The sequence below is a fragment of the Micromonospora sp. SD19 genome, assembly GCF_054462275.1.
Window position 1 is genome coordinate 1 of record NZ_JBTLMN010000010.1, and the last position, 57,671, is coordinate 57,671.

General features: G+C 69.1%; 44 protein-coding genes and 5 pseudogenes (1 of these 49 running past the window's edge). 24 read left to right on the plus strand and 25 right to left on the minus strand.

All coding sequences use genetic code 11. From position 1 onward, the window contains the following. Positions 1-61 precede the first annotated feature (61 nt). On the minus strand, positions 62-436 hold the full coding sequence (locus ACX27O_RS26505; RefSeq protein WP_208603826.1) for a hypothetical protein: 375 nt from the start codon (positions 434-436) through the stop codon (positions 62-64). A gap of 1,969 nt (positions 437-2,405) precedes the next feature. Here ACX27O_RS26505 and ACX27O_RS26510 point away from each other — a divergent pair. The 7 genes from ACX27O_RS26510 to ACX27O_RS26540 all read left to right on the plus strand — a co-directional run bounded on the left by ACX27O_RS26510 (position 2,406) and on the right by ACX27O_RS26540 (position 9,902). Beyond that, a complete protein-coding gene (locus tag ACX27O_RS26510) occupies positions 2,406-3,122 on the plus strand; it encodes a tryptophan 2,3-dioxygenase family protein (RefSeq protein WP_244166413.1) in 717 nt (238 codons plus the stop codon). Further along, a complete protein-coding gene (locus tag ACX27O_RS26515) occupies positions 3,119-4,288 on the plus strand; it encodes an aminotransferase class V-fold PLP-dependent enzyme (protein ID WP_208603827.1) in 1,170 nt (389 codons plus the stop codon). Before ACX27O_RS26510 ends, ACX27O_RS26515 begins: the two co-directional genes overlap by 4 nt. Next, positions 4,285-5,520: a tryptophan 2,3-dioxygenase family protein gene (locus tag ACX27O_RS26520; protein ID WP_091404267.1), complete on the plus strand. Its 1,236-nt coding sequence runs from the start codon at positions 4,285-4,287 to the stop codon at positions 5,518-5,520. Before ACX27O_RS26515 ends, ACX27O_RS26520 begins: the two co-directional genes overlap by 4 nt. 171 nt (positions 5,521-5,691) lie before the next feature. Next, on the plus strand, positions 5,692-6,183 hold the full coding sequence (locus ACX27O_RS26525) for a hypothetical protein (protein WP_244166381.1): 492 nt from the start codon (positions 5,692-5,694) through the stop codon (positions 6,181-6,183). A 699-nt stretch (positions 6,184-6,882) separates the two neighbouring features. Further along, a complete protein-coding gene (locus ACX27O_RS26530) occupies positions 6,883-7,989 on the plus strand; it encodes a tyrosine-type recombinase/integrase (protein ID WP_091404268.1) in 1,107 nt (368 codons plus the stop codon). 418 nt (positions 7,990-8,407) lie between these two features. Continuing rightward, a complete protein-coding gene (locus tag ACX27O_RS26535; RefSeq protein ID WP_458940260.1) occupies positions 8,408-8,965 on the plus strand; it encodes a hypothetical protein in 558 nt (185 codons plus the stop codon). Between the two features lie 10 nt (positions 8,966-8,975). Next, positions 8,976-9,902, plus strand: coding sequence for a tyrosine-type recombinase/integrase (locus ACX27O_RS26540; protein ID WP_210858165.1), 927 nt, complete (start codon positions 8,976-8,978; stop codon positions 9,900-9,902). A 9-nt stretch (positions 9,903-9,911) separates the two neighbouring features. On the opposite strand, the gene ACX27O_RS26545 is transcribed toward ACX27O_RS26540, so the two are convergent. From ACX27O_RS26545 to ACX27O_RS26565, 5 genes and pseudogenes are all read right to left on the minus strand, one after another. Next, the gene (locus ACX27O_RS26545) at positions 9,912-10,919 is read right to left on the minus strand and encodes an MmcQ/YjbR family DNA-binding protein (protein ID WP_210858166.1); all 1,008 of its coding nucleotides are present in this window, start codon (positions 10,917-10,919) and stop codon (positions 9,912-9,914) included. Between the two features lie 2 nt (positions 10,920-10,921). Next, positions 10,922-11,251 (minus strand): PrgI family protein, encoded by a 330-nt coding sequence (locus ACX27O_RS26550; protein ID WP_156057307.1) that lies wholly within the window; start codon positions 11,249-11,251, stop codon positions 10,922-10,924. A 441-nt stretch (positions 11,252-11,692) separates the two neighbouring features. Beyond that, positions 11,693-12,553, minus strand: a complete 861-nt coding sequence (locus ACX27O_RS26555) for a hypothetical protein (RefSeq protein WP_210858167.1) — start codon at positions 12,551-12,553, stop codon at positions 11,693-11,695. Beyond that, positions 12,534-13,127, minus strand: a complete 594-nt coding sequence (locus ACX27O_RS26560; RefSeq protein ID WP_247675211.1) for an IS701 family transposase — start codon at positions 13,125-13,127, stop codon at positions 12,534-12,536. The genes ACX27O_RS26555 and ACX27O_RS26560 overlap by 20 nt, the downstream gene beginning before the upstream one ends. 73 nt (positions 13,128-13,200) lie before the next feature. After that, positions 13,201-13,596 (minus strand): annotated as a pseudogene (locus tag ACX27O_RS26565) (IS701 family transposase); the annotation flags it as partial. Between the two features lie 68 nt (positions 13,597-13,664). Between ACX27O_RS26565 and ACX27O_RS26570 the strand changes: the two are divergent. Further along, positions 13,665-14,135 (plus strand): hypothetical protein, encoded by a 471-nt coding sequence (locus ACX27O_RS26570; protein WP_030328630.1) that lies wholly within the window; start codon positions 13,665-13,667, stop codon positions 14,133-14,135. A 415-nt stretch (positions 14,136-14,550) separates the two neighbouring features. Here ACX27O_RS26570 and ACX27O_RS26575 read toward each other — a convergent pair. The 5 genes and pseudogenes from ACX27O_RS26575 to ACX27O_RS26595 all read right to left on the minus strand — a co-directional run. Then, positions 14,551-14,679, minus strand: a pseudogene (locus ACX27O_RS26575) (IS5/IS1182 family transposase); the annotation flags it as partial. Next, positions 14,672-14,878 (minus strand): annotated as a pseudogene (locus ACX27O_RS26580) (IS5/IS1182 family transposase); the annotation flags it as partial. The pseudogenes ACX27O_RS26575 and ACX27O_RS26580, both read right to left, overlap by 8 nt. Positions 14,879-15,788: 910 nt before the next feature. Further along, positions 15,789-16,397, minus strand: a complete 609-nt coding sequence (locus tag ACX27O_RS26585; protein ID WP_030328628.1) for a TetR/AcrR family transcriptional regulator — start codon at positions 16,395-16,397, stop codon at positions 15,789-15,791. A 248-nt stretch (positions 16,398-16,645) separates the two neighbouring features. After that, entirely contained in the window at positions 16,646-16,993 is a 348-nt protein-coding gene (locus ACX27O_RS26590) for a hypothetical protein (protein WP_247675213.1), read from the minus strand. Positions 16,994-17,344: 351 nt separating this feature from the next. Next, entirely contained in the window at positions 17,345-17,581 is a 237-nt protein-coding gene (locus ACX27O_RS26595; protein WP_030328623.1) for a hypothetical protein, read from the minus strand. Positions 17,582-17,796: 215 nt separating this feature from the next. On the opposite strand from ACX27O_RS26595, the gene ACX27O_RS26600 reads away from it, so the two are divergent. The 4 genes and pseudogenes from ACX27O_RS26600 to ACX27O_RS26615 all read left to right on the plus strand — a co-directional run bounded on the left by ACX27O_RS26600 (position 17,797) and on the right by ACX27O_RS26615 (position 20,827). Beyond that, on the plus strand, positions 17,797-19,110 hold the full coding sequence (locus tag ACX27O_RS26600; RefSeq protein WP_210865317.1) for a hypothetical protein: 1,314 nt from the start codon (positions 17,797-17,799) through the stop codon (positions 19,108-19,110). 120 nt (positions 19,111-19,230) lie between these two features. Next, positions 19,231-19,476 carry a hypothetical protein gene (locus tag ACX27O_RS26605; RefSeq protein WP_458940325.1) on the plus strand — a complete coding sequence of 82 codons (246 nt, stop codon included), beginning with the start codon at positions 19,231-19,233 and terminating at the stop codon, positions 19,474-19,476. A 65-nt stretch (positions 19,477-19,541) separates the two neighbouring features. After that, positions 19,542-19,776 (plus strand): annotated as a pseudogene (locus ACX27O_RS26610) (hypothetical protein); the annotation flags it as partial. Positions 19,777-19,927: 151 nt separating this feature from the next. Further along, on the plus strand, positions 19,928-20,827 hold the full coding sequence (locus ACX27O_RS26615) for a 2-hydroxyacid dehydrogenase (RefSeq protein WP_081883702.1): 900 nt from the start codon (positions 19,928-19,930) through the stop codon (positions 20,825-20,827). A 299-nt stretch (positions 20,828-21,126) separates the two neighbouring features. Here the strand turns inward: ACX27O_RS26615 and ACX27O_RS26620 are convergent. Further along, positions 21,127-21,406: pseudogene (locus ACX27O_RS26620) on the minus strand (hypothetical protein); the annotation flags it as partial. A 66-nt stretch (positions 21,407-21,472) separates the two neighbouring features. Between ACX27O_RS26620 and ACX27O_RS26625 the strand changes: the two are divergent. The 4 genes from ACX27O_RS26625 to ACX27O_RS26640 all read left to right on the plus strand — a co-directional run bounded on the left by ACX27O_RS26625 (position 21,473) and on the right by ACX27O_RS26640 (position 27,700). After that, on the plus strand, positions 21,473-24,172 hold the full coding sequence (locus tag ACX27O_RS26625; RefSeq protein WP_357637643.1) for an ATP-binding protein: 2,700 nt from the start codon (positions 21,473-21,475) through the stop codon (positions 24,170-24,172). Between the two features lie 3 nt (positions 24,173-24,175). After that, on the plus strand, positions 24,176-25,054 hold the full coding sequence (locus ACX27O_RS26630) for an alpha/beta hydrolase (RefSeq protein ID WP_358127849.1): 879 nt from the start codon (positions 24,176-24,178) through the stop codon (positions 25,052-25,054). 346 nt (positions 25,055-25,400) lie between these two features. Continuing rightward, the gene (locus ACX27O_RS26635; RefSeq protein ID WP_374224254.1) at positions 25,401-26,072 is read left to right on the plus strand and encodes an ABC transporter ATP-binding protein; all 672 of its coding nucleotides are present in this window, start codon (positions 25,401-25,403) and stop codon (positions 26,070-26,072) included. An 80-nt stretch (positions 26,073-26,152) separates the two neighbouring features. Further along, complete coding sequence (locus ACX27O_RS26640; RefSeq protein WP_210865314.1) at positions 26,153-27,700, plus strand: hypothetical protein; 1,548 nt, start codon at positions 26,153-26,155, stop codon at positions 27,698-27,700. A 482-nt stretch (positions 27,701-28,182) separates the two neighbouring features. Here the strand turns inward: ACX27O_RS26640 and ACX27O_RS26645 are convergent, their stop codons facing one another. Further along, positions 28,183-28,557, minus strand: a complete 375-nt coding sequence (locus tag ACX27O_RS26645) for a hypothetical protein (protein ID WP_156057297.1) — start codon at positions 28,555-28,557, stop codon at positions 28,183-28,185. Between the two features lie 291 nt (positions 28,558-28,848). On the opposite strand from ACX27O_RS26645, the gene ACX27O_RS26650 reads away from it, so the two are divergent. The 3 genes from ACX27O_RS26650 (at position 28,849) to ACX27O_RS26660 (ending at position 36,235) form a co-directional block, all read left to right on the plus strand. Then, positions 28,849-29,580, plus strand: a complete 732-nt coding sequence (locus tag ACX27O_RS26650) for a hypothetical protein (protein ID WP_210859363.1) — start codon at positions 28,849-28,851, stop codon at positions 29,578-29,580. 29 nt (positions 29,581-29,609) lie between these two features. After that, complete coding sequence (locus tag ACX27O_RS26655) at positions 29,610-32,795, plus strand: hypothetical protein (protein WP_156057295.1); 3,186 nt, start codon at positions 29,610-29,612, stop codon at positions 32,793-32,795. Positions 32,796-32,932: 137 nt separating this feature from the next. Continuing rightward, entirely contained in the window at positions 32,933-36,235 is a 3,303-nt protein-coding gene (locus ACX27O_RS26660) for a BTAD domain-containing putative transcriptional regulator (RefSeq protein WP_358127841.1), read from the plus strand. A 744-nt stretch (positions 36,236-36,979) separates the two neighbouring features. Here ACX27O_RS26660 and ACX27O_RS26665 read toward each other — a convergent pair. Together ACX27O_RS26665 and ACX27O_RS26670 are read right to left on the minus strand one after the other, a co-directional pair. After that, complete coding sequence (locus ACX27O_RS26665; protein WP_051708171.1) at positions 36,980-38,284, minus strand: ABC transporter substrate-binding protein; 1,305 nt, start codon at positions 38,282-38,284, stop codon at positions 36,980-36,982. A gap of 175 nt (positions 38,285-38,459) precedes the next feature. Then, positions 38,460-39,437: a helix-turn-helix transcriptional regulator gene (locus ACX27O_RS26670; protein WP_051708170.1), complete on the minus strand. Its 978-nt coding sequence runs from the start codon at positions 39,435-39,437 to the stop codon at positions 38,460-38,462. 189 nt (positions 39,438-39,626) lie between these two features. Here ACX27O_RS26670 and ACX27O_RS26675 point away from each other — a divergent pair, with 189 nt between their 5' ends. Further along, complete coding sequence (locus tag ACX27O_RS26675; protein WP_081883693.1) at positions 39,627-40,661, plus strand: NAD-dependent epimerase/dehydratase family protein; 1,035 nt, start codon at positions 39,627-39,629, stop codon at positions 40,659-40,661. A 14-nt stretch (positions 40,662-40,675) separates the two neighbouring features. Here ACX27O_RS26675 and ACX27O_RS26680 read toward each other — a convergent pair whose 3' ends face one another. The 9 genes from ACX27O_RS26680 to ACX27O_RS26720 all read right to left on the minus strand — a co-directional run bounded on the left by ACX27O_RS26680 (position 40,676) and on the right by ACX27O_RS26720 (position 50,354). After that, positions 40,676-42,067 carry an MFS transporter gene (locus ACX27O_RS26680; protein ID WP_081883692.1) on the minus strand — a complete coding sequence of 464 codons (1,392 nt, stop codon included), beginning with the start codon at positions 42,065-42,067 and terminating at the stop codon, positions 40,676-40,678. Between the two features lie 51 nt (positions 42,068-42,118). Further along, complete coding sequence (locus ACX27O_RS26685; protein WP_030328590.1) at positions 42,119-43,024, minus strand: sulfotransferase domain-containing protein; 906 nt, start codon at positions 43,022-43,024, stop codon at positions 42,119-42,121. An 88-nt stretch (positions 43,025-43,112) separates the two neighbouring features. After that, the gene (locus tag ACX27O_RS26690) at positions 43,113-43,934 is read right to left on the minus strand and encodes an aldo/keto reductase (protein WP_210858142.1); all 822 of its coding nucleotides are present in this window, start codon (positions 43,932-43,934) and stop codon (positions 43,113-43,115) included. A gap of 27 nt (positions 43,935-43,961) precedes the next feature. After that, positions 43,962-44,750, minus strand: coding sequence for a class I SAM-dependent methyltransferase (locus tag ACX27O_RS26695; protein ID WP_210858143.1), 789 nt, complete (start codon positions 44,748-44,750; stop codon positions 43,962-43,964). Between the two features lie 55 nt (positions 44,751-44,805). After that, a complete protein-coding gene (locus ACX27O_RS26700) occupies positions 44,806-46,032 on the minus strand; it encodes an SGNH/GDSL hydrolase family protein (protein WP_156057293.1) in 1,227 nt (408 codons plus the stop codon). A 20-nt stretch (positions 46,033-46,052) separates the two neighbouring features. Then, positions 46,053-46,568: an adenylyl-sulfate kinase gene (locus tag ACX27O_RS26705; RefSeq protein WP_030328582.1), complete on the minus strand. Its 516-nt coding sequence runs from the start codon at positions 46,566-46,568 to the stop codon at positions 46,053-46,055. Beyond that, positions 46,553-47,329, minus strand: a complete 777-nt coding sequence (locus ACX27O_RS26710) for a phosphocholine cytidylyltransferase family protein (RefSeq protein WP_210858144.1) — start codon at positions 47,327-47,329, stop codon at positions 46,553-46,555. The genes ACX27O_RS26705 and ACX27O_RS26710 overlap by 16 nt, the downstream gene beginning before the upstream one ends. After that, complete coding sequence (locus tag ACX27O_RS26715; protein WP_210858145.1) at positions 47,326-47,934, minus strand: gamma-glutamyl-gamma-aminobutyrate hydrolase family protein; 609 nt, start codon at positions 47,932-47,934, stop codon at positions 47,326-47,328. Before ACX27O_RS26715 ends, ACX27O_RS26710 begins: the two co-directional genes overlap by 4 nt. Continuing rightward, the gene (locus ACX27O_RS26720; protein WP_209444483.1) at positions 47,931-50,354 is read right to left on the minus strand and encodes a PEP/pyruvate-binding domain-containing protein; all 2,424 of its coding nucleotides are present in this window, start codon (positions 50,352-50,354) and stop codon (positions 47,931-47,933) included. Before ACX27O_RS26720 ends, ACX27O_RS26715 begins: the two co-directional genes overlap by 4 nt. 724 nt (positions 50,355-51,078) lie before the next feature. Between ACX27O_RS26720 and ACX27O_RS26725 the strand changes: the two genes are divergently transcribed. Then, positions 51,079-51,519, plus strand: coding sequence for a tetratricopeptide repeat protein (locus ACX27O_RS26725; protein WP_210858146.1), 441 nt, complete (start codon positions 51,079-51,081; stop codon positions 51,517-51,519). Positions 51,520-51,736: 217 nt separating this feature from the next. Here the strand turns inward: ACX27O_RS26725 and ACX27O_RS26730 are convergent, their stop codons facing one another. After that, positions 51,737-52,051: a hypothetical protein gene (locus ACX27O_RS26730; protein ID WP_458940261.1), complete on the minus strand. Its 315-nt coding sequence runs from the start codon at positions 52,049-52,051 to the stop codon at positions 51,737-51,739. 678 nt (positions 52,052-52,729) lie between these two features. On the opposite strand from ACX27O_RS26730, the gene ACX27O_RS26735 reads away from it, so the two are divergent. The 3 genes from ACX27O_RS26735 to ACX27O_RS26745 form a co-directional block, all read left to right on the plus strand. Next, entirely contained in the window at positions 52,730-55,651 is a 2,922-nt protein-coding gene (locus ACX27O_RS26735) for a LamG-like jellyroll fold domain-containing protein (protein WP_458940262.1), read from the plus strand. Between the two features lie 131 nt (positions 55,652-55,782). Continuing rightward, complete coding sequence (locus tag ACX27O_RS26740) at positions 55,783-56,448, plus strand: LamG domain-containing protein (protein WP_458940324.1); 666 nt, start codon at positions 55,783-55,785, stop codon at positions 56,446-56,448. Positions 56,449-56,529: 81 nt separating this feature from the next. Next, positions 56,530-57,671: the 5' portion of an RHS repeat-associated core domain-containing protein gene (locus tag ACX27O_RS26745; protein WP_458940263.1), read on the plus strand. Its footprint extends 5,743 nt past the window's final position; only the first 1,142 of its 6,885 coding nucleotides appear in the window; its start codon is at positions 56,530-56,532; the stop codon falls past the right edge of the window.

A 57,671-nucleotide genomic window follows, 5' to 3' on the forward strand; every position in this document is an offset into this window, starting at 1 on the left:
TCAGCACCTCCCGATGCTTCCGGAAGGGGTCAAAATTCAGCCGGAACCACGGGGTCAGTTTTCAGGCGGAGCCGACACCTGCTCGATCGCCTGAGGGAATTCGATAGGCGTACTCGATGTACTGGACCCTTCGGCCGGCGGCGATCTGCTGCGTCGGGGCCGTCGCACCTGCCGCCAGGCCCGGAGTGCTCATCGCTTGGGTGCGGTATCGAGCGTGGGCAGCATCCCTGTCGGTGAGGTTGCGATAGGTGATCCAGTAGCTGGTGACGATGCCGGCTGTGCAGCGTGTGCGGGCTGATTCGCCGTTGCCGCGTTGGGCCTCGCTGATGGCGTCGGTCGAGCAGCCTCCGATGCCGAGCCACGGGCTGGCGAAGTCGGCGAGTTCGGGCGTCGGTAGGCGGGCCCGGTTGACGGCTGCCTGACGTTGGGAGAACAACGCCCCGGCGGGTGGGGTGGGTGCGGTTGCCGCCGCTGTGTGGCGGGCCTGAGGCAGTACCCATGGCTGGAGCCCGAATCCGATGGTGGCGCCGGCTAGCAGAGCCGCCAGAGCGAGTGCCGCAGTTCCTCGCGCCCACCGGCGGCGCCGGCCATGCCCAGGGGCAGAGGCAGCTGAACGTTGGCAGTCGGGGCGCGGCGGGTCCGCCGTTGCGCCCATGCCGTTGTCGGGCGGGGGCGACGCCGTGGGGCGTACGGGTGAGAGCGCAGGCACCCGGCCGGGCGCGGTTGCCGGGACGTCCTCGGTCGAGGATGGCCAGACTGCCCGGTCCGGGTGCGGCGTCCTCATTGGCTACTCCTTGCTGTCGCAGATGATGCGAGCGCGGCTTAACGGGTCTTGCGGCGACCGGCCAACAGCAATCCCACACCGGCTACCAGGGCCACGCCTCCGGTGCCGACGAGCGGAGCGACGCTGCCGCCCGTGACCGGCAGCGAAGGGCCTGAGTCTGCGCGGGGAGCCTGCGGTCCGCCGCCGCTGTGCGCGGTGCCTGTGCCTGGCTGAGGTCCGGTGTCCCCGCCTCGGGGCGGTGTGTTTGACGGCCGGGGGCTTGTCGGGGTCGGCTCCGGCGGGGGAGGGGAGTCGGTCGGTGGGGTGCTCGGATCGGGGCCTGGCGGAGGGGTGGGATCGGGCGAGGGAGTGGTGGGATCCGGCTCGGGCGGCGGGTTCGTCGGATCGGGAGCTTCGGTGACTGCCGGCTCCGCCGCCGCAGAGGGCTTGGTCTCCTCCGAGGATCGCTGCGGCGTGGGTTCATCGGTGCCGACGGTCGTGGCTGCGGCAGCCGGTGGGGTCGCCTCGGCCCAGGCAGGTGACGCCAACAACGCCACGGCCGTCAGAGTTGAAGCAATGACCGCTGCGGCAGTCAGGTGTCCTCGCCTCCAGGGTGCATAGGAATTCACGAACTCGTACCTCTCCATCTCGGGGATGCTCATGCGGTGGGGCAAGTTCCGCTGCTGCCGCGACCGCTAATGCCGGTTGGACGCTAGCGCCTCCGGGACTTAAGCACTAGTTCGCTCTTCGTCGGAGACTGCTATGTCGGCGGCTGTTCCAGCAGCTCAACGTGTCTGTGGAAGGTTGTTGGCATCGCCTGATATGCGGCTAGCTTTAGTTGCATTCATGGACACAGGCGTGGGTGTTGTGGTGGATTCGTTGCCGGTTGGACCCGGTCCTCGACAAACGGGGGAGGGACGCGGGTCTGTGGCTCGCCGTATTGCTGCGTCGGGTTGATGCGCTATGCCCCCAGATTGGTATCGCCGACGAATGAGGATTCGAGTAACTCAACCCGCCGCGGATGTGAGGTACCGCGACCGACAACGGGCAACCGCCGCACTGGTGTCGGTCGGCACCACCGGGCGACACCGCGCGGCCCCGCCTCTTCACCGGGCTACAGGCAAGCTGCTCGTGCTTTTCAGTCTCACGGTGTTGGCCCTGATCGGCTGCGCACGGGCCGACGACAAGCCCCGCTCCGCACCCGCACGCACGTCTGCCGCCTCCTCGCCGGGCACCGCCGGTCGGCGACCAGCCGCAAGCTGCCTACCGACGCGTCGACGGGTGGTACGCGGTACTGGACTCCCTGCCCGCCAGCGACGTGATGGACCCGGCAAGAACGCGACCACCAGGCGCCAACGACCCGCTCACGAAAGAACCACCCGTCACGAACAACACGACCCTCGGCGTCGACGCCCATCGCAACGACGTGAGGGCCACCTACGACACCAACCTCTGCCTCGCCGTGTATGCCCGCGGTCCTGCGCGGCAAGGCCGCTTCATGCCGAGCCGATGCCACACGAGGCAGCCGTCGCCCTGGCCTCGCGGCACGCCTGACCCTCGCACCCGGTCAGCGCACACCTCCCAGGCACCGCCACACGGCGACAGCGCCGAATCAATCAACGCGGAGGACCACATCGTGCCCATGACATCTCTGCCCGCCGTGCTGCCCGGTCCGGGCCGCACCGACTACGCCCGCTACATGCGCACCGACGAACTGCTGTCACTGCAACGCGGTCCCACCGAGCGGGCCCACCCCGACGAGCTTCTGTTCCAGGTCGTCCATCAAGCCTCCGAGCTGTGGTTCAAGCTGATCCACGACGACCTGGCGCGCGCGCTCCAGCACATCGCCGCTGACCAGCCCGGCGCGGCCGACATGCTCATCCAGCGAGCGGCGCTGAGCCTGCGGCTGGTCACCGAGCAGCTGCACATCCTCCGGCACCTGCACCCGGCGCGGTTCGCCGCCTTCCGCAGCGCCTTGGGCAACGGCTCCGGCTTTGAGTCACCCGGTTGGAAGCATCTGCGCGACGCCACCACCGAACTCGACATCGCCTTCAGCCGGATGCTCGCCTCCCTCGACCTCACGCCGGTTGACCTTCACCGCGGCGAGCCCTCCGACCCGCTGTACCGGCTCGCCGAGACGCTGGTGTCCCTCGATGAGCAGATCGCGTTGTGGCGTACTGAGCACTACACCGTCGCCACCCGCATCATTGGCCACGGTGTACTCGGTACCCGCAACACCCCGGTCGACAGCCTGACTCGCCTCATCTCCCATCGCCGCTTCCCCACTTTGTGGGAGGCACGTAGCGAGCTGACCGAGTCCAGCCCGCGGGGCCGCCAGAGCCGGCAGGGCCCGCGATGAACGCTGCCACCGCACCCCTGCCAGCAGCGCTCCGCGGCCGGTTTCCGAGCCTGGAGCAGACGACGCACCTGGCCGCCTGCAGCATCGCCCCCCGCAGCAGTGACATGGACCAGGCGCTGACCATGATGTTGGACGACCTGGTCCGCCCTGGCTTCTGGGGCGCCGCCGAAGAGCAGGTATCCGACGCCCGACGTCGCTTCGCCCGACTCATCGGCGCCGAGGTCGATCAGGTGGCGATCCTGCCCAACGTCAGCATCGCCGCCCACCAGGCGGTGTCCGGCCTGCGATGGCGCCGACGACGCGACCTGCTCACCACCACCGCCGAGTTCCCCGGCGTCGCCCACGTGTGGTTGGCGCAGGAGAAGCGGGGCGCGCGGGTGCGCTGGTGCGGCACCCCCACCGGCCGGGTCACCTCCGCCGACTACCTGCACGCCATCACCACCGACACCGCGCTCGTGTCCGTACCCGCCGTCACCCACCGAGACTCGACACGCCTGAACATCCGACGCATCGCCGGCGCCGCCCACGCCGCCGGCGCCGCCATCATCGTCGACGCCTACCAAGCCGCCGGCGTGATGCCGCTGCACGTCGACGCTTTGCGCTGCGACTACTTGCTGGCCGGCACCGGGAAATACCTGCTGGGCCTGCCCGGCCTTGCCTTTCTCTACGCCCGCCACCCGAAAGAATCCACGCCAGCCCTGACCGGCTGGTTCGGGCGGTGCGACCCGCACGCACTCGACCCGACCCGGCTCGACTTCCCCACCCACGCCCGCCGGTTCGAAACCGGGACACCGTCAGTAGCCGCGGCCTACACGGCAGTCGCAGGGCTGTCGCTCATCGAGAACCTGAACCTGGCGGCGGTCCGCACGCACACGCAACGGCTCCTCGCCTCCGCCGCAGATCGCCTGACCGCCCAAGGCGAGATCGTGCATCTACCGCAGACGGCGGACGAGCGTGGCGCGCACCTCGCGCTCATCGAGCCCCACGCCTGGGCGATGGCCGCATGGCTCGACAACCACGGCATCACCGTCGCACCCCGCCGCAACGTCATCCGCCTCGCCACACACGCCTACACCAGCGACAGCGACATCGACGCGCTCTGCGAAGCCATCGCCGTCTACCGAGTCAAGTCCCGCACCCGCACCCCGATCGGAGCATCGCGATGACCACCGCCGAACCCGTGCGCCGGTGGCTCGCACAGCGCCGTCCCTCGGCCGACCGCTTCCCGTACGACGCGGTCGTCACCGCCTACCAGCACCACGGCAAACACTTCGTACCCGACGAGTGGACACGCGCCTTAGCCGCCGCGAGAGACCGACTCCCACAGCTCATCGGCACCAACACCAGGTACCTGTCCGCATTCCTCGCCTGCGCGCTCGACAAGGTCGACGGGACCTACGACTACCGCTCCTACCTCGGCCTGGCCCTCCTGCGGCTACCCGGTCCCGACCAGGTGCCGCGCACGGCAGCACAGCAGCTCGCCCGGCGCGACCGCCTGCACGTAAACCTGCTGACCGACCTCATCGCCTTCGAACTACGAGCCGCCTACAACGAGCACACGCCGCTCCCTCAGATGCGCCCGGCACCCGCCCTGGTGGCCAAGCGGCTGCGACACGCGGTACGCGCGGCGATGCCGGCACTGCGCCGCCTCAGCCTCGTCGAGCACACCACGGACAGCTCACAGGTCACCCTGGCCCGGCGCGTCGTTGCCGCCGTCAGCATGGTCCTCACCGCCGAAGACCGACGCGCCCTGCAAGTCAGCATGCTGCCGGTCCACATCGCCCACGACGAGTGGCTGTTCATCCGCGTCCTTCAAGCATTCGAGACAACCTTCGCGCTCCTGGCCACCGACCTCACCGACGTCATCACCGCCGTGGAGGCCGGACAGGTACCGCGAGCCGCGAGCAGGTTGTCCGCAGCGGCATCGCTGCTACGCGAGAGCGCATCGCTCTGGCCTCTGATGGCCACCATCCAGCCCGCCGCGTTCCACGCCTTCCGCACGTTCACCGCGGGCGCCAGCGCCATCCAGTCCCGCCACTACAAGATCGTCGAGTCCCTGTGCCGTACACCCCGCAACGCACGCCTCGACTCTCCTGCCTACCTGTCAGTGCCCGACGTCCGCACGGCGATCATGCACGGCCAGGTCAGCCTCGACGATGCCCTCAACGCCGCCCAACAGTCGACACCCGACCCGTCCCTCGGGGCCGCGATGCGCGAGTTCGCCGCAGCGATCAACCAGTGGCGGCAGACCCACTACCGGCTCGCCGTGCGCATCCTCGGACCCGAACGAAGCGGCACCGGCTACACCGAAGGCACCCCATACCTAGGCGACGCCCGCCAGGAGCCGGTCTTCCACCACTGCCCCACCGGCCGACCGGAGGCCGGGGCGGAGATATGAGCACCGCGCCTCCGTCGCCGGCCTTTCGCGCGGCTCCCGATGCCGCAGCAGCTCCGGGCGACACCGGCCCCCATGCCCCCGGTCGATGACGACACCCCACGTCATCCCGACCACCAGCGCGCCGCCCCTCCCGGCCGCTGCCAACTGCCCGCACGACAACCAGGAGGAAGAATGTCGTCGCTCAACCCCACCCGGCCCGACGCCGACAGGCCGCAACTCGCCACGAAGACACCGCGGCTCCTGGCCACCGCGGTCACCCTGCTTCTGACCGCTGCGGCTCTCGTCGTGACGACCACCTCGGCCCAGGCCGCCTCCGGCTGCCGCAGCGCCCCGTACAGCGCGACGTTCGGCATGCACGACTCGTTCGGCATGTTCGACGGCTTGGAGGACGCCTACTTCCCACGCTCGGGCAGCTACCGCACCACGAGCCAGTGCCGCGACATCCAGGTCAGAAACACTGGGAACGGTGGCGCCTGGGGCGGACCCTTCTGGGCCTGCGTGGTGTGGGTCGGCCGGGCTACCTGCTCCAACGGTTGGACCTACGTCCCGGCCGGGCAGTGGCGCAACCTCGCCACCAACGTCAAGGACGGCACCCGGTTCTACCTGTTCATGCAGACCAACCTCGGCACCTACAACGCCGCGAACGGGGTCGGTGAATGGTGATGCAGGAAAAGACCGTGCCGGCTGCCCCACCTCAGATGGCCGGTTAACGGAGGGCAGTGTCCGGACCTCGGTCCGGCGCTGCCCTCCGGGCAGAAAGCGAAGCTCGGCAAGAGCCGGGCGACATGCAGGGAAGATCGCCGTGATCACGGGGGCGAATTCGGGCATCGGCTCAAGAGCTGCCAACTAGCCACGACGACTACACATAGGAGGGGCGACCATGGCGTTTGCGCCGAGGGGCGAATCATCTGGATCCTTTCCACTCCGGCGAAGTGGCCCTCGTGCTGAGGGGGATGAGGTTGATTTCCTCCCGTCTAACAATTCGGGTCTCCCTCTTGCTGATCTCGTCGCACGTCGTCAAAGCCCGACAACCTACTACTCCATCACCGTAATCGATAGCCATGGACGCCTGGCTAGCCGCTCGGCGCTTCGCTTTATGGGGTGGACTGCAGCACAAATGGTCGACTTCGCCGTTGGCTCGGGAACAGTCGAAGTTGCCATCGGAGAATCGAGCGGTGAGCGAATCACTAGGCAGGGGCACTTGCGCCTCTCGCCGAGCATCCGACGTTCGGTAGGAATCGCCGACAAGGACCGTCTAATCCTCGCGGCGGACAAGCGTACCGGAATTCTCGTGGTGGGAACTATGGAATGGCTCGATCGGGCACTCGGAGTCAGCATAAGCTCCCGAGAGGATATCAAGCGATGACCGGCAGCGCATCCGAGCGTCTAGGAAATAGCGAAGTGGAAGCGGTGCGGCTGCTATTGGACCGGCTCGGACTGACGGCTGAGGAACTTCTCAAAGGCGCCTCCCCGAAGAAAGAGGTTCCGACATTCGATGAGTACATCCCGCATGTCTCCCTCGCCGTCGCCGCAGGCACCCGACGCGTCTATGGAACCTATTGGAGAAGGGTCGGGGAAGTCTGGGGGAAACGCCGTATCGATGAGCCGTCTCCGATGGAGATCAAGCAATTTGCCGAAACCATGAAGAAGACTGTAGTAATAAGGCGAAATTCCCGTGGCGGACGAACCGCCGCAGAGCACTTCATATCCGCTATGCGATGCCTGTACGCCTACGCCGTCACCGACGGGCTGATCTCCGCCGCCACCAATCCCGCCGCCCGCGTGCCCAAGCCTCGCCGACTTGCCAGTACTCGCCGAGCTCTGTCCGAGGCCCAACTGAGATCGATTAACGAAGTCGCAAGCAGCACCGGGAACGATCCTCAACTCGATGCGCTCCTTCTCAGGCTTCACGAGGAGACCGCATGCCGGCGAGGCGGGGCCCTCGCCTTGACGCGCTCCGATGTAGATGTCGAGCAATGCCTAGTTCAGCTACATGAAAAAGGCGAGACGGTGCGGTGGCAGCCAGTATCACCTACACTCGCGCGCTCGTTGGTAGAGCACTACGACGACAGAGCAACAAGTGGTTTTAACAGGCAAGTCCTGAGGTATCAAAGTGGGGCACCAGTCACGCGCCGTCGTTACGACTACCTCTGGAACCGTCTGGGAAAAAATCTCTCGTGGGTGGCCACACAGCAGGTCAGCACTCACTGGCTGCGCCACACGACCCTAACCTGGGTAGAGCGCAACTTCGGGTACGGCATCGCGCGAGCTTACGCTGGTCATGACAGCCGCTCCGCTGCTGGAACAACCAGCACTTATGTCAAGGCAGATGTATACGAGGTGGCGCGCGCGCTCAGTGCTCTCACCGGGGAGGACCACCCGATGGTTGCTGGGTTACCTGGATCGCTCTCAGCTGGCGACGGTGTTCGCGCCCTACCGGCTATACCGTTGCGGATCGCTGAGGGTTAAAGGTGTCCGGTGCAGAAATTCCGACCGGGTCCCGGAACTGCCGGTATCAGAGTTGCGGCCGAGATCGGCGCGCGTAGGGAGGCCGTAGGCAAGCTAGGTCTCGCTGTGCGAGTGGAGCCGGGCTGCACCGGCAGGAGATCCGCCTCATCCGTTGCGTAACCTAGCCAACACGCCTGGCTATTTGAACTTAAGTTGGTCGCACTGTAATCTATGAGCATGTGCACCGAGTTTGGTGCACAATTGGAAGGTGTGGGGGTTCAAGTCCCCCCTCGGACACCAGAGTTCGTGGATATCCGCGCGAGATCAACTTCCTCTCGCGCGGGGAACGCGACCTGCGACGGATCATATGTGCGCACCGTCTCCCGGGAGTCGGTGCTACCTGCGCTGACACCCTTGCCGCCCCGCTGGCGGGGGTCGGGTGAGTCGTGATCGCCCGCGCCCTCGTTGGCGCGACGAGCAGCTCGTCGAGGCGCTCGTTCCCACCCCACTGCCGGTCGCATCGCCGGAGCCGGCGCCGCTGCCGACACTGCCCGCGCCCGCCGCCCGCACGGGCGATGGCGTGCTGTTCGACGTGGCCCGACCCGACGCCGCCGGCCGGGTCACCGCTCGCGCGCTGCTGCGGGCCTTGGACTGGATACCGGGCCTCACGCTGCACGTCGACGTCGTGACCGGCGCAATCCTGATCACCCCGGCCGTCGATGGCGCGCACGTCGTTGGTGCTCGCAAGGAGCTGCCCCTACCGGCCGCCGCCCGACATTTGTGCGGCATCGCCACCGGCGAACCCGTGCTGCTGGCCGCCCTGCCCCGCCAGAACCGCATCGTCGTCCACCCCTCAAACACCATCACCGCGGTCCTGGCCGACCTGCACGCCGCATCCTCGCAAAGCCCTCATGACCACCGGTCCCGATCGTGTCGCCACCGCCCGAGCGCTCCTCGAGCACCTCGGTCTCACCGCCGCCGACCTCACCGGCAGTAACCGGCCTGCCATGCCGACAGTCGCCGAGTACCTTCCTGCTGTGGTCGCCGCGGCGAGCCCGGGCACCCGACGCACCTACGGCAGCTCCTGGCGACGCATGGCCGCTGCCCTCGGCGAGTGGCGTATCGATGCGGTGCGGGCCAGCGACATCGAAGCCCTCATGCGACAGGCCGCCGCAGGCGCCCGCCCTCGCCGCAACTCCCGAAACGGCCGGCACGCCGGCGAGCACCTCATCGCCGCCGCCCGCGCCTTCTACAATCGCGCCATTGCCGACGGCTACCTCACCGTCGTGGACAGCCCTGCCCACCGGGTTCGCAAACCCCGTCGGCTGCCCAACACACGCCGCGCCCTCACCCCCGACGAACTGGCCGACATCAACGCCGCCGCCCGCAGCGGCGGTAACGACATCGTGCTCGACGCCCTACTGCTGCGCCTGCACACCGAAACTGCCTGCCGGCGCGGCGGCGCCCTGGCGCTGCGCCTGATCGACCTGGACACCGACCACGCGCTGATCCGCCTGTCGGAGAAGGGTGGCACGCAGCGGTGGCAGCCCATCACGCCGATGCTCGCCGCTCGTCTCAGCGAGCACGCCCAGGCCCGCGGCGCCGTCACGCCCACCGACGCGCTGCTTCGCTACCGTAACGGCCAACCCGCCACCTACCGGCGCTACGACCTACTGTGGGCCCGCATCGGCCGGCGGCTACCGTGGGTCGCCGCCCAGGGAATCACCATGCACTGGCTGCGCCACACCACCCTGACCTGGGTCGAGCGGCACTTCGGCTACGGTGTGGCCCGCGCCTACGCCGGACACACGGACCGCCGAGGACCCGCCACCACCACCTATATCAAGGCCGACCTGCACGCTGTCGCTACCGCCGTGGCAGCCTTCACCGGTCAGCCACACCCACTGGCCGTAGGTGAGAGCGTCCTAAGATGATGATCAGACCTAGACGGTGGTCGCGTCCTTGATCTGGAGCACGACAGGCCCTGCCGCTGTTGGAGCGATCCAAGCCTCATAGGTGGGATTCCGGGTGTCGGTCTTCGTGGTTCCGAGCCAGGTGTAGCGGACGGCCAGCTCGTACGTGCCCTTGACGCGGTAGATCGCAAACTTCGGATCGAAGGTGGCACGCGCGGTCAGAAGTGGATCACCCGTGGAAGACCACTTGACCTTCTCGGCGCCCGACGGCGGACTCCATTCGGGGCATCCAGCCGGCATAGCCGACTTGGCGTCTCGCACGCATCGTGTGAAAGCCTCGCTCAGCTTCGCGGCGACCAGTTCCCAAGGCACCTTGGGATCCTGCTTCACTACACCGGGGTCGCCTATGGCCGAGTGCTCCTTGATCTCCTGGACGTCAAGTCTCCCATCGACCCACTTCACCTTGGCCCAGTACTTCGCCGGCGTCACGACGCGGCGTAGCTCCTTTGAAGCGTTGTAGTCCGCCGTCACCATGACGGTCCCGAGCATGTCGAAGCGGCTCTCCGCTTCGGTGTAGTGAATGACCGCAGCTTCCAGAGGGTTGCCGTAGAAGGCCCATCGGACCTTGGAGACGTCCGAGGTCTCGACGATGGATTGCGGGCAATTGGCGGGGGTCGCAGACGGTGACTTCGCGCATTTGTCGAGCCAGCTACCTGCAGCCGCGACCACGGCCTCCTGCTTCACCTCAGCCGGCCAGGGATCTGACGTCGCAGGGAACGGCTCATCTCCGCCGAAGATGAAGTAGCCCAAGACAGCAAGAACGACGACGACGCCCAGTCCGCCACCACCCGCGGCTGCTGCCGCGCCACCTCCGGAGCCAGACTCTGTTGCCTCATCTTCTCTGAGGTCGACATTCGCTCTGGTTCCATAGTGACGATGGTGATGCGTGTGGGTGCTCTTATGGACGTTCCCTTCGTAGTAGGACCCCTTGACGTTGGCCTGACGTTCGCCACCAACGCCAGTTTGCCGATCTACCATGCTTACCTGCCCTCGCGGTCATCATGGCCTCGCTCGAAGTAGTCGCCCGCGACGTTGGCCTGACGCCCGCTACTGAACCCGACCTGGTTGACCACGGGGCTAGCTCTGCCCGACTTCGCCGGACCGCTCAAGCTGTCCCGATGCTGAGCGCCAGACGAGGGTGCCGAGCCGCTGGCGCTTCGAATCGTCAAAATCATGCCGACGATCGCTACCGGTAACGCGATGATGTTTGCCCAGGCCGCCGCGCCGTCGAGGCTCCCACTAAAGATCATTACTAGCGAGACAACGATCATCAGAAGGAGCGCGCAGGCGATCATCTGTCGTTTGGACACGACGTCCATCATGGGCGATGGACGCAAACTTGCGAAGCTCCGACGATAAGGAGTGTCCTTGATCTGCCACGTTGGCGACGTGCATCTTCCTGGTGCGGCTTGCCCGTGGTCCAAGGGGCGCAAGGCCATTCGTGAGCAGCAGTCGGTGTGGCACTTGGCAACGCGGTGGCCGACTCATCGGCTGCTGGTCGCAGCATCGGTCGGTCGTGAGCTGCCTACCGTGGCTGGGTGACATCCTGGATCCCGTCGCCGCCAAGGCGACCGTCACCGCCGAAGCCGAGGTCAGTGACGCATGACGACGATGGTCCGGGGCTGGCTCGTTGCCACCGCTCTTGCAGGCATTAGCGGACAGCTGCACCCCTTTCGATTAACTCCGGAAAACGTCGGCATCCGAAGTTGATCAACGACGCGTTGAAGCCGACGCGCGACCGCCTGATGGAGTCAGCGCAGACCGCGCTGCGCGGCGACGCTCTCGGCTATCTTCCGGTGAGTGCCGGCCAGTCCCTGGGTGTCGAGCGCGCCGGCGAAGGGCTTGCTGCTGTCTGGTTTGACGAGCGCGCCCCGGCGGACCCAGACGTCGGTGTGGCGGATCAAATAGTTGGTGGTCAGGATTGTGGCCCTGTGCGCGAGGAGGAATTCGAGGATGCGGTGCAGTTTCTCGCTGTTGCGCGAGTACCGGCTCAGCGCCGATGTGCACAGTACGAGATCGCCTTCGGTGGCCTTCCTGAGCAGGTTCACCAGACCTTGGTCGAAGCGCGGGTCGATCGCGCTGAACAGGGTCACCGTGTCGTCGCCGGACGGTGGTGCCGTGACTACCTCGTCGCCAGAAGGCAGGCTGGGTGTGGGTGCCGAGGGCAGGCGCAGTGGACCGCGACCGCCGTCGGCGAAGGTGTCGGTCAGCGCGTCCAGACACGCCCACGCACGCGGATAGCGCCCGGCCAGCTCGGCGAAATGGTTCGGCTTTTGATCGGCGATGGGCTGGCGGCGGCGCGCGGCCAGCAGATGCGATAGCGGGCCGGCCGCGTACTCCGTCGCCGGGATGATCCCGCTGTCGAGCGGACCGTCGTGGTGTGCCTGCTCGAGCAGGCTGTTTCGCACCACGAGGGTGACCTTGGCCTTCAGGTCCAGCGGTGCCGCCAGCGGCTTGTGGTCGAACACCTCCTCGACGAACGGTGCGATCAGCACGTCCTGCGCACGCTGCGGCAGGGCCGCCAGCGCCTCGGCCCGCTGCAACACGTCGTCGCCGATACGGTGGGCCAGGTCCTCGTCTACGTCGCAGACTTCAGTCAGCAGGCCGGGCAAGCGCCCCCTTTTTTGGCGTGGCGTGGGCGGCGGTGACGGCGAGGTCGGCGTGGGTACACAGAACGAGCGTTATATGGCGGTACCAGGCGTCGTAGCGACGCACCTGATAATGGTCCAGGCCGACCTCGGTCTTCGCGGTTTGGAAGCATTTCTCGATCGCCCACTGGGTCCCAGCGACCCGGCTCAGATCCTCGTCGTGCGTCCCGGCCGGGCCGAAGCGCAGGTAGTAGGCCAGGTCCGTGGGCTTGACGATATTGCGGCGGATTAGCCGCCAGTGGCCGTATTCGTCGACCGTGCCGGGTAGGGAGGCTACGGCCCAGTTGTAGAGTCGTGGCCCTTTGGGGCCGGTGCCGCAGCTGCGCCGCTTCCATGCCAGGGCCGGTGCGTTCGCGGCGAGGACGTCCGGGCGGGAGTTGCCCGCTGTGGTCGGGAGCCGCTGGTTGCGGGGCACGGCAAGCACGTAGCCCACCCTGTGCTGCCGCAGCCAGGTTCGGAACTTGGAATCCTGCCCGTATGCCTCGTCGGCGGTGACCCACTTCGCAGGCAGGCTGGCGGTGATAGCGCGCTCGATCATTCGCAGGTCCAGTGCGGTTTTTCGTGGCTAACCCGGCACCGGCTGCGATGCCGGCTTCCTCGCGGCGGGCGGGGTCGTCGCACCAGCGGCGGGGCAGATACAGCTCCCGGTCGATCAGCGTGCGCCCAGCTGGGCTGGCGTAGGCCAGGAACACCCCGAGTTGGCAGTTCTCCGTCCGCCCGGCAGTGCCCGAGTACTGACGCTGCACCCCCGCCGACTTGATGCCCTTCTTCAGGAAGCCGGTCTCCTTGACGATCAGCACCCCGTCGTCATGGCCGAGGTGCTCGGTCACGTAGGCAAACAGGTCGTCGCGAACAGCGTCCGGGTCCCACGCTGACTTGTTGAGCAGCCGTTGCATCCGGTCCGGTGTCGCATCGCCGGCGGCCTTGGTCAAAGTCCGAGTCCCTGGCGGACCACCGGCCGCACCATTGTGGAAGGACGATGCGAAAGTGAGGCATTTCCTGACCATCCGTCCAGTGCATAGCGTCCTCAGCAGGTCGCGGCAGCAACGCCGCAACTCGACGAGGGGAAGCACCTATGCAGAAGCTCATGAGGACGATCCTGGCGACGATGATCGTCGCCGCGGGAGTCGTCGCACCTCAGGCCTCGAGCGCCGCAGCCGCGGCGCCGGCCGGCAACATCACCGCGAGCCACGTGGCAACCACCAGCACGGCCCCGGCTCCTTCGGCCCCGTTGGCGATCCAGACCGGGGAGTACGAATACAACTGCATCGGAACCGATGGCAGTAGCTTCTGGATCGGCCCTGGAAGGCCGACCACCGACTGTCACGGTAGCTACCTGCAGAAGTACCTCGACGGAAACCTGCTTGCGACCTACAACCTCGCCTACGGCGGCGGGGCAGCACAGAATCCCCCGTGGAACACCGGATGCGTCCTGGCGATCGCCGGCGGGGTTGCGCTCTTCGTCTTCCCTCCGACCGGCGTCGCGGCGTGGGTCACATTGAGCGGCCTGGCGGCCGCTAGCCTTCTCGACTCGTGCATTGTCTAGCGCGTCGCGCCGGAAATTCGCCTACAAAATGGTGTGAGTGATCCGAGGATCTCCTCGGCGATCTTGGTTCAGATGACTGGTCGTGGATCGCAGCTCCAGTCGGCGATCCACGACCGGAGAGGTCGGCTTCGAGGGACTGCACCGATTTGTGGACGCCGCGGCGGATCTTTTGTTCAGTGAGGAACCCGTATCAGCGTTCGACCGGGTAGATCTAGGAGGATCCGGTCGGATTCAGCGTGTCGGCTCGGTGCTGGCCCGGCCGCTGCTCATCGATCAGCCCATCGAGAGGCTCGACCAGGACCTGAGACGTCATCTACCCACAGTGCAAAGATGGCACCCAGAGTGATCGCCACGTCGGTGTTCGAGGCGCCCCTCAGTGAGCCTTTCCGCGCAACGTTCTGATCACCGGTGGTGATCATGTTCTGCGGTCGTGTTGCGTGTAGAGCAGGACGAGTGCGGCGGCCAAGATCTTGCCGATGTGCCAGGGGTCGAGGCTGATGTTGCGTAGTGCTTTGAATGTGGTCTCGAGCAGGGAGCTTCCGCGTGGGTCCCGGAGTGCGGCACCGGTCAGTTTCGACCAGCGTGCCGTCGATGATGACATGTGAGTAGCCGGCGGTCTTGGCGGCGAGGAGGGAGCCGTGCAGACCGGGCAGCTGCGCGGCGAGCGCGCGGCTGCCACGGCGGGTGCGTTCGGCGTCCAGCAGCCCGGTCAGACGGTTCACCGTCTCCTCGCCTACCGGCAGTACAGCGGTTTATGTGACACTCATGTCGACGCAGGGCCGCTATGAAGTTGATCTTTGGAAGGACCACTTCGTATCGAGGTCTTGCGTATTTTCTCTGCACCCTCGCCTGATCTGGCGCGTCCGACACCTTCCCGGCATTCCGGACAGCTACTGACTGCTACCCCCAGCTTGCGAGGATGGCTCAGTGCACGCCAAACCATCTTCGCGCGCATCACCAGGGCCTGATCCGCACCACTCGTCCGGATCCTGAAAATCTTGACACAAAATGGAGCGAGGTGTTGACTTGTGGCCATGGGCCCGGCTTCAGCAGGAGACCAAGGATCGTTCGCCAGTTCGGATGCGGCTGACCGCCAGCTTGTCGTTCCGGGGTGGTATTACGCGACACTCGGAGTAATCGCGGGCGCTGCGGTCGTGGCATTTGCGCTTCTGCCGCAGGCGATCGCGGGCCCCACTCTCGTCGTCGCAGCCCTGCTTGTGGCAGTGACGAGCCGTACCGCGGCGAGAGCCTCGGGAACTCGTCTGCCCATTCCGGCTAGCGCTATCGGCGTCGGTTATCTGGTAGCCCTGGCGGTCGCCCTGGTCGGGTCCTTGATCGTTGTATGGACCGTGGTGCGTCCTGACGGTCCTTCCGGGCTCGCCTGGATGCTTGGCGCTCTAGTGTTCGTGGTCGCACTCAGCGGGACCTGGGTGGCCAGGACGGGGCGTTCGGCATAGGCCTCAGTGGTCCTTGGCCGTAACGGGTCAGCACGCACCAATCGCATCTGCGGGTGCCCTCTGATCTGGGATGACGGAACCCTGGAGGGCTCCCGTCATCCCAGATCAGAGGGCATTTCCCAGATGAGGCGTGGACGCAGCGACAAGCCGTCTCAGAGGTCACATGTCGGTGCAGCGGACCCGACTCACCCGACCGCTACGCCCCCATTCGTGAAAAGTCCGTCGTGCGGAGGAACGTAAGACGATCGCGAGTGATCTGGGCGGCGTCATCGATCAGCGAGAGACGAGACCCCGTCTCCATCGCCACGGCAACGAGGCCCACTATGCCGCAGAGGAGGAATTTTGCTTCTACAGTCGGATCGACGCTCGGCGAGATCAGACGCTTCTGCTGAGCCTCTTCGAGGTAGTCGGTAAGCCTGACATACCACCCGGACAAGCGACCGCCGAAACCCTTGTCGCCGGAAACCTCATCACCGAGTTTGATCGCCACCCGAGCCAGAGGGCTGTAGAGCACGTTCGTGGTCACATGCTCGGCAACCCACACGATCGCGTCGAGCGGATCGCCGGCGGGGCGAGGGGACCCCATGAATACGCCCCCCGGGTACGCGAGATTGATCACGGCAGACGCGAGCGTCTGCTTGGTGGGGAAGTAATAGGTGACCAACGACTTGGAGGTGCCGGCCAGCTCTGCGATGTGTTGGATGCTCGCCCGCTCGTACCCCGACTCATCAAAGGCCCGAACCGCGGCCTCAAGGATCTCAGGCGCGGCATTTTCCTCGCGATTGTCACTCAGACTGACCTCCACCGCTCGCAGAGCGGTATGCCTAGGTGACTCATTATCGGTGACGCTCATAAATCCCCCGTTCATCTCCGGTGGAACGAAGTGCGGGCAGGTCCCACGCCTCCACCACGGCGACGCCGTCGATGAGGGCGAATGTATCGATCTTAAACCCTGAACGAGCGGTCAGGGCAACACCTCCTGGCACTGCAGCCTCTAGTTCGGGGGTCTGCTGTGCTCGAATGCGTGGCGAGACCGGCCCAACTGGGCGAGCTTCACGCTGCGTGACCTTCGGGATCCTGGTCGGGCTGCCAGGTCACGTTGCAGCTACTCGCAACGTGGAGGCCAGGCTTATTCGATGAAAGGTCATTAATGGAAGAAGTCATTTCGATCCGGAGTTCCGCGCCGGCGGTGACCCCGGAGTACCGGGCGTCGATCGTGTCGCCTTTCACGCTCACGGTGGTCTCGGCGAGGCGGTCGGTGTCGAACAGTTTGCCGTCGAGGATGACGTGTGACCAGCCGTCGGCGGCGTCCCGGCGCAGGGCGTCATGCAGGGTGGGCGTCTGCGCCGCCAGGACCCGCACGGCCTCGGCGACGTACCGGTACGCGGTCGCCCTCGACACCCCGAGCCAGGCCCCGAGGATGGTCTTGTCCTCACCCTTGCGGAACCACCAACACCAGAAGCGCCTGGTAGAAGCAGGTCAACGTCCGGCCGGGTACCCACCACCCGGCGCGCGACAGCCGCGCCACGTGCCGCACGAGTTCCCTCGGGACGTCGAGCCTGGCAGCCTATGTGAACACGTGGAGCCCTCTCGGAGACTGGTCTTGTCGCAAAGACCTGCCTACTGATGGCTCTACGCCCACATCCAGCACTGTCCGCTATGGAGAAGATGCCCGTGTCGTCCCGATCGGCGTCCCCAGCCTTGTTGAGACCACCTCAGTGGCCGGTATAGCTTGCCGGTCTCTTTTGCAGGTCACGGAACCGGTTGGGTCTCGTCGCGAGTCTGGACGTACTTGTATCCGCGTACGGTGGGTCCGGCGTCGCGGCCGGGAAGTTGCATGCGGACCACGGCCTGCTCCTGCTGCGGGCTGAAGGTGATTTCTGCACCACAGAGGGAAATCGCCTGGCAGCGATAGGTCGCGCCGGGGCTGGTGTTCTTCCCCGCCGCGTTGAAGCTCGTCAGCTTCTGGGACGCGGACTCCTCCAGCACCTCACCGCAGCAGCTAGATTTGCGTGAGCTTCAGAGTTGCGCTGAGCGTCATCGGTGGTGGGGCAATGGGTCGTGTCGCCCCTCGGACACAAACCATTACCCCACGGTGCGCGTTGAGATCTACTTCAGCGCGCACCGTTTGCGTTTCCGGCTGGTAGTTCAGCCGAAGTCCGAGTTGCCGGTAGACCTCGGCTTTGGGCCCCGACACGACCCCGATGCCGACCGTGGTCACGCAGATCCGCCGCCGGCTGCGCCGGGCTGCACCACGCACCGCCACAGCCGCTACCACCGGCCAACGGCACGACCTCCACTCGTCCCCAGACCCCATCGACGGGAATACCGGCCCGGACGCGGCCGCCCTCGACGGCGAAGACCACACCGACGGCGACCAGATCCCTGTGCCGCGCCCGGCGGTGCCGTCCCTGGCGCACCCGCTGGCCGAGGCCTGGCCGTCCGCAGGCCTCGGGCTCATCGGCCCGGGCGCCGACGCCGCTGCCCGCGGTTTCCTGACCGCCGCGCTCGCCGCCGGCGGCCTCGACGCCCCACACGAACGCACCCAGGTGGTGATGCCAGCGGCAACCGCGACGACCCTCCTCGGCACGGATACCGCGACCCTGCCCCACACTCCGCGCCTGACGGTCACCACCACCGTCGAGGAGGCCCTCGACCTCATCGAAGCGCAGATCCTGCACCGCAGCCGCCTCGTCGAGGCAAGCGACGCTGACACGGTGGCCGACCTGCGCACGCTCGATCCGGCGGGGGAGCCGCTGCCGCCGGTGCTGCTGCTGACCCACGCCACCGCAACCCAGCAGGACACCCGCATCGCCGCGCTGCTCACCCAAGGCGCACGCCTGAACATCCACGGGGTGCTGCTCGGCGCCTGGCCTGACGGTGACACCGTCGCCGTCGCCGCTGACGGCACCACAGCCCTCGCCGACACCCGCACCGACCGGAACGATCGCCCCGCCCCAGTGGAGCGTCTGGCCGTGCTCACCTCGGCCGACACCCTCGCCCTGCTCCGCGTCCTCGCCGAGTCACACACCGGCCAACCACCGGCACCCATCGACGCCGCGTCACAGTCAGGCGGTCAGCGATCGGCCACCGGGAACTCGGCGGAGTCCGGCCGCAGCGCCCCGGCCGAGACGCTGGGACCGGCGGAAGCGCCTCCCCCGACGACTGCCGGCACGTCACCCGCCCTCGTCGAGGTCATCGGCCGCAACCCGGCTACCGCCCATCCCCACGGATCGGCCGGGTCGACCGGCATCATCGACACCCGGCCCCATCCGATCGCCGAGACGCACGTCGCGGCCGACGCCGGTGGTCACGACACCACACCCTCTGCAGGGCGGGAGACCGTGTCCCCGGCTAGCGGCGAGCATCGGCAGCCCCACCGCGTGCAGGTATCGGTGCTCGGCCGGCCCAGCATCACCGACGCCGCGGGCCATCCGCCGCTGCGCCAAGGCCCTCGAGGTGCTCGTGTACCTGGCGGTCCACGACGGCGAAGCGACCGTGGACGCCATTCTGGATGACTTGCTGCCCGACGCCCCGACCAGTAGAGGTACGGGCTCGCCGCGTCGTACCCCGAGTACTCGATCTTCACCTGGCCCCTGCGCAGCAGGGTCCGCAACGTCTCCGCCTCGCCCGGCGCGATGGCCGCGTACGGGATGTCCGGCACCTCCTGCGCGTTGTACCACCAGTCCGGGTCGACCGGCAGCGAGCAGACCGTGGTCGGCCAGATCCCGCCGGAGGAGACCGGTTCGATCAGCACCCCGACCGCGCCGGCGGCGCGTGCGCGGGCGAGTTGCGCCGCGCCGATCCGGCAGATGCCGCCGACCGGTTTGTCTGCGTCGATGCTGAGCAGCACGAGTTTGCCCCGGGCGTCGACCCGGTCGTAGTCCGCCGCTCTGCCGCGCCCGCCGTCGACCACCGCGACGTTCCGCCGGCCATCGAACCGGACCACCTGACCGGCGGCAACCGCCACGACGTCACCCAACTGCTGCCCCTGGTCGACAAGGTCCCACGGATCAAGGGCATCCGCGGTAGGCGTCGAGGAGACCATCGCCCTGCTGCACCGGTTCCGCCGCCTGCGCATCCGCTGGGAGATCCGCGACGACATCCACGAAGCCTTCCTCACCCTTGCCTGCGCCATCATCTGCTGGCGCCGCCTCCATTACTCAAAGAGTTGGGAGTTGTAGACGTGCCATCGGGCATGCGCGTCGACCGCAGGGCTGTTGCAACCGTTCGCGTGACCCGGCTCAGTGATCCTGCGCACGTTCGTGCCGATGGACGGATGTCGGCCGCTGTGCTCCCGGACATCCGACTGTCCGCCGAGGCATGATGATCGACATGCGTTACCTGCTGCCTCACCCCGACGCCGTGGCCGATCTCAGCGATCTCGACGTCGGGCTTTACGACGGCACGCAACCCCTCCCAGAGAACCTGGACGACGTCGAGTTGTACGCAGTGCCGTACGGGATCATCGATCCGCGCCTGTGTGAGCCGATCACTCGGATGCCTCGGCTCAACGTTGTGCAGACAGTGACCGCTGGTTACGACCACGTCCTGCCGTTCCTGCGGCCTGGTCTGACCCTGGCCAACGGCCGGGGCGTTCACGATGCGGCTACCGCCGAACTCGCCGTGGCGCTTACGCTCGCCGCCCGGCGCGGACTGCCGCAACTTGTTCGGGCGGGCGACGAGGGCCGCTGGGACCCGTACTGGTCGCGTGGACTAGCTGACGCCCGGGTCCTCATCGTCGGCTACGGCTCGATCGGCGCCGCGATCGAACGCCGGCTCGCCGGGTTCGAGGTAGCCGTCAGCCGGGTGGCCCGGACTGCCCGCCCCGGGGTCCGGCCGATCTCGGAGATCGCGGACATGCTGCCGCACGCGGACGTCGTCATCCTTTCCGCACCGCTAACCCCGGAAACCGAAGGCATGGTGAACTCGGACTTCCTAGCCAAGATGGCCGACGGGGCCCTGCTGGTAAACGTGTCAAGGGGCCGAGTGGTGGACACCGACGCGCTGCTCACCGAACTCAGCAAAGGCCGGATGCACGCCGCCTTGGACGTTACAGAGCCCGAGCCGCTGCCTGCTGGTCACCCGCTGTGGTCCGCGCCGAATGCCCTTATCAGCCCGCACGTCGGCGGCCTGACCGCTGCGTTGTCACCCCGGGCTCGTCGCTTGTTGGTCAACCAGGTCCGGCGGCACGCAGCGGGCGAACCACTCGCGAACGTTGTCGTCGCGCCATGATCGCCCACTGCAGACGTCCGACAACCGGATGATCTATAGCGGCCCGCCGACAAGACACGCTGGAACTTGACAGGGAAGTGAGATGCCCCGTTCCCCGACGACCGCTTCTGGGCCGACCAGAGCCCACAGTCCAGCCGAGTGGGCGGACACCGTCGCCTTCGACCACGCGATCCGAGACGGCTCCGCGCGGGCCACCGCCGACGGTGGTCTTTACAAGAATTCGGGGCGGTTCAGCGTCGGTTCGACCTGAGGATCGGCTTATGCGCGATCTGTGATTGCGGATCTTCGACTGTGCCCGGGTTCACGGCCTTCTGTGGGCGTGACAGCTTCGGTCGGAAGCAGCCGGGGGGAACCGAGCCGGCTGCGACCTGCCGGGCTGCGGTGCCCCGCTTGATCGGGGTGCCACGCTGCCGTGGGCTCCCTAGGTGGCCCCTTGCCGGCGAAAGTCATCGCGTCTGTCCTGGTCAATGCCTCGATGATGCCGTGTGTGCGGGCTGCGGTCGGGTCGTGGACCACATCTCGGTGAAGCCGGACGAGGCGGCCGGTGGCGGCGGTCATGACCTGCACGTTCACGCCGTGTCACTGTTTGTGAGAAGTGACTCTGTGGGGATGGGACGGCGTGGAAGTCTCCTAGAGTGGTTGTTCGTGCTTTACGGCAGGTCGGCGGAGGTCAGCGCACTCGACGAGGTGATCGCGCGGGCTCGCGACGGCGTTGGTGGTGCGGTGGTGTTGCGGGGCGAGGCAGGCGTGGGCAAGACGGCCCTGCTCGACGCGGTGGCCGTGCGTGGCGGCGCGATGCGTGTGCTGCGGACCACCGGCGTCGAGGCTGAGACCGACCTCGCGTTCGCCGCGCTGCACCAGGTGTTGTGGCCGGTGACCGGCATGCTCGACGCGCTGCCCGAACCGCAGCACGACGCTGTGTGCGCGGCGCTGGGGCTCGCCGCGGACACTGCCGGCGACCGGTACCTGCTGGGCGCTGGCGTGCTCTCGCTGCTGGTCGAAGCCGCCGCGCCGGACGGGCTGATCTGTGTGGTCGACGACTTCCAGTGGATCGACCAGGCCTCGGCCGACGCACTGCTGTTCGCCGCCAGGCGGCTGGAGACCGAAAAGATCGCGATGTTGTTCGCCGTGCGCGGGGACGCTCCGGTCAAGGGTGTGCCTCTGACGGTGGAGGTGCGTGGCCTCCCCGGAGCCGCCGCAGCCGAGATGCTGGAGTCCCGCTGCGGTGTGCAGCCCTGTGTGGCGCGGGAACTCGTCACGCTGACCCGCGCGAACCCGCTCGCGCTGGGCGAGATAGCCGCTCGCCTGACACCCGCGCAACTCGCCGGCAGCGAACCGCTGCCCGACCCGCTGCCCGGTGGGACCCGACTGTTCGGCGACCGGGTGGCCGCGTTGTCCGCCTCCGCCCGGCTGCTCGCGCTGGTTGCCGCCGTGGAGGCTGACCTCGACCTGGTCCTGCGCGCCACCGACCGGTTGTCCGCCGAGCGGACGGTACTGCCCGGAGAGCACATGGGGGCGTGGACCGGGCGGATGGCGCTGGCCGAGCTGGAGGAGTCCGGGCTGGCCGAGCTTTCGGGTACGCGCGTGCGCTTCTGCCATCCGCTCATCCGGTCGGCGGTGCACGAGGCGGACACCCCGGCCAGGATCCGCCGGGTGCATGCCGTACTGGCGGAACTCACCGAGGGTGAGCGTCGCGCCTGGCACCTGGCCGGAGCCGCCATGGGCCAGGACGAGCGGGCCGCCACCGAGTTGGTGACCGCCGCGGAGCTGGCGCGCGACCGCGGTGGGTACGGCACCGCTGCCGCAGCCCTGGCCCGGGCCGCCGAGCTGACCCCCGAGCCGCGCACCCGTGCTGCCCGCCTGAAGGACGCCGCCGTCGCGGCCTGGCTTGGTGGTCGCCCCGGGCAGGCGGAGTCGCTGCTGGCCGAGGCCCGTGACCAGGCTGGCGCGGATGCCGGCCTCGCCGTGGAGATCGCCCAGCTCAGGGGCAGGTTTGAGTTGAACTCCGGCAACGCCGCCGAGGCCGTGCGGATCCTGGCGGCGGGCGACAGCCTGGAGATGCTGGCCGATGCCGCGGAGGCCGCTTCGTACGTCGGCGACACGGCGGCCATCATCGAGCTCGGGCGGAGGGCGGCAGGGCACCGCGAGGGATTCTTGCGGGACACGGTTGCCGGGATCGGTCTGGCGCTGGATGGCGACGCTGCCGGGCCGGGTCTGCTGCGGCGGGCGCTGGCGCGGGTCGGCGAGCTGGGGGAGGCGGCGGAGTACCTGTGGGCGGCGGCCGCGGCCAGCCATCTGGGCGAGTCGGATCTGGCGACCGAGATGGCCGAGCGGGCCGGACGGGTGGCCAGGATGTCGGGGATGACCGGGCAGCTGCCGGTCGTGCTGGAGTTCGTGGCGACGGCCGAGCGCATCGCCGGGCGGCTGGCAAGCAGCCAGGCCATCTCCGAGGAGGGCCTGGAACTGGCCCGCGAGGCCGGCTATGAGAACACCGTGGCCGCGCACCTGGCCAACCTGGCGGTCCTGGCGGCGCTGCGAGGCGAGGAGGAGATTTGTGAACGGCAGGCCCGCGAGGCGCTGGCCATCGCCATACCGCACCGGGTAGGTCTGCGGGCAGGGGTCGCCGCGTACGCGCTGGCGCTGCTCGACCTGTGCCTGGGACGCTACGCGACGGCGCATGACCGCTTCACGGCCATCGCCGAGGCGGGACCGGGTGTCGGGCATCCCACCGTGGTGTGGCGGACGGCGCCGGATCGCGTCGAGGCCGCCCTGGGCGCGGGCGACGAGGTGGGTGCGCGGGCGGCGCTCGAGGCGTACGAGCGATGGTCGGCGTACGCCGCGACGTCCGAGTCGCGCGCCCTGCTGGCCCGTTGCCGGGGCTTGGCCGAGTCGTCCGAGGACGCCTTCGGCGAGGCGTTGCGGCTGCACACCAACCCGTTCGAGGAGGCCAGGACGGCTCTACTGCTGGGCGAGCGCCTGCGCCGAGCGCAGCGGCCGGGCGACGCGCGGGCGCATCTGCGGATGGCGTGGGAGACGTTCGAGCGGGCAGGCGCGAAGCCGTGGGCGAGGCGCGCACAAGGTGAGCTGCGGGCGGCGGGCGAGAGCGGGCCGGCCCCGGGCTCGGCCGTGCTGGACGCGCTGACCCCGCAGGAGTTGCGCATCGCGGGCCTGGTCGCCGACGGGTTGTCGAGCAAGCAGATCGCCGCCCAGCTGTTCCTGAGCCCTCGCACGGTCGAGTACCACCTGTACAAGATCTACCCGAAGCTGGGCATCGGCTCCCGCACGGAACTGGCGCGACTAGTAGTTCTACAGAAGGCGCCCGCAGCGGAAGAGGACATGCTCTGAGACATGACTGAGGTGAACATCTGGAGTGAAGAGTTCGGCGCCGTCACAGATGCGCCGATCCTGTTGATCATGGGGTCGATGTCGCAGGGCGTTCTGTGGCCGGACGAGTTCGTCGGCCGCCTTGTCGCCGGAGGCCGCCGGGTGATCCGGTACGACCACCGTGACACCGGCATGTCGGGCACGGTCGACTTCGCGGCACAGCCGTACACGTGGAACGACATCAAGAACGACGTGTACCGCGTGCTGGACGCCCACGGCCTGGAGAGCGCCCACCTGGTCGGCCACTCGGCCGGCGGGCTGCTCGGCCAGTTCGTCGCGGTGGAGCAGCCGGAGCGGGTGCGCTCACTGACCGTCATCGCCTCCTCGCCGCTCGGCGGCGGTGAAGGTCAGGTGATCCTGCGGGCTCTGCTGGGGCAGCCGCAGCCCGAGGACAGCCTGCCCGAGCCGACGCCGGAGTTCGTGGCCTTCTACCGGGCGCTGATGACCGCCGCACCGCCCGAGGACCGGCGCACCCAGATCAACAGCATGATCGCCGAACAGCGCGTGCTGCACGGCACCGGGCTGCCGTTCGACGGGGACGCGGCGCGCCGGCTACAGGAACGAATCTACGACCGGGCCCGCGACCTGACGGCGGTGGCCAACCACCGGCTGGCCGCTGCGGCCAGCCCGGACTTCGAGCCGGTGGGCGTGCTGCACCAACTGAAGGCGCCCACGCTGGTCATCGAGGGCAGCCACGAGCCGGTCAAGCCGGGTCACGGCGCGATCATCGCCGAGCAGATCCCGGGAGCGCGGCTGATGATCACGGCGGGCATGGGGCATACGCTTCCGCCGGAGGTGCACGAGGAACTGGCCGTCGCCATCCTCACGCACACCGCCGAGTGATAGCTCATCTGACTGCACAGAACGGTGAACTGGTCGTGTGGTAGCGGAGCCGAACGAACGTCGCTCTGCTGTAGCAGCGGGCGACTGCTGGCGTGCCGTCACTTAGATGGCCGCTCGGCGGCCAGCGCATTTCGTTGTGTATGCGCTGCTCCGGCAACCCGCTTCGACGTCCTGTCGCATGGACGAGATCCGCGGCCTGATCGACGAATAGTGCGGCCGAATTGACCGGTCTGCCGTTCCTTGCCGGAAAGAGACGATGCAAGTGTTCGATTACACTGTCCCAGCCGTTGAGGTAACTGACCTCACCCAGCGTTTCGGCGCTGTACTCGCCGTCGACCGGGTCAGCTTGAGCATCCCAGCGGGAATGTGTTACGGCATCGTCGGCCCGAACGGGGCCGGCAAGACCACCACGCTGATGGCCATGTGCGGGTTGCGGGAGCCGACCTCCGGCACGGTCAGGATCGCCGGTCATGACCTGCGAACCGATCGGCAAGCCGCGCTCGCCCAGCTCGGAATCATGATGGACGGGCTGTCGCTACCCGAACGGCTGACCGCCACCGAGGTGCTGCGGTACAGCGCCGGGCTGCGTGGGCTGGATGACAGCTGGAGGGTCCGCGCCGAGGACCTGCTGGAGATCCTTGGCCTCGACGCTACTCCACGCGCGCTGATCGTGGAGTATTCCACCGGTATGCGCAAGAAGATCAATCTGGCGCTGGCGATGCTGCACCGCCCCCGGGTGCTGGTCCTCGACGAGCCGTTCGAGGCAATCGACCCGGTCTCGGCCCGCTCCATCGAACAGGTGCTCACACAGTACGTCGCCGCCGGCGGCACGGTGGTCATGTCGAGCCACATGATGGACTTCGTCGAACGAAACTGCCGCCGGGTGGCGTTGGTGGCCGGTGGCCGGGTGTTGGTCGAGGGGCCGGTAGACGAGGTGGCAGCGAACGGGACGCTCAACGAACGTTTCGTCGAGCTGGTCGGCGCCGATCCGGTCCGCCCGTTGAGGTGGCTGACATGACCCGAGCCCTGTTCGCGCTGAAGCTACGCCTGCTTCGCAACGGCCCGCACAACGAGCGCGGATTCAGCCTGGTCACCGGTATGGCCCTGGCCGCGTTGGTGGTCGTCGGCGCAGCGGTGGCCAACCGCGGACTGCTCCACGAAGGCTGGATCGCCGTGGCGCTCACCGGATGGGGAGGCATGTGGCTGTTCGGCCCTCTGACCCAGCCACGCCACGATCCGTCGGTCATCTCGCGCGACTGGTTACGCGGCTATCCGCTGCGGCCATGGCGCGCGGCTCGGGCCTTGTCCTGGACCGAACTGCTGGGCGTCGGCCCGCTGGTCACGCTGACCTGTCTGTCGTCCCTGGTCGTGCTGGCCGCACCGGGCGGCCTGACGGCGGCCACGATCGGCGCGGTGGCGATGGTGGCACAGCTGTATCTGCTGGTCTGGGCGGGTAAGACGGTGGCGGTGATCGCGGCCTGGCTGTTGCAGACCCGGGCCGGGATGAGGCTGGCCGCCACCCAGACCGCCGTCATGCTCGCGCTGTCGTTCGCTGGCTGGGTGCCGATCGCGGCCTGGTTGCTGCCCCGCCTCGGTCAGAGCGACACCACCCTGGTCCTCCCTACCTTCGGGCAGCTACCCGCGCCGATCATCGACGTGCTCGCCCTCCTGCCCACGGGGTGGGGGTACCGCGCCGCGATCGCCGCCCGTGACAACGCCGGGACGGAAGCGGTCGTCGTGCCGCTGATGGCCCTCCTGGCCCTGGGTGCACTGCTGCACATGGGCTGGACCACCCTGACAGCGCGGGCCCTACGCCGCCCACCTCGCCTCGTGACGCCGCGACGCCCTCACGCACCGGGTCGTGGGCTGTCGCTTCCGTTCACGACGCCGCAGGTGTCCGCTGTCGTCTCGCGAGAGCTGGCCACCTGGTCGCGGGATCCCGCGCGCGGTGTGGAACTGCGTAGTGCCTGGCTGACCCCGCTGTTGATGGCGCTCATCATCGGGGTCACCGACTGGAGTTGGGCGCTGCCCCTCGTGGGTTCCGCGGCGGCGGTGTTCGGCGCGATGGTCGCGGTCAACACCTACGCCCTGGACGGCACGGCCCTGTGGCAGCTGCTCACCACACCGGGCGCCCTTCAGGCTGACGTACGCGGCCGGATGGCGGCATGGTTCTTGTTATTCGGCGTACCGTCGATCGTGTTGGCGGCCGTGTTGTGGGCCGTGACCCGCTCTCCGCTGGGCGTCGTCGCCATCAGCGGCGCCATCGCCGCAGCCGCAGTGGCCTGCGCCGTGGCACCGCTGATCGCGCTCCTGATGCCGGCTGTCGGCACCGATGCCCGCGATCGCCGCTACCCTGGACAACGAGCAGGCGATCCGACCGGTGGACAAATGACGATCTTCCCCGTGGTCCTGCTGGGCGCCATTCTCCCCGGCATCATCGGCACCATCACCGGAGGTCACTTGTGGACGCCGGTGCTCGCGGCCATCCTGCTAGCCGCGGTCAGCCTCTCCCTGACCCCCACCCTCACCGCGCGTCTGCTGCAGCGGCGAGGCGCCAGCCTGCTCGACGTGATGGTCTCCAGCGACGCTGCCCTGTTGCACCGTAATCGGCGTCATCGTTGGGGTTACCCGGGGGGATGGGGTTGAGTCGAATTTCGGCCCCGACGAGGCGAGCCCCGCGCCGACCAGCAGCAGTTAGTGGCAGATGCGCCTGGGGCGGTCGTCGTACACGATCGTCCCAGGCGCATCGTGATGCTTCTGGGTTCGTAAGCGCAACGGCCTTCGTATCCAAGGTAGGAACAAGCCTGAGGGGATGCCGAAGATTAACTCGCCTATGTGGGTTCCGAAGGTGGTGTTGATCGGGCTTCGACGCGGTCGCGAAGGGCTGCGAGCGCGGCGGGCGGCTGGGTGGCAGGCGGGATAGTGGTGTCGTGTTGCTGGAGAAGCCGGGTGATTCTGGCCAGGGCGCGGTGCATTGCGGCGTGGTAGATCGACGTGATGTCGTGGCTGAGCGCGGCGCGTCCCAGTACTTGAGGGAGGTGAGCCGGAACGTGTTGCGGATCAGACGTCTGCACCGTGCGGAGCCACACGAGCGGCCAGTGACCGAGACCAAGCCCTGCCTGGCAGCCCTACGCCGGCGCAGGCGATCTGTTCTGGGAAAGCAGGTCTCTGCGGTGGTGGCCGGCGACGCCGAGCACTGTCAGGAGTGTTGCTATGGCCCGGTGCGAACCCCGGTTTTGGGGGAGCAGGTTGGGAGCAGCGGCGAGCCACGGCACGTACTGCCGCAGCCAGGCGTCCACACCGGGCAGCGCGAGGACTCGGGTGATCGCGCCGGCGACGACGATCGCCTGCGCGACAGCCGGCAGGGTGTCCACGCCGGCCGTCGCGGCGGCGACCGGCAGCAGTGACAGCGCGCCGAGGCCGGCGGCCGCCACGGTACGCAGCGTCGCGCGCCATGGGTAGCGGGTCTGGGTCGGGGCCACGGGGGGAGTTGGGGTCGTCATGACGAGCACCTCCGACGGTAGGGTCCAGGGACTGGTTCATATCCCAAGAATGCCTGCTCAGGGGCGGTTGGTGAATGCCGCGTTGCCCCCGGGGAGCGGACGGGGGCAGGGGAAGATCATGGCGGGACGAGTCGCCATGAGCGCGGTCGAGGCTCGGTCTGGGAGTCGCTGACCCCGACGCGTCGGTGGGCGCACAAAGTCGCCGCCAAGTGGCCACCAAGTCGCTGCTGGCCTGATCCTCGTATGAAACGCACGCTTGCGGGGGCGGCAGCCCTCCTCACGACGCTCGGAGTGCTGACGACCCCGGGCGCGGCCGGCGCTGTTCCGATCTGTGAAACCAATCCGCTGGGCTGCGAGCCCCCGCCACCACCGCCACCACCGACGCCGACCGACAAGGCACCCACCGGAGCCGCCCAGGCCACCGGGCCGCAGAACAACGGTGTCCTCGGCATCACCGGCTGGGCCGCCGACAGCAACGGGTGGCCGGTCACCGTGGACATCACCTTCGACGGAGCCCTGGTCGCGTCCAAGCCGGCCAGCGACTTCCGGACCTGGCTGCCGGCCGGGCCCCTCGGGTTCACCCACACCGTCGTCGTCCCGCCGACCGGGCCGGTCCGCCGGCTGTGCGCGACCGCACGCAACGTGCCCGACGGCAGCACACCGGTGGCGTCGGCCGTGCCGCTGGGCTGCGTCAGCTCCCGGCCGTCGAAGCCGACCGACCTGGTGTCGACGGCCGAGAGCGCCTACAACCGCAGCATCCTACGACTGGGCTGGACCGACAACGCGACCGACGAGACGTCCTACCTGGTCACGCTCAGCTACCTGCGTCGGCACTGGGAGGGCAACTACTCCTGGCAGGAGCCGATGAGTGAGTCATTCGTCGTCGCGGCGCAGCCCGGTACCGGACGGATGTCGCTGGTGCTTTCCGACCAGGACGCCAACACCCATTTCCAGGTGCTCGTGAACAGCAGAGTCGGCGAGATCACCTCGGAGTCGCTGAGCGGCGGGGTCACGGCGCCGTGACCACAGGGGGAGATGAGGGAGGTTCGCAGGTGAGACCAGGCAGAATCCGCAGGCGCGTGGGTGCCGCGGCCGTCGGGGTCGTCGTGGCGGTGTCGACGTACGCGGTGCCCGGCTACGCCGCGCCGGTTCCGATCGACGAGGCTGCCCTGCACGACAGTCTGTATGCCGCAGCGGTGCAGTCGCGCACGACCGGCGTCGCGGGCGTGGTCGACGCCGTCGTGGCGGCGGAGATCGTCGACTGGCGAGCGGCCCATCCGAACGTGGACGGCACGCAGGTGGTCCGCCACTTTGGACGCACCGACGCGGCCGTGCGGGCGGCTGTGTCCGGCGTCGGGTCGTCCGAGGGGCTCGCCGCGTTCGCGGCCGCCGCCGCGGGATTGCTCGCGGTCCCTGTCGACCAGGACCCGGCGCAGGCCGCGCTGGACCGGGCCGAGGTGCGCGGGTCCAGCCTGCGCGCCCTGCTGACCGCCACCACGGGGGAGGAACTTGGTGCGGTGGTCACGCCGACTGAGCAGGTGCGTACCGGCAGCCAGAACTTCCTGTGGGAGGTGTCGGCGCCGGGGCGGCTCGCCGGGGCGTGGAAGCGGTTGCACCGGGCGGCGTCAACCGACGCGGGGCTGCGCACGGCGTGGGACGGCACCTACGCGGCGCGCCTGTCGGTCCGGCTGGACACCCCGGCGCAGGACCTGATGGCCCTACCGGCGTTCGCGAGCCGGGTCGACCTGCCGGGCATCCTGGCCAAGAAGGACGACGAGGCGGCGTTCTCCGCTGCCGTACGCACGGCCGTGCAGGCGCAGTTCGAGGCGCTGGAGGCGCTGGCGAACGACCGGATCACCGCCGCGACCGCCCTCAACGCGAAGTTCCCGATCGAGGGCGCCAAGCCGACTGCGGCGGAGGAGGCGGCGGCCAAGAAGTCGGCCGAGGACGCCAAGAAGCTGGTCAGCGAGGCCGGCAGCCTGCTGACCGTGGTCCTCGGCGACATCGGGGGGATCTACGACCCGAAGTTCGCCAAGACCGTCAAGACGGTCGGTGACGCGCTGGTCAAATCGGTGACCTCGGTGATCTCCTACGAGATGACGATCGCCTCGGGTCAGCTCACCGGCGCCGCGTCGGCCGCCGCCGCCCTCTCGCTGACCGGCAACTTCATCGGTGCCGCGATGGCCCTGCTGCCGCTGTTCATGGGCCAGGAGTCGCCGGATCAGATGATCAGCAAGCAGATCAAGGGCCTCAGCGAGCAGGTCCGGCGGATGGCCGAGGGAATCGGCGACCGATTCGACCGGGTCGATGCGAAACTCACCGCGATGTACGACGGCCTGAGCACCCAGCTCGGTCTGCTGGGCCAGGACGTCAGGGAGGTCAAGCGGATCCTCGGCGTGATCGGGGACCAGCTCCACACGATGGATCAGAAGATCGACCAGATGGCGCTGGCCAACCAGGCTGCCTTCGAACAGTTGGCCGCGGACGACGTCGACGACGCCACCGACCGCTACCTGCACCGGGCCGTCCGCGTCGACGGTGGCGCGATCGGGTCGGTGGCCGAGTACTTCGACGAGGTCGACTCGCCGACCCGGACGTTCGCGACGACGGCCGCGAAGAAGGCCCCGTTCGTGGTGCCCGCGGGCACGTCGACCGCGAACCCGGTCAGCGTCCTCGACCTCCATCTGCCCAACGGCGCGATCGACTACCTCGCCGGGTGGGCGGCGGCCAAGGGCGTTCCGCTGCGGCCGGCCACCGGCGACCAGGCGGTCAGCGGCGTGGCGAACCCGTCCGCCTGGCTGATCGGTGCCCGCGCGAACCTCGTCATGCAGCTGGAGAATCCGCAGTTCGCGGCGGCGGTCACGGCGGAGCACACCGCCGGCACCCTCGACGCGGGGAATCGGGTCAACCAGCGGGTGCGGCAGTTCAGCAACCCGGGCGCCGGTGGTGTCACCAACGAGCTGTTCACCCGGCTCGTCGCCGACTACCGGGCCGCTCTCGACGGGTGGTCCGACGCGCTCGACGACGTGGGGCGCGCCGTCCGCTGGAACCAGACCGATCCGGCCTACCCGGCCGCCGGCAACGACCGGACGTACGACCTGTGGGGTGCCCCCGACCAGGCGCTGCCCGCGGCGGCGCAGATCCCGGACGCGCCCGGCCTGACGCCCTGCCGGGTCGGCGACATCGGTATGCCCGCCTGGTCGGTCCCCGCCACGCTGCGCAACTCGGACCTGCCCGCCTACTACGACCTGCTGGCCTACGCGGCGCCGCCCGGCTACCGGCCGACGCTGCGCACCTGTATCGAGGGCGACTTCGTCAACGTCAAGGAGACCATCAGGCCCAAGTACGAGATCTACTCCGGCGACCTGAAGATCACTCTGCGCCACCAGGTGAAGCAGGGCGGCAGTGAGACCTGGCAGGACGTGCGCAGTGTCACCACGACCCGGCCGGTCGGCGTCTACTGCGAGATCTACAACGGCAGCGGGCCCTATCCCGACACCGAGTGCCACAGCCCGTCGGACTACGTGCTCACCCAGTGGCCGCAGTACCTCAACGCACTGCAGACCCAGGGCACCGTCACCACCCATCCCCAGGTCGACAACGACACACTTGCGCGTACCCGGTCGATGCTCTCCGGACGGCAGAAGTACTTCTACCGGGTGGCGGCCGCCGGCACCGGTGTCGAGGCCCCGCCGGTCACCACCTGGGCCGTCTCGCAGACGTTGTGGGAGAAGGGCCGCCAGCTCGCTGAGTCCGTTCGACTGTTGCAGGCGTTCACCCAGTTGGGCTGGGCGAGCGCGCTCGATCGGGACGAGATGATGCACCTCGTCCTGTTCGGTGACCGCTCGCTGCCCGGCGACTACACCGCGCCGCGTGGCGACCTCAACGGCGACACGGGCCGGCGTTACCTCCAGACGGCGTACGCCCAGGCGGTGAGCAACTACGCCGGCTGCGCGCAGGCCGTCGACTGGGATCCCTGCCAGGGCCTGAATTCCGGGTTCGACGCGAAGCAGGGCCAGAACCCGTACTTCGCGTGTGGGCAGGTCGACCGGCCCAACGCGCCGGTCGACCCGCTGGGCCGGTGCGTCTACGCCGTCGCCGGTGACCGGACCAACGAGCTGGCCGGCCGGTACGCCCACTGGTCGGCGGAGATTGCCGGCGGCCGGCACCGGGAGGGCATTCCGGAGGTCACCACCGTCACCAACCTCCTGCGGATCACCAACGAACACCTGCACTGACCGGGGTCGGCACGACGCGGCGGACCCGCACCAGCTCGGTGTGGGTCCGCCGCCCGTACGCGGGCTGACGCCCCCGGCCGCGGGGACTGTCCGCCAGTTGTCTGCACGTGCCGCCGCACTGACCTACGCTCCTGCCCGTGCTGAGAATCGGGGTCCTCGGTCCGCTGCGGGCGTGGCACGGCGACGTGCCCGTGGAACTCGGTCCGCTGCGGCAGCGTGCCGTGCTGGCCCGACTGGCCACCATGGTCGATCAGGTGGTCCCGGTGGACCGGCTCATCGAGGACCTGTGGGCCGGCGACCCGCCACCGCGCGCCCAGGCGGCACTTCAGGTGTACGTGTCCAACCTGCGTCGGGCCCTCGAGCCGGACCGGCCGCCCCGCAGCCCCGCACAGGTGATCGTCACCGCCGCGCCCGGCTACGCGCTGCGGCTGCGGGCGGAGCAGCTCGACGCGGGGCGGTTCGAGGCGTCGACCCGCTCGGCGATGGCCGTGCTCGATGCGGATCCCGAGGAGGCGTACCGTCGGCTTGACGCGGAGCTGGCCTGCTGGCGCGGCCCGGCCTACGTGGAGTTCGCCGATGAGGGCTGGGCCGCCGCGGAGTCGGCCCGGCTGGCCGAGTTCCGTCTTGTCGCCATCGAACACCGGGCCCGGGCGGCGCTGGCGTTGGGCCGGGCCGAACAGGTCGCGCCCGAGCTGGAGCGGCATGTCCAGGCGCATCCGCTGCGGGAACAGGCGGTCGCCCTCCTGGCCCTGACCCTGTACCGATCCGGCCGGCAGGCCGACGCGCTGGCCGTGCTCCGGCGGCTGCGCACCGAACTGGCCGACCAGCTCGGCGTCGACCCGAGCCCCGGCCTGCGGGCCCTCGAGACGGATCTGCTGCAGCAGGCGCCCTCCCTGGAACAGCCGACGCCCACCACGCACCTCCGGCTCGCCGCGCCGCGATTCCCCGCCGCGGTCGTGGCGTCCGCTCCGGTGGACGGGGACCCGCTGCCCCGACCAGATGAGTTGGCCCGGCTGCGCGAGGCCGCCGCGTACGCCGTCCGGAGGGGATTCCGGATGTCCTGGGTGCTGGGCGACGCCGGCGCGGGAAAGTCGACCCTTGGTCGGCTGCTGGTCGGGCAGTTGACGGCCGACGGTTGGCGGACGGCCGTCGGCCGCTGCCCCGAGCTGGACGGGGCCCCGCCGGCCTGGGCCTGGGGTGAGGTGCTGCGCGCGTTGCAGACCACCGCTCCGCCGGCACCCGCGCATGCCGACCGGCTCGCCACGCTGCTCAGCGAGGGCGGTGCCCCGCTGCCGACGGGCGGCGAATTCCACCTCCGCAGGGCGGTCGGCGACTACCTCGGCACCGTCGCCGCTGGCGGGCCGCTGCTGCTGGTCCTCGACGACCTTCACTGTGCCGATGGGGAGACCCTCCAGGTGCTGCGGCACCTGGCCGTCGCGTTGGTCGACCGGCCGGTGCTGGTGGTGGCCACCTACCGTCCCCACGAGGTGAACGCCGACCTGGTCGCCGCCCGTGGCGCGCTGACCGGGGGGTGTGGTGAGGACGTTGTCCTCGCCGGTCTGTCCGAGACCGACGTCGCGGAGCTGCTGCGGCGCCACGGCGCGGGGATGGTGGGCCCGGACGTGGTCCGCGCGGTCTGGCAACGCACCGGCGGCAACCCGCTCTATGTCACCGAGACGGCCCGGCTGATCGCCGCGGAGGGACCGGCGGCGGCCGTCGCCGGGGTGCCGGTCGGCCTGCGGCACGTGTTGCGCCGCCGGCTGGCCCGGCTGCCGGCAGCCGCCCGGTCGACATTGCGGACCGCCTCGGTGATCGGCCAGGACGTCGATGTCGACCTGCTGATCGAGGTGGTGGGCGGCCCGGAGGAGACGGTGCTGGACGGGTTGGAGGCCGGGCTGCTGGCCGGGCTGCTCGTCGAACCCGCTCCCGGGCGGGTCCGGTTCGCGCACGCGGTGATGCGCGACGCCCTCTACCAGGACATTCCGCTGCTGCGCCGCACCCGCGCGCACCAGCGTGCCCTGGAGGCCCTGGAACGGCGTCGGCCCCACGACGTGGCCGGCCTGGGCCGGCACGCCCTGGCCGGGCTCTCCACGTCCACCGCCGAGCGGGCGTTGCGGTACACCACCGCCGCCGCCCACCACGCCACCGATCTGGACGCGCCCCGAGAGGCTGCCGCGTTGTGGTCGGGGGTGGGCCGGGCGATTGCGCTGCTGCCCGAGACACCCCTGGCGACCCGGCTGGCGGGCTGGTGTGCGCGAGCCGCGGCAACCGCCCGCGCCGGCGATATTCTCACCGCCCGGCAGATACGCGGCGAGGCCGTCGCGCTGGCGGCCATGGCCGCCGATCCATCCGCCCTGCGTCGGGCACTGAACTGCCTGGATGCCCCGGTCGCCTGGACCGTCCGGCCGGACCGCGCGGTCGACACGAAGTTCGTCGCCGCCGTCGAGGCCGCGCTCGCTGCTCTCGGTTCGGACGCCCCGGTGGCCCGCTGCGAGCTGCTGTGCACCCTGGTCTTCGAGGTGGAGGGCGCCGACGACGACCGGGCCGACGAGGCCAGCCGCGAGGCTCTCTCGCTGGCGCGCGAGTCGGGGCAGCCAGGACTGCTGTGTCGGGCGCTCAACGCCCGCTACTTCCCCGTGATGGCGCCGGCCCGGCGTGCCGAGCTGCCGGCCGTCGGCGAGGAGATGCTGCGGGTGGCCACCGCCCACGGACTGACCGGATACCGGGCCCAGGCTCATCACATCCTCTTCCAGGCGGCGCTGCACCGGGCCGACCTCGTCGACGCTCGCCGGCACGTCGACAAGGCGGTGGAGCAGGCCAACACCGGACAACTGGCACTGATGCTGGCCGTGCTGTCCTGGTTCGACGGGCTGACCGCGTTGCTCGCGGGGGACTATCCGCTCGCCCTGCGGCGCTACGGCGAGGCCGCGACGCGGATGGAACAGGTTGGCGGGCCCAACGCGCAGGCGATGGGAATGCTCGGCCGGTTCGTCGTGGGGCTGACCGGGGGCGGCGCGGCCCAGTCGGTGCCCGAGCTGCGGCAGGTGCACGCCCGGGTGCCCCAGGACAGCCACGACCTGCTCGCCCTGGCCCTGGTGGAGGCCGGCGATCTGGAGCAGGCGCGCGCCGTGTGGAAGCCGGAGCTGCCGATCCGGCCCGACTACTTCTGGCTGCTGTGGGCATGCGTGCGCGGCGAGGTCGCCGCCCGACTCGGTGACCGGAAGGTCGCCCGCAAGTCCTACGCCGAGCTGACGCCGTGGCGGGGGTGTTTCGCGGGTCTGGAAACCGGTTCGCTGTCGCTGGGTCCTGTCGACAACACGTTGGCGGCGCTGGCCGACCTGCTCGACGACCCGTTGGCGGCGGGTCGGCACCGAGCCGACGGGCTGAGCCTGGCACGGCGGGTCGGCGCGGTGCCGTGGGCGACGAGCATCGCCGGTTGACGACCTCGCCGCGTGGCCCGCGACCGGCCAGCCGGAGCGTCCACCGGTGCCGACCATGCGTCCACCGTGAGGCTGGATGAGTGTGGTTGCTCGGGTGAGTGGTGCCGCAGGCGGCACAGTCCATCGGGCACGGATCGGTCAGTGACCAGTTCGCGTATCCGCCGACCTTCCATCCCGGCGCGAGCGACAAGTCGCTCCGATAGTGGGGACGGCTCTCGTCTTCGTCGTCATCCCACTCGTCGAGCCGTTGGCGTAGGTCATCGGGGAGCAGGTCCGCGTATTGGTACTCGCGGACCTGCTCGGGAACACCACACACGGAAGCGGCAGGTACATGTCGCTGATCACCGACGGCTCGGGAGGCGCTTCGAGTAGCGAGCCGACGGATCGGCTGGGGTGAACCGGGGCCGTCGCCGTGCAGCTGTCGCTTGAGGACCATGATCTGGTGCCGGAGAGCGAGGATCTCGGCGTCCTTGTTGCTGTCGCTCGTCGGTAGCAGCCGTAGCAGCGCGAGGGCGTTGGTCACGCCGAGTAGGCCAGTCGAAACAGCACACTCGTCATCGTCGCGCAGTGCTCGACGTAGGGCACCGTTGCGATTCAGCCGAGAGGGTCCGTGTCGGCACCAGCCGCCTGACCTCGCTGATCAAGATGACTGTGGCCAGCGTGGATGAGGTTTTCGGCACCCACAGGGTCCGCGTCGACCGGGTCGTCACCCAAGCTGCGCCGTTGGCGGCACCGCCCGGCCGGTCAGCGTGGCCAGCTCGCGTCGATGGCGCGCAGGGTCGTGTCGAGATCCTGCCGGCCGGCGATCCACGCGGTGGTCTCGCGCCAGAAGGATCCGGCGCCGACCGCGGGCGGCATGGAGTCCGAGCCGTCGAACCGGAAGGTCCGCACACGGTTCAGGATCTGTGCATGGGTCGCGTCGACCGGATGCGCGTAATCGCCCGGGCTCACGTCGGTGAAGGCCGAGAGGGTGCCGCCCTCGTGCGCCCGCGACTGACGGAACCAGTCGGCAGTCGTCATCAGCCGGGCGGTCTCCCGCACCGCCGGCCGGTCCTGGACCAGCGCCAGGATGTCGCCGCCGATGACCGCCCGGCTGCCGTCGGCCGCGTCGGAGCCGGCCGGGGCCGGGAACGGGAAGACGTCGTAGTCGCTGCCGGCCTTCGTGCCCTCGGGGAAAGAGCCCACGATGAAGCTGCTCTGCTTGTTCAGCCAGCATCCGGGCGGGGACTGGAACATCGGCTTGAGCGCCTCGGGAAAGGTGGTCGACACGATGTGGCCGCGTCCGCCGAGCGCGTTGCCGTCGGCGAGAGCGACCTGCTCGAACATCGTGAACGCCCGCTTGATCTCCGGCGCGGTGAACGGCAGCTCGCCGGCCACCCAGCGGTCGTAGACCTCCGGGCCGGCGGTCCGCAGGACCAGGTCCTCGATCCAGTCCGTGGTCATCCACCCGGTCGCCCCACCGTCGGCGATGCCGATGCACCAGGGCGCCGCCTTCTGCTCTTCGCGGATGCGCGCAGTGAGGGCCAGCATCTGCTCCCAGGTGGCCGGCGCCTGGTACGCCGCCTTGCGGAACGCCTGGGGCGGGTACCAGACCAGGCCCTTGAGGTTGAGCGAGAGCGGCACGCCGGCGAGGGTCCCGCCGACCACCCCGTTGTCGATGAGTCCCGGGCGCATCCGGCGGCCGAGTTCGTCGCGGTCGAAGAGGCCCATCTTCTCCAGATCCTTGACGTCGCCCTTCTCGGCGAACTGCGACAGCAGTGCGGGCTGGGGCAGCAGCAGCAGGTCGGGCGGGTCGGCCGAGCGTAGGCGTTCGGGGGCCTCGTTCTCGAAGTCGCTGGAGGTCACGTACGTGACGTGGATGCCGCTCGTCTTGGCCCACTGGTCAAAGTGTCTCTGCATGTACTTTTTGTGATCGGAGGTCGCACCGAGGATGGTGACGGTCTCCGGCGGACCGGTCTTCGCGCTGCCGTCCGGCTCTTGTTCGCTGCATCCGGCGGCCGCGACCAGCAGCACCGCCAGGGCGTAGGCCCCGGTGAGATGACGCAACATCGTTGTCCTACCTCCTGTGACAGCCTGGGCGGGGACCACGACAGCAACCACATCGCTGCCCTTCGATGGTCATTTCTGCCGGACCGTGCCCGGCGCGGAGGGCGGCAAACCGACCCCGTGGTGGCCACGGCCGGACAATCCCCGCGATGACCGGTTCCTGCCCGGGTACCCGGCGCTACAGCCAGCCCCGCTGTGCCGCCTGGACACCGGCCTGGAATCGGCTGGCGGCGCCGAGCCTGTCGAGCAGCAGGGAGACATGGCGCCGGACGGTCCGCACCGAGATCCCCATACTGCGCGCCGCCGACTCGTCGGTGACGCCGAGCGCCAGCAGTTGCAGCAGCCTGCGGTCACTGTCGCTGAGCCCACCACCGGCCGACGCCGTATGGTCCGGGCCGCCGAGCCGCTGGGAGTGTGCCCAGCAGGACTCGAAGAGGGCCGCCAGCGTTTCGGAGACGGCGGGGTCGATGACGATGACGGTCTCGAGACGGCCTTCGTGGCCGGTCGTGAGCACGGCGGTGACCCGGTCGACGACGATCGCCGTGGCAGCCACATCGGCCGCCGTCCGAACCTGACCGCCCTCGCTGACCAACTCGCCCACGTACGCCAGGTCGTCCTGATGCACCAGCCGGTCGTGGGGATAGAGCGCCCGGATCGCCACGCCTCGGCGCAGCGCACACCGGTCCAGGTCCGCAGAGGCGCCGGTGAGCCCGTGCACGGCGGGGCGGTGACTCTGCAGGGCGACGATCTCACGGCTGGCGCCGCGGACCAGCTCGTCAAGCTTGGCCTGGCGCAGCGGCCAGCTGCGGATGCGCTGCCCCGGGCCGCCGCCGTCACCGGTCAGCTGCGCCGCCATCATCGCGGAGAGGTGTACGCGCGCTCGCATGGCATTCGCACGCTGACGGGCCGCGGCGGCCTCGATGTCGGCGAGCCGCTGGGCGAGCACGACGTCGGGCACGACCGGCGCGAGCTGCCCGGGGCGCCGAGGATCGTCGACCAGCAGACCCTCCCGGATCAGCGCCGCCCGGCTGGCGAGTACGGCGTCCTCTTTCTCACCGAGGTGCCGGGCGACCTGCGCCGCTGTCCATGACGGGTTCCGCAGCCAGGTTTCGTACGCCTCCTGGTCGATCGTCGTCAGTCCCAGTGCTTCGAGCATCGATACCCCCGATCGTCGATGTTGTCGGCCGGGTCCGCGAGCCCGTGCCGGTGACCCGCTGCAGGTGGGTGCCAAAAGGGGTGGCGGCATCGGCATGCCAGCCGATCGGCGTTTGGCCGAGGCCGGCCCGGAAATCGGACCGGTGAGCAGAATTCGACGTATGTCGATAGTTTTGGAAGGGGAGCGTCCATGACGAGCGCGCAGGAACCGCCCGACGACGAGATCACCGCGGAACTCGAGCGGTACTCCCGGGTAGCGGTCACCGGAGGATCCGGATTCGTCGGCCGTCATCTGGTTTCGGCCCTGGCCGCGCGGCACGGGGATGTGGTCGCCCTTGACGTGGCACCCCCGCCCGTACCGCATCCGCGCCGCACCCAGACCCGCCATGTGGACCTGCGCGACGCCCAGGCCGTCGAGGCCGCCGTCGCCGATGCCGACCTGGTCATCCATCTGGCTGGGAACGCCAGCGGAACGGTCTCGGTCGAGCGGCCCCGCTTCGACTTCGAGACCAACGCGGTGGCGACTTTCAATCTCTGTGAAGCGCTGACGAAATCGGGCGTCGCCCGGCTCGTCTACCTCTCCTCGGCGATGGTGTACGGCGTCCCGCAGGTGACTCCCGTGCCGGAGACGCACCCCGTTGCCCCCTTTCTGCCGTACGCGTCGTCGAAACTGGCCGGCGAACACGCGGTGATCGGCTTCTGCCACGCCTTCGGCCTCGAGGCCACCATCGGCCGGGCCTTCACGCTGTACGGCCCGGGGGAGAAGCCGCAGATCGCCGGCGGCGAGGTGTCCCAGTTCCTGCGCTGGCACCTGCGGGGCCTGCCCATCCACGCCGCCGGTGACCCGGACCGCAAGACCCGCGACTTCTGCCACGTCGAGGACCTGGTCCAAGGCCTGCTCCTACTCGCGGTGCGGGGCCGCAGTGGGGAGGTCTACAACATCGGCTCCGGCACCGAGACGTCTCTGCGGGAGCTCGCCCACGTCATCGAGACCGTGACCGGCGAACCCGCCCGGCTGGTCAGCGACGGAACGGTCACTGAGGACACGTACCGCATGGTTGCCGACATCACCAAGCTGGGTAAGCTCGGCTACCGTCCTCGCATACCCCTGCTGGACGGCGTCCGGAACCTCGCCGACGCGCTGGGCGACCGGCCCGAGTTGCCCGGCGTGGACACCATCTTCCGCGCGGAGCAGCGCCTCGCCGCCAGTTCCGGTCGGGCCTGACCAGCACCCCGCCCTCATGCCCGGTGCTCCGGGTCCCGCGCCGGAGCACCGGGCATGATGAGCAGAGTCGTGAGGACCGACGCACCGACGACCACGGCCCCGATGAACTGCGTGGAGCTGTATCCGGAGCCGGCGCCGATCATGGTGAGGTAGACGGCGACCGAGACCGCGCCGCCGACGTGCGTGGTCGATTCGAACAGCGCGGAGGCGAGCCCTCGATCCTCCGGCGCGGCGTCGCCGATGCACTCTCGGGTCAGCCCCACGTAGATGGGGCCCGCGCTCAGTCCCCAGAGGACCAGGTACACCACCAGCACGGTCAGGGACCCGGCGGTGCCGAACGCCACCAGGGCCAACGTGATCGAACACAGCAGGAGAGCCAGTGCCACGACGCGGCGGGAGCCGTAACGCCGTACCAACCGGCCGGCCGGAGCGGCACTGATCACGGCGCCGAGCAGCACCGGAGCCAGCGCGATGCCGGCCTGCGCCGCGGACAACGAGTACACGTCCTGCAACTGCAGGCTGCCCACGACCACGACCGCGGCGTACGCCGCCGAATGCGCACCGAATGCCAGGCAGCTGGCCACCAGCCGGCGGGACCGCACCACCGACGGCTTGATGATCGGGTTGCGAACCCGCCGCTCCCACCACACCAGCGCGTTCAGCATCAGCACGCCAGCCAGGACCGGCGACACCGTCGCCAGTCCTGGCCCGTGCTCACCGATCCGGGTGGCTCCGTAGATCACGGCGAGCAGCCCACCGGTGACCAACGCCGCCCCGGTGACGTCGAGCCGCTCCCGCCGGCTGCCGGACGGCTCGTCGGCCGGCAGCAACAACAGCCCCGCCACCGCGGCGAGCGCCGCGGCCGGAACAACGACGATGAACACCCACCGCCAGCCGAGGTACGAAGTGATCACGCCGCCGAGGACCGCCCCGGCCATGCCGGCCGTGTTCGCCGCGGCCGCCACCACGGAGAACACCCGGCTGCGCCACGGCTCATCAGGAAAGAGGGTGGCAGCCGACGCCAGCGCCGCGGGAATGGCGAACGCCGCCCCGAGGCCCTGCATCACCCGGCCCACCAGCAGGAGCGCCAGCGTGCCCGCCACCCCGGAGAGCAGCAGCCCGGTCCCGGTCAGCGCGAGACTGGCGACGATCACCCGGCGCCGGCCCCAGACGTCGCAGACGCGGCCGCCGAGGACGAGGAAGCCACCGATGGTCAGCGAGTAGAGGGTCACCACCCACTGCAGCTGCGCGGGCGGTACTCCGAACTCCGCGCCGATGTCCGGCAGCGCCGTGGCGACGGCGAGACTGTCGAACAGCACCAGGAACATAGCGCCGGCCAGCACCAGAGCGGTAGGCCAGCCATGCCTCACCGGCCGCGCCGCGGGCGCCGTCGTCTGCGATTCCATCAGTCCTCCGTGCTCGCCGTATGACCGTCCTCGCCCTCGTCCCCGGCTCGGCTATCCGGCTGATTGCGCCTGTCCAGCGGGCGCCGGCAGGTCGTATCCGTACTGCCGGGCCACCGCACCGAGCTCGGGATCGGAGAAGTACCCGGCCAGGCCCGGTGTCATCCAGGATGTCCAGCCCGACACCGCGCCCTTGCGGATCATCCGCGGTTGCCGCTCCCCTGCGGCGTCCTGCGCCACCACGGCGTCCTCGTGCGCCCGCATCCGCTCGAAACTGCTGGCCTCCGCGGCGGCGCGGAGGGTGTCCGCGGTGACGTCCACCGCAAGCTCGCGCAGCGCCGGCTCGAGTACCTCCACCGGGCGCTGCTTGAGGTCCTCGAAACGCAGTACCGTGGCATGCTCGTACCCCTGGGCCTGTTCTTCCCAGGCCTGGTAGAAGGCCGACCAGTCCTCGACCGGGTTGGACGAGAAGTCACCGGGACCGCGCAGCCAGTCCTCGAACTCGTCGGGCACCTTGTCCCACTCCTCCTCGCCGAAGGAGCGGCGCCACTGGTGCAGCGAGTAGAGGGCGTCGCGCGGATCCCGCACGATGATCCAGACTCCGCCCACCGGGAGCCCGTCGAAGATCTCCGGGGGGTGGTGCGACTTGACGAAACGCGGCCACGGGCGGATCGCCCCAGGACCTCCGGCCTCGCTGTCCTTGTCGTGCAGCGAGGCGAGCCGGTCCCGGTAGGCCGCATGCGTTCGCACGCCGACGGCCGTGCCGTCCGCCTGCAACCGCTCGGTGTAGGCGTCGACGTAGTTGAGTCCCGCTTCGAAGAGGATGTTGCCGATCAGCGACTGGCCAGCCCCACCGCAGCTGGCCACGACGATGTCCCGTGGACCGAGCTGCTTGAGGTTGTCTGCGTACAGCTCGCTGAGCCGTGCGCGGGCCAGGGTCGAATCCGGCCGGTGTGCCATGAAGGTGTTCCTTTCTCTTGGTGATGGATCTTTGCGGACGGACGTCGTACGCACCGGCTCAGCCGGGCGGACGACCCCGGCTGAGGCATCATCGGGTCCAGTCGGGGGCGAACTCGGGATCGCTCAACCGCACTGAGCGCCGCTGGGCCAACTCACCGATCGCCTTCATGTCGTCGTCAGCGAGCACGAAGTCGAATACCTTGAGGTTCGCGACCAGATGGGGTACTGCGGTCGAACGGGGAATCGCTGCGACACGCGGCTGCTGTACCAGCCAGCGGAGGGCGATCTGCGCCGGGCTGCGGCCGTACCGATCGGCCAGCGACCGCATCAGCGGCGCACGAGCAACGGCGCCCTGCGCGAGCGGCGAGTACGCCGTCAGGCAAAGGTCCAGCTCGTTCGCCCTGTCGAGTAGTTCCTCCTGGGCGAGCAACGGGTGGTACTCGACCTGATCGCAGAAGACCGGGGCGTGCCGGGCAGCCTCCAGCAGCAGCCCGGAGGGGAAGTTGCTGACGCCCACCTGACGGGCCTTGCCGGCCTCCCGCACCCGGCGCAGGGCGGTCATCGTCTCGGCCAGCGGCACGTGCGGCGCGGGCCAGTGCAGCAGGAGGAGGTCGACGTATTCGGTGTCCAGCCGCCGTAGGCTGGCGTCGGCGGAGGCGTACACCCGGTCGGCCGCCGCATCCGTCCACCACACCTTGGTGGTGATGAACAGCTCGTCGCGAGGGACGCCACTGGCCCGCACGGCGCGGCCCACCTCGCCCTCGTTGCCGTAGAACGCCGCCGTGTCCAGATGGCGGTAACCCAGGGACAGGGCCGCCGAGACGGTGGCGAAGCAGGCGTCACCGCGTAGTTCGCCGGTACCCAGGCCGAGACGGGGAATCCGCTCGTCCCCGCGAACGGTAACGTCCATGAGATCCTCCTCCCCTCGCACGGAGGCTCAGTCCCGGCGGCGGACGGCCCAGGCCTTCGTCAGGTAGGTGACGTCGACCGTGTCGCGGTCGGCCAGCCGCTGCTCGGCGTAGCGCAGGAACGCGGCGAACTTCTCCTCACCGAGCTGTGCGCGCACGTCGTTGACGGCTCGCCACGCCCCGAGGTGCTGCTCCACCGGCTGCACATCGACATGCCGGCCTTCGAGGTAGAGGATGTCGTCGAAGCCGGGATGCCCGGCCAGGCGCTCGGTCAGCGTCTCGGTGAAGCTGCCCTTGCCGAAGGCGGTCTTGCGCATCCCCGGCTCCAGGCGCGTCAGCTCCTCCTCGATGTCGGCGAGCAGCGGGTTGGCGTCCAGCTTCCGGGTGTTCCACAGCGCCACGAACCATCCGCCCGGGCGCAGCACCCGGCGGAACTCCTCGGTGCCCTTGTCGAAGTCGACCCAGTGGAAGGAGGAGGCCATCGTCACCAGGTCCGCTGACCCGCTGTCCAGGCCGGTCGCCTCGCCGCTGCCGACCCGCCAGGTGATGCCGGTGCCCTCCGAGTCTCGCTGGCCCACCCCGCGCATGTCGTCGTTGGGCTCCACCGCGATGACCGAGCGGAATGCGGCCTCGGCGAGCATCCTGCTCCAGATGCCGGTACCCGCGCCGACGTCCACGGCGTCCAGTTCCCCCGGGTCACGGCCGAGAAGGCCGAGGATCGCCGCGCGGACGGCGGGAGAATACCCGGATCGGTAGGCCGAGTAGTTCTCAGCCAGGCCGGTGAAGTCACCGAGCCGCATCGCCTGTGTGTCGGTCATGGTTGTCGTCCTCTCTGTCGGCCGGCGCGTCACCAGCGCCGGTCAGTCGGATGATTCAGCGGATGGTCTGCGGTAGGGCCGGCCCGGCGCCGGCCTCGGTCAGAAGCCCGCCGATGACTGGGCTCAGCGCTTCGGCGACCAGCGCATTGCCGCGCCGGCTGCAGTGAGGTCCGAGCCGGCCGTGTACGAACAGGCCGTCTCGATCCGGATCCCGGCGGAATCGCTCGGTGAGGTCCACCACCCGCAACGTCGGCGACACCTCGGCAAGGAACCCATGGTGCGCGCTGCCGCCGTCGCGCCTCTCCAGGTCGGCCAGTTGCGGTATGACGAGCAAGACCGGGTGCTTGCCCGCGGCACGGCACACGGCCGCGAAACGCTCCACCAGGGCCCGCATCAGTCCTCGCGCGTCCGGGTCGGCGTACAGCCGTGCCGTCCAGCGGGCGTTGTCGCGCAGGACCACGCGGAACGCCGCGCGGATCGCGGGCTCACGGCCGCCGTCGCCGCGGATCAGCCCACCGGCGAGGTGGGCCAGCACGGGAAGGTGGCGGCGCGCCCGGCGCACGAGCTTGGGCAGGTACGGGAATCGCAAGATGTCGGGGCGGAACTTGCCGGCGTGGAAGGGGTCCAGACGGGTGATCTCCGTCAGCCGCTCCTGGTAGGTCAGGTACTCCTCCGGGCGCCGGACCGCGCTCGGATGCAGCCGCAGCCCCTCCGGGCCGAGCGTGAACCGCGGTTTGAAAGCCAGCACATTGCCGTACTCGAAGTAGTGCTTCCAGTAGGAGTGCACCCGCGCGACGGTCTCCGGGACCACCCCCATGACGATCACCTGGGCCTCGAGATCCGGCAGCTCCCGCTCCAGGCGCAGCAGAGCCTGGTCCAAACCGTAGTTACCCACGCCGTAGTTGACCGCGTTGACACCCAGCAGCCGGGACAGCTGATGGGGCCAGGTCTCGTCGTCCCCGACCAGCCGGCAGAAGGTGAATGAGTCACCGAAGCAGGCGACCGTTGCCGGCTCCGACTCGAAACCGGGATTGCGCCGGCGGGCACGCTCGTCCATGGCATAGCCGACACGGCCGCTGTCGGTGGTCTCCGTACCCTGCTCTCCAGGGCGCCGGCACCAGCCGAGCTCCGGGTCGAACGAGCGGGCGACGTGCCGTTGCACCAGCGCGGCCGGTATCGCCGGGGTTTCGTCCCCGGGCATGAGCAGCCAGGGGAAGCCGGGCTTGAGCCGCCGCACGAGCCGGGCGGCGCCGTACTCCACTGCCGCGTAGCCGCCGAGCACGGCGATCAGATGCCGGGCCCTCATCGCGCCACCGGGACGGGCAGGGCTGCGACGATCCGCTCGACCAGGTCGTCCGGTGTCCCGTCGCGTCCCGAACTGTCCAGCACCAGGTCGGGGGCGGCAGGTTCGGGGAAGGGGATGTCGACGCCGACCACGTCGCTGGTCTCGCCGTCGATTGCGGAGCGGTACAGACCTTTGGTGTCGCGGGCGACGACGACCTCCATCGGCACGTCCAGGAACACCTCGAAGTAGTGGGAGAGATGCCGCCGGTTCCACTGCTGCCAGTGCGGGAAGATGGACAGGACCGCTGCGACCACGTGGATGTTCTGCCGGTCGAGCATCAGGCACAGCTTGCTCAGCCGCTCGGCGTTGACCTCCCGGCCGGCGACGTCGTGGCTCACGCCGCCCCAGACCTCGCGCAGCAGGTCGCCGTCGAGGTAGACGAGGTTCGGCAGCTCTGCCCGCAACCGGGCGGCGAGGCGGGTGCCGATGGTGGTCTTGCCCGCCCCGGAGAGACCTATCAGCCAGATGACCATGTATGTGTCTCCCGTTCTTGGTGGAAAACGAGCCGGCCCTGCGCGACCAGGTCCTCGCAGACCGCCAGGTCCGTCGTGCTGTCGACCTCGCCCCAGGCGCCCTGGCAAGGCACCGTCTCGATCCGGTGTCCGGCCTTCAGGAGCCGTTGCAGCAGACTTGTCATGTCCAGCGCGTCGACCTCTGCCGGCGGCATCGTGTCCAACACGGCTCGTACGCCGGTCCAGGCGGACGGAGTGAACCGCAGCAGTCCCATGTACTGGCCCTGAACCTCCGCCACGGTCGCGGGGCGCGCACCGATCTGTTCCAGCGCGCCGTCCGGTGCGAGCCGGAACGTCTCGGCGTCCACCCGCGGATCGGCGAAGCGCCGGTGCCACAGCTGCGCCCAGGCGGGGTCGTAGGCGATGGCCAGTCCGCCGGGGGCGCTGATGAGGCGCCGGACCGTCTCGGCGGTGTAGACGATGTCGGCGTACGAGACGACACACGGCGTGGTGGCCACCCAGTGCTCGGCAGCGAGCAGCGAGCGGACCATGTTGGTCTGCGCCCACCGCGGCGCGGGGATGACCGTCAGGCCCCGGTCGTTCAGCATCTCGGACCGGTATCCGGCGACGACAGCCAACTCCGCGATGCCGCCGGCGGTGAGCGCGGCCCGCTGCCAGGCGAGCAGTGGCCGGCCGGCCAGCGGAACCAGGCACTTCGGACGCTCCTCGGTGAGACCTCCCAGGCGGCTGCCGCGCCCGGCGGCCAGAATGACTCCCCTCATGGCTCTGCTCCGAAGTGGGCCCGCAAGACGCGGCGGTCCTCGCCGGCCAGCTCGATCGGAAGCCGCTCGGGATGCCACATGAGGCCGAGTACCGGCTCGGTCTCATGGCGGATGGCCTTGATGACGCCACCCGGCCCGGTCGCCCATGCCCGTAGCGGTGACCGGATCTCGGTGGCGCCCCAGTTGTGGTAGCTGTTGACGACCCGGCTGCCCCCGTCGATCCAGACCGGCTGCCGCTCGGTGACGTGGCCGGTGACCCGGTGCAGCGAGGCGCCGAAGCGGCGCAGCAGCATCTGCATCCCCCGGCAGACGCCCACAACCGGCAGGCCGCTTTCGTGCGCCACGTCGAGCAGGGCGCTCTCGGTGCGATCCCGGTCAGGGGCCTCACCACCGAGCTCCGCCAAGTCGTTGCCGCCGGTGAGCAACAGGCCGTCGACCGACGCGACACGCACCAGCCGCACGGCGCTGTCGACATCGTTGGGAACAGGCAGACCGGTCAGCCCGCAGGAACGGAGGAACGGCCACCACCGCTGATCGAGCGCGTCGCTGCGCACCCCGTGCGCCGGGTCGACGACCACACGCTGTGTGACCGCGACACACGTCATCGCAGCACCTCCACCCGGTGGTTGAGGCAATCGATCTTCAGGTAGTCGGCGGCGGCCCAGCGGTTGTACAGAACCTCACCCGCCCCGATGACGGCTGGAATGCCGAACTGGTGCGCGCGGATCGCCATGTGGGAGTTGGCGCCCCCGTAGCGGGTGACGAAACCGGCCACGCCCTCGGAAAAGATCCAGTCGTAGCCGGGGTCGCCGCTGGGCAGCATGAGAATCTTGCCCTGCAGGTCGGCCGGGTGCGCCGTGACCAGTTCCACGCGCCCGGTGGCGGACTCCTGGGTCACGTAGTTCGGCTCAGTGGCGGGCAGGTGGAACGATTTCACGTCCGCCGGGTCAGTGATCAGCGGCGGCAGCACGAGCCGGCGGGTGAGCTCGTAGCGCTGCCGTCCCTCGACGGCGCACCGGCGCAGCACCCGCGCGGGGTTCTCGGCACCGCGATACAGCCCGTCGATGCACTCCACGTCGACGTACGACATCTCCTCGGTGTCCATCCCCACGCTCTTGCCGAGCTGGGTGAAGAGCGCCAGCGCCTCACTCAGGTGGCGGGTGAACTCGAACTTCGAGTTCTCCCTCAGTTCGATGCTGGTAATGAAGAAGTTGAGCAGGCCGTACGCGTCCTGCTCCAGGCGATGTTGCCGGAGCAGGTCGTCGATCTGGCGCATGGTCTTCGGCGGCAACCGGAACGGCTCCGGCGCCTGCACGTTGACCCGGGCGTTCGGCCAGTCGAAATATCCGTCCGGCTCCTCGTCGTAGCGGGGGGAGCGGATGTCGTAGGTCCCAGGACGCAGGAAGCCGTACCGGCGCAGGAATTCGGCGCGTGTCAGCGTGGTGCGGTCGCGCAGCATCCGGTTGGTCACCGTGTCGAGGGAGGCCATCAACCGGGCCACGTCCTCCTCGGTCAGCACGTCGATCTCGACCAGCGAGCCCAGGATCTCGGTGGCGATGAAGCCCAGTCGGGCGAAGCCGGCGAACGCCAGGGTGCCGAAGCGACGACAGTCCTCGAGCAGCCAGTAGATCTGAGTGGGCAGGTCCAGATCGGATTGGCGCACCTCGCCCAGTTTGGCGCGCAGCGAGGTGATGCTCGCGAGGTCCTCGCGGCGGGCCGGATGCTCGGGGTCCATGAGCCGGTTGGTCAGGGTGCGCAGCGAACTGACGATGTCGTCGCGTTCCTGAACGCTGAACAGGTGCTCGACCTGATTGGCGAGCCGCTCCTGCAGGGTGAAGGAGTAGCACGAGAACACCACGTCGAACTCGACCTTGTCGTGCAGCTCCGGGTTCGCGACGAGCCGGTCGATGTAGTGGTCGACCAGTCGCTCGGCGAGGTCGTCGTCGATGGATGCGGGAACGAGCGAGTTGCAGCTCTCCCGGACCCCGACGTACGGCAAACCGAAGAAGTCCACCATCAGGGGGAAGCCTCGTACGTCTCGATAGCCGTACCGGGCTCGCTGATCGGCCCAGAGGCCGTCGGTGATGAGGCGGCGGTACAGCGACAGGGCGAGTGGCCGGGGCCGGGTGCCCACGATCTCCGCGGGGTTCCAGTCCGGCATCACACCGAAGACCGTGCGCCGACCGCACAGGTGCGGATGCGGCTGACCCGCCGTCCGGAGCTTGGACGCGATGGCGCTCAGCGCCTGTTCGTGCTCGTCGTTGTCGAGAAGCGTCTCCACCACCATCGGGCGGACCTGGAGCAGGTACAGCTCACCGGTGACGTCGAACGCGAACTCGATGTCGAGGTTGTTGCGTTCGAGCAATTCCTCCAGCTCACGTGAGAGCTCCATGAGCTGCTGGATCCGGGCGTCGCCCCGGCCGGTGCCGCTGGTCTTCCAGGCGTAAAGAGTGCGCAGTCGGGCACGCGCTCCACTGGTCACCGCCGCCGAGTCCCCGTTCTCCTCGTAGTTGATGACGAGGTACGGCGCGCCGGTGTTGGGATCACAGGTGAAGACGACGCCGGTCATGGTGGCGTCACGCACCATCGGTTGCACCAGCACGAGCTGTTCACCGAGATCGTCGAGCACGGGCTCCTCGATCCGACGCTGGTACGAGTCGATGACCGCGTCGACCGCCTCGCGCAACTCCTGCCGGCCGGCGACACCCGCCACGGACAGATAGCTGCCCGGCATCAGCGTGCCCGGGTCGTCCTCCTGCCGGGTGCTGCTCCGCACGATCAGCGGCTCGTTGCCCCACGGCCTGCTCAGCACGTCGTCGAGAACTTTCTCCGGGACAGTCCGCCATTCCGTGACGGAAAAGTACCGGAGGGGCAGCACGCGTGCCCTGCGAACGAGCGGGGCCAGCTGTTCCAGCGTCTCGGCCTTGGAGCCGAAAAGAGCGGTCGGCGTGCCGCGCTGCATCGCATGCCCGGCAGACGGGGAGTGACTCACCGCAGAGGTCAGGGCAGGATGATGTGATGCCATGATGCTCCTTTGCTTCCGGACGTCCGGCGGAAATCCCGTCTAGTGGTTGAGATGCGTGCGACGGCAACGCGACTGCGGCAGTCTCGGCGCTGTCCCGGGCCACCGTCCGCCTATTGGGAGATGCGCCCAGCTGCGGAAATCGTGCGCTGTCTGCGCGTCGCGGGCGATTGGCGGACACGTCAGCAGTTCAATTTCTGCAGCCCCCGTCTCGTCAACTCGGTGAACTCTTGCTGAAGCGTCTGCTACCCGCTCGATCGTCGGCCTAACACCGTCACGTTTTCGTCATCTGAAGTCGGCCCACTGTGGACACCTCACTATTTTGAGCGACCTCATTGACAACTATGGGTCTCAATGGCTATTGCGGCGCCTCGACATGGCATTCAAGATCGAATTTGTCGGCCAGGTACTACAGCTGCGGATCTTTTGGACCGGCATGACCTCTTGGTACGGCAGCCGCCGTTCGTGATCATGGTTGGAGTTCGAGGTTGAGGCGTCGGGTGTAGTGGGGTCGTCCGAAGAACTTCTCGCGGTCGAGCCGACGGAGCTGCTCGCCGCCCTTGCCTAATGGTGTGCTGCTAGATCCTCGGGTTCGTGCGCGACACTAGCCTCGTGGACAACGGCTGAAGGTGCTGTTGTCACGGCTTCTGCACCTGCGTTCGAGCGCGGCGGCGTTGGCGGCGGCCGACTGCGAAGGCGGAGGCCAGCCAGGTGTCGAGCCGTCGACGTGCTGAACCAGGCAACCCGTACCACCGACACCGACCTCATCATCCGTGCCGCTCGCATCGCCGAAAACGTCGCCCGTCACCTCAACGCCACCGGGTTGTACGCCGTAGCCCTCGACGACTTCAGCGTCCTCCGGTCGATCCGAGAACGGGCGCTGGGCGCCGACCATCCGGACACCCGCAACCAGTTGGCCCGCTGGACCGGAGAGGCTGGCGACATCCTGGCGGCCCGTGACCAGTACGCGGCACTGCTGCCCGTCCAGAAGCGCATCCTCGGCCCAGACCATCCGGCCACCCTCGCGTCGTGGCAGGGGCTCGCCCAATGGACTGGCTTGGCCGCGACTCAGCCGCTGCCCGCGATCAGTTCGCCGCGCTGCTACCGGTTCGCGAACGGGTGCTGGCACCGACCATCCCGACACCACCGACAACCCGTCGCAAACTAGTCGAGCCTCTGGACGTAACCACTAGGCCTGCCCCTCGATGGTTTCAGCTCAGGCGAGGGGATGAGGCTCGTAGGTCAGGGCCGCCAGAGCGGCAGCAACCTCCCGAAGGCTCGCGCGGGCATACGTAGTGGTGGTGTCGACCCGGCAGCAGGCCTGGCACGTTCTCGCTTCTTGCTGGGTGGCCTCTTCGGCGGACCCGAAGAGGCCACCGCCGCAGCTATGTTTGCGTGAGCTTCAGAGTTGGGCCGAGCTTCAACGGTGGTGGGGCAGTGGTTCGTGTTGCCCCTCGGACACGACCCATAGGCCCACGGTGCGCGCTGAGATCGGTTTCAGCGTGCACCGTTTGCGCTTCGCGGTAGCGAGCCAGGTGTCGAGTGGATCGGTGAGGGTCTCCTCGCGGAGGTAGACGTTGCGGGGATGGGAGACGTCGTCGGCGAGGGCGTGTTCCTGGGGGGAAGCGGCAGCGGTAGTAGGCGGCGTCGTGGTTGTACCGGCCCTGCATCCGCCGGTTGCAGGCGGCGCAGTAGATCAAGCCTCGGAAGACGTATGGGTTGCGGGCGCGGCGTTGCCGTTACGGGAGGTCCAGACTCAACCGGTGTCGTGCGAGCAGCGTCTGCGCCTGCTCGAAGGTGGCCTCATCGATGGTCGGTGAATGGGTGATCTCTCTTTGGAGACCACCCACTTGTCCCGCGGGTTCCAGCGCATCACTCCGGTGTGACTGCTTGGGCAGCTGCTTCGCAGTCACGTCCGTCCGCTGCTCGTTCTGTCGTACCTTTGTCACTCTCCGTACCTCTATCGGGATTGACCCCTGTACCTGTGTCCCATACCGTTGGCCACATCAATTCACGGGGGTGAATGATGTATCCAATGGATGTATCTTGGGCCACTGTCCGCCCGAGACGACTGCCTACTGGACGATCCAGGCCGCTGACGCGCACTGCGCCGGCCGAACGTCCGTCTCCGCGTACGGCGATTCGGGTTGTGCCCGAGCTGATCCTGTACGTGTGGATGCCCTGCATGCCGCCGATTCGCGTCGGCCGCTGACGCTCGCGCGCTGAGCGGTCGCGCACCGACCCGGGTGCCGGCCCCAGTTCCGTCGGTCACGCTGGCGGCTCACTTGCCAGGCCGCTCCCTGCGGCCATCCCGCACCTCACCATTTCCCGGTCCTCCCTAGCGACGGCCAGGCCTGGCCTGGTCGGTTGGAGCTGCCATGTCTGTCGATGTTGGTCACGCCGCCACCGACCCAGCAAAGGTGGGCGGGCTGCCCAGCCGCAGCCGACCCAACCGGTGGCGCGGATTGGGGCGGCTGCGCTGGCTCGCGGCCGCCACCGCGCTGCTGATGCCGGTGGCGGGGTTGCCGGTGCTGGCCGAACGGCCGGCCGCCGCGGCACCCGCCGCTGCCCCCTGCGTGGCGGAGGCGGCCTCTCCGGCGCAGGCACTGGGCGTGGCGAAGGACTGTGCCCGACCAGTGGTGGTCAGCTCGTCCCGCTCCGAGTACACGCAGGTCACGGCGCAACCGGACGGTCGGCTCAGATTCGAGTCTGGGGTGGTTCCGCAGTGGACCCGCCGCCCGGACGGCACCTGGGTGGACGTCGACCTCGACCTGGGCCGGGGTTTGGACGGACGGGTACGGCCGGCGGCGTCGGCGGCGGAGGTGGCGTTCTCCGGCGGCGGGACGGCTCCGCTGGCAACCCTGACCAGGGACGGGGAGACCCTCACGGTGGGCTGGCCGGCCGCGCTGCCGGCGCCGGTGCTCGCCGGCGACACCGCGACGTACCCCGAGGTGCTGCCCGGCGTCGACCTCGCGGTCCAGGCGACCCGGACCGGCTTCACCCACGTGCTGGTGGTGAAGACGGCCACGGCGGCTGCCAACCCGGCGCTGCGCCAGATCCGATTCGACCTGGGCGGCGACGCGCGGGCGGTCCGGTTGCCGGACGGGTCGTTGCGGGCCGACGTCGGTGCCACGGCTTTCGCCACGGCCACGCCGGCGACGATGTGGAACTCCGCGGGTCAGACGACGATCGCCGGCCGGGCCGGTGTGGCGTCGGCGCCCGCTGAGCGCTCCTCGGTCGACGGACCGGCGGCGACCGCGCGGACCGTACGGGTGGAAACCGCTGTCGACGCCACCGGTGACCTGCTTCTGACCCCGGACCCGGCCATGCTCGACGCAGACGCGGGCGACTTCCCGGTCTTCATCGACCCGGCCTGGTCGGTGAAGCAGAACCGCTGGGCGTACGCCACCAACAACGGCTGCTCCAACTCGGACGTCAGCGTGGCCCGGGTCGGCCTGAGTCCGGAGGGGCCCTGCCAGGGGCAGCTCTACCGGTCGTTTTTCCAGTTCCCCCTCACCGCCATGAAGGGAAAGCACATCGAGAGCGCCTACGTGCAGATGAAGCTGGACCACTCCTGGTCGTGTGACGACAGCTGGGCCTACATGTACCACGTGCCGGCGATCGACCACGCCATGCAGGCGACCTGGTCGAAGATGAAGCTCAACGCAATCATGGACGGTGCGCCGGGGCATGCGAACGAGGCGGGTGGCTGCGGTGTCATCCAACCCGACATGATCATGAACTTCCAGTCCGGCGTGGTGACCTCGAAGGTCCAGGCCGTCGCCAGCGCGGGCGGCACCGCGATCACTGTCGGCTTCGCCGCCCGGGACAGCGACGGTGACGGCGAGTCCGCCGAGGGTCGGTGGAAGAAGTTCTTCCCGAACGACGCCAAGTTGATCGTCGACTACGACTCCATCCCGGGCAAGCCGAACGGACTCCAGGTCGCCGGTGTCGCCTGCCTACCCGACGGCGTACTGCCGATAGGCACCCTGGCCCCGAAGTTTTCCGCCGTCTACCCGGACGCCGACACCACCCAGAGCCTGACCGGCACCTACGAGTGGATCGAGGTGCCTGCCGCCGGCATCGGCACCGTCACCGACGCATACCCGACCCGGCTGACCCGGCCACCGACCGCGTCCGCACCCGCGAACGGCCGGGCCACCACCGCCGCCGTGGCTGTCGTCACCGGCAAGACGTACGCGTACCGGGTGACGGCCGTCGACCCGGCGCCGTACTCGCGGTGGAGCGGCTGGTCGCCGTGGTGCCAGTTCACCGCCGACACCACAGTTCCCCCGGTCACGGCCACGCTCCAGGGATCGCCGGGCGGGCCGGGGGAACCGGTCACCTTCCGGATCGAGTCGACCGCCACCGACGCCATGTCGTTCAAGTACGGCTGGACCGGCCCGACCACGGCGGTGACCGCCACCGGCACCCCGAAGAGCGCCACCGTGACCCTGCGGCCCCCGAAGTACGGCCAGAACACGCTGTACGTCTCGGCCGTCGATGCCACCCGCAACGAGGGGTACGGCAGCGTCGAGTTCGTCGTCGACCGTCCCGCCCCGGCGATCGCCCGCTGGGGGCTGGAGACCTACCCGGGCGTCACGCAGGGTCAGGCGCTCGCCGACCAGCAGGGCGCGGTCGCCGGTGACACCCCGCTGGCCCCGACGAACGTCAGCTGGGCCGCCGACGCCCGGCTGTTCGGCGGCGGCAGCGCCGCGTTCAACGGCACCACCTCGCAGGCCGCCACCGCAGTTCCCGTGCTCGACACCACCAACTCGTTCAGCGTGGCCGCCTGGGTCAGGCCGGGAGTCCTGCCGACCACCGACATGAAGGTGCTCACCCAGGACGCCACCGACGCCGCTCGGTTCGAGTTCGGCGTACGCCGGCAGGGCACCCCGCAGGTCCCGTACTGGTCGTTCGTCATGAAGGACACCTCGGCGCAGACCAGTGCGAGCCGGGTGGCGATCGCCCCGGCCCCGATCACCGCGGCCGAGGCGGCACGCTGGACCCACCTGGCCGGTGTCTACGACAGGACCGCCGGCAAGCTGCGCCTCTACGTCAACGGCGTCCGGGTGGCCGAGCGGCGCCCTGGCCCACCAGCGGTAAGTTCGTGGTCGGTCGAGGCTTTTCCGCGGGTGTCCCGGCGAACTGGTGGACCGGAAACATCGCCGACGTGCAGGTGTTCAACCGGGTGCTGGTCGACCACGACTTCACCGGCCAACTCGCCACCGACGAATACTCCGGTGGCTTCGACGAACCCGGCATCCTCACCCCGATCGAGGTCGGACGCTGGGACATGAACGCCGCCCGGCCCTGTTACCAGGTCGGCATCCCGTCCACCTGCGAGGCGCCGGACGGGGCGACGTGGGGCCGGCGGTTGAGTCTGACCCAGGGGGCGACTGTCGATGCCGGCTACCGCGACAGCGGCCTGATGCTCGACAAGCGCCACTTCGCGGAGGACCCGGCCGACCCATATTTCGGTCTGTCCACGTTGGAGCACGGCTGGTCGCAGCGCAACCTGGCCGCCGAGGGCAGCCCGCCGCAGTGGCAGGACACCCCGGTGCTGCGTACCGACGACTCGTTCACCGTTTCGGTCTGGGTACGCCCGGACCAGTTCGAGCCCCGCACCTTCACCGCGGCCGGGCAGCGGGGCACCAAGGAGTCGGCCTTCTACCTCTCCCTGCGGGAGTACCGCCTTGCCAGCGGCGCGAGCGAGCACCGCTGGCGGTTCACCGTGGGCGGTGCGGACGACGACGTCACGCCGGTGCGCGTCCATGCCGAGGGAAACCGGCTGCTCACCGAGGACGACATCGGCACCTGGACGCACCTGGTCGGCGTCTACGACGCCCAGGCCGCTGAGATCCGGCTGTACGTCAACGGCGTCCTGGAGAACTCCAAGCCTTGCACTGGGGTGTTCCGCGCGACGGGGCCGCTGACGGTGGGGGCGGCGTTGTTCACCGGCCCCGGTGAGCAGCCCCGCCTCGTCGACTACTTCCAGGGCGGCCTGGACGACCTGCTGGTCTACCAGGGCGCCCTGACCGACACCGCGGTCTCCGAACTGCACAAGTCCCAGGCTTTGGCAGAGCTCCAGTCCTGAGCGCTGGTCAACCGCCGAGCCGTTGACCGGCTCCGGTCCCACACACCCAACCTCGTCGACCCCCTTATTCCGGAGGATCCAATGAACGGTCCGCGTCAACGAGGCTCGGGCGCCAAGCCGCCGGGTCGACCTCGTCAGGTGCTCGCCGCCATCGTCACCGCGGTGGTCGTGGGGTCGATGCTGGTGGCATCGCCGGCGGCGGCGGGCGCGCCCGCCGCCCCGGAGCGCCTGCGGTCGCAAGCCGACCCGGTGGACAAGCACGGCGGGGAGGTACGCGGGATCGCCTGGCCCACGCCGGCCCCGGCGGGCAAGCCCGCCCCGGCGCCGGTGTGGCCCAAGGCGGGCCGGGCAGCGGCCTCGCTCGGGACCGGCCGCGCGGACACGTCGGGCACACCAGGCGTACGGGTCGGTCAGCTTCCGGTCTGGGTGAACCGGGCCGGTGGCTCCACGAGTGGAAACCCGACCGACGTCACTGTCGAGATCGTCGGTCGCGACACCGTCGCATCATCGTGGCGGGACGGCGTGGTCCTGCGGGTGAGCGGTGCGCAATGGACGGCCGGACCGGCGAAGGCCACCCTGTCCGTCGACTACAACGGATTCCGCCACGCGTACGGGGGCGGCTGGGCTGACCGTCTGCGGCTGTGGCAGCTACCGCCCTGTGCCCTGACCACACCGGAGACTGCGGGCTGCCAGGCCAGTCCACTCCCTTCCCGCAACGACACCGTGACCGGTCGCGTGTCGGCCGACGTGTCCACGACCGGCGGTAGCGTGGTCGCGCTCGCGGCCGACGCCAAGGGGTCGGCGGGCGACTTCACGGCCACCTCGCTGTCAGCGTCGGCCACCTGGACCGGCGGCGGCTCCACCGGCGGGTTCTCCTGGGCGTACCCGATGCGGACCCCGCCGGGGCTGAATGGGCCCAGCCCGACGGTCTCGTTGGCCTATTCGTCGGCGAGCGTCGACGGGCGGTCGGCCGCCACGAACAACCAGCCGTCGTTCGTCGGTGAGGGCTTCGACTACTGGCCCGGCTACATCGAGCGCAGCTATGTGTCGTGCAGCGACGACAAGACCTCCGGCGCCAACAACGAGAAGAAGACCGGAGATCTCTGCTGGCGCTCCGACAACGCCACCATGACCCTGAACGGCACCGGTACGGAACTGGTGTTCCAGAACGGCAAGGGCTGGCATTCGCGCAGCGAGCAGGGCGCGAAGATCGAGAAGCTGAC

Excerpts from the sequence above, each read along its gene's own strand:
- ACX27O_RS26510 (WP_244166413.1), top strand. The coding sequence starts at position 2,406 with ATGACATCTCTGCCCGCCGTGCTGCCCGGTCCGGGCCGCACCGACTAC.
- ACX27O_RS26515 (WP_208603827.1), top strand. The coding sequence starts at position 3,119 with ATGAACGCTGCCACCGCACCCCTGCCAGCAGCGCTCCGCGGCCGGTTT.
- ACX27O_RS26520 (WP_091404267.1), top strand. The coding sequence starts at position 4,285 with ATGACCACCGCCGAACCCGTGCGCCGGTGGCTCGCACAGCGCCGTCCC.
- ACX27O_RS26525 (WP_244166381.1), top strand. The coding sequence starts at position 5,692 with ATGTCGTCGCTCAACCCCACCCGGCCCGACGCCGACAGGCCGCAACTC.
- ACX27O_RS26530 (WP_091404268.1), top strand. The coding sequence starts at position 6,883 with ATGACCGGCAGCGCATCCGAGCGTCTAGGAAATAGCGAAGTGGAAGCG.
- ACX27O_RS26540 (WP_210858165.1), top strand. The coding sequence starts at position 8,976 with ATGCCGACAGTCGCCGAGTACCTTCCTGCTGTGGTCGCCGCGGCGAGC.
- ACX27O_RS26545 (WP_210858166.1), bottom strand. The coding sequence starts at position 10,919 with ATGGTAGATCGGCAAACTGGCGTTGGTGGCGAACGTCAGGCCAACGTC.
- ACX27O_RS26560 (WP_247675211.1), bottom strand. The coding sequence starts at position 13,127 with ATGATCGAGCGCGCTATCACCGCCAGCCTGCCTGCGAAGTGGGTCACC.
- ACX27O_RS26570 (WP_030328630.1), top strand. The coding sequence starts at position 13,665 with ATGCAGAAGCTCATGAGGACGATCCTGGCGACGATGATCGTCGCCGCG.
- ACX27O_RS26600 (WP_210865317.1), top strand. The coding sequence starts at position 17,797 with ATGCCGACCGTGGTCACGCAGATCCGCCGCCGGCTGCGCCGGGCTGCA.
- ACX27O_RS26605 (WP_458940325.1), top strand. The coding sequence starts at position 19,231 with ATGGCCGCGTACGGGATGTCCGGCACCTCCTGCGCGTTGTACCACCAG.
- ACX27O_RS26615 (WP_081883702.1), top strand. The coding sequence starts at position 19,928 with ATGCGTTACCTGCTGCCTCACCCCGACGCCGTGGCCGATCTCAGCGAT.
- ACX27O_RS26630 (WP_358127849.1), top strand. The coding sequence starts at position 24,176 with ATGACTGAGGTGAACATCTGGAGTGAAGAGTTCGGCGCCGTCACAGAT.
- ACX27O_RS26640 (WP_210865314.1), top strand. The coding sequence starts at position 26,153 with ATGGCCCTGGCCGCGTTGGTGGTCGTCGGCGCAGCGGTGGCCAACCGC.
- ACX27O_RS26645 (WP_156057297.1), bottom strand. The coding sequence starts at position 28,557 with ATGACGACCCCAACTCCCCCCGTGGCCCCGACCCAGACCCGCTACCCA.
- ACX27O_RS26665 (WP_051708171.1), bottom strand. The coding sequence starts at position 38,284 with ATGTTGCGTCATCTCACCGGGGCCTACGCCCTGGCGGTGCTGCTGGTC.
- ACX27O_RS26670 (WP_051708170.1), bottom strand. The coding sequence starts at position 39,437 with ATGCTCGAAGCACTGGGACTGACGACGATCGACCAGGAGGCGTACGAA.
- ACX27O_RS26675 (WP_081883693.1), top strand. The coding sequence starts at position 39,627 with ATGACGAGCGCGCAGGAACCGCCCGACGACGAGATCACCGCGGAACTC.
- ACX27O_RS26680 (WP_081883692.1), bottom strand. The coding sequence starts at position 42,067 with ATGGAATCGCAGACGACGGCGCCCGCGGCGCGGCCGGTGAGGCATGGC.
- ACX27O_RS26685 (WP_030328590.1), bottom strand. The coding sequence starts at position 43,024 with ATGGCACACCGGCCGGATTCGACCCTGGCCCGCGCACGGCTCAGCGAG.
- ACX27O_RS26690 (WP_210858142.1), bottom strand. The coding sequence starts at position 43,934 with ATGGACGTTACCGTTCGCGGGGACGAGCGGATTCCCCGTCTCGGCCTG.
- ACX27O_RS26695 (WP_210858143.1), bottom strand. The coding sequence starts at position 44,750 with ATGACCGACACACAGGCGATGCGGCTCGGTGACTTCACCGGCCTGGCT.
- ACX27O_RS26705 (WP_030328582.1), bottom strand. The coding sequence starts at position 46,568 with ATGGTCATCTGGCTGATAGGTCTCTCCGGGGCGGGCAAGACCACCATC.
- ACX27O_RS26710 (WP_210858144.1), bottom strand. The coding sequence starts at position 47,329 with ATGAGGGGAGTCATTCTGGCCGCCGGGCGCGGCAGCCGCCTGGGAGGT.
- ACX27O_RS26715 (WP_210858145.1), bottom strand. The coding sequence starts at position 47,934 with ATGACGTGTGTCGCGGTCACACAGCGTGTGGTCGTCGACCCGGCGCAC.
- ACX27O_RS26720 (WP_209444483.1), bottom strand. The coding sequence starts at position 50,354 with ATGGCATCACATCATCCTGCCCTGACCTCTGCGGTGAGTCACTCCCCG.
- ACX27O_RS26735 (WP_458940262.1), top strand. The coding sequence starts at position 52,730 with ATGTCTGTCGATGTTGGTCACGCCGCCACCGACCCAGCAAAGGTGGGC.
- ACX27O_RS26740 (WP_458940324.1), top strand. The coding sequence starts at position 55,783 with ATGCTCGACAAGCGCCACTTCGCGGAGGACCCGGCCGACCCATATTTC.